Here is a 57,671-nt window from a genome sequence, read left to right as displayed (position 1 = left end):
ATAAAGTGAATCCATTATTTCTGCTAAACGATCTGTCATGGTTATTCCTCCTCATTTAACTAAAGTTGGGATCCCTTTAGAATCAAGTTTGATTTTGCCTTCATCATAGAGTTTCCAGTAGTTTTCTAAGTTGCCTACTTGTTCCAGTACGGGTACTGCTTCTTCGTCTAAATACCTATCTTTGCGAAGTTCGTCGTCATACCAATCGTAAATCCAGCCTTGCCTTAGTGATTCTAGTAAGAAGGTATATTCGGAAGCATGTTCCAATTCATCAGCCCAAGGAGCTCTCCTTACATAAATATCAGTGAAACAATCAGGGTCTCCTAAGTCGTCATCATAAAGCGCCTGTGATTTTGCTTTCCCGGGTGTTTCTGCCCAATAGACGTGTACATAGTTAGCATCCCATTCTTCGTAAATACATTCATAAGCTTTTATAACTTTTGCCTCCTACATTTCAGTAATTTCAATCTCTGTGCGTGGATTATTGTCTGAGTAAATATCTTGAACAACGCTTTTGATTATCGCCGTTGAACGCTGCACCATTTCAAAGATCTATGATTGCTCTAAAATAGTTAAATATAATAAACCATTGGGTAATGAGGAGATAGATTCTAACAAAATAACCGCTTACATTGTGGCACTCTTTGATTCATTATCATTTACAACATAATCTCAAGGAACTTTTTTAATTTATCTAATTCTTCTTGTGATAAATAGGTATTAGCTTTTTTATCGTAAATAATTTCTTTTAGACCATGTTTTTTGACAACCGTATCCAATTCCTGTTTAACCACTTGAGGAGAATATACAAGTTGCATATTGTAAAAATAGTGAATTAAATTTTCTAGTTCTGTGGGATAGCTAGTATCTAAGTAATACCAATTTCTGTAAGCAGGGATTGCACTATTTGGATCTGCATTGGTGGCAACAATTTGTACAGCCTGATATTTATTAGCGTGTTGTGCATTGGCCAACAGTTCTTGTAAAACGGAGCTTTTCATTATTTCTACTGATTCATTCATTTAACACTCTTCTTCCTACGATTTTTAATATACCTACAACGACTTAACGCTCTTCTTGAAAAAATTATTTCATTTTTTAAAAAAATCACGATAGGGTTTTCTGCCGAAAAAATAAACTACCGTGATGATTACAGCTGTGATTAAAAGCGCTACTATTAATTTCCAACCAAAAGCAAACCAAAGCCACGAATAAAAATTTAAGATTGGTTTTTGTAACATAAACTGTCTCATCAAGAGCAATCATTCTTTCTTTGTTAGCCATAAGAACAACATCCTTAAGCCTTTAGCTGATATGTTTCTGTGCAAACTTAGTCAATCTTTTAGCAGTAGGAAAGTGTAACTCCTTAATTTGTCTCTTACCTGAGCGAAGGGCATATAAAGTAGTTCTTGAAACACCGGCTTTTGCCACAATCTCTTTATCACCAATATCAGACTTTAATAACTTTGCTATCCAGTAATTCATACTTTGACGTTCTTTACTGATTACCTCAATATTTTGATAGGCAAAATTACTAAGCCGTTCTGCATAATCAAGCTTTAAAGATTCGATTTTCCTTTTACCGCTCCTTAAGGCTTGAATAGTTTCCTCACCAATCCCGGTTGCAGCTGCAATTTTATAATTTTCAAAATCTGACTTTAACAGCTGCTCAATTAAATGAAGATCAATCAAATTATTATCAGACACTTCCATCTTTATTACCCCAATCTAATTTGTTATTATTGTTGAGGTATGCTTTAACTTAAACAGTACAAAAAAGCTTACTAATGCTCATCTTACCCTCATAAGATGAGCTTTTTTTATACATATATTCTCACCTCCTAGTTATAATTATAGGCGTTTATTTATAAATTTAAAGGATAATGATAATTTTAATATAATTTAGTGGATAAATACTATTCTATAAGCATTAAATTTATTAAATATTACAAAATTATGATAATTATGAAAAAAGATATTTTTTAAAAAATATGCGATTTATTTCCTAATATTTAGCCTTCTTATCGTTATTAAAATATACATCTATATATTATATATAAATAGTTATATTATATATAAATAATTTAAATAAAGTTTCCTGTTTGATAATTTAATTTAACTCCTGCTTCGGCATTAAACACCCAAATATTTAGGTGAAATTTTTGCGGATCACGCAAAGAAATAGCTTGAACCTGAACACCTCTAGGAACTAATTCTTGCTCAACATAAAGAGGGCTTGCTGAATAGTAAACTACTTCATTAGGATTTGTTCTGAGAAAATTTCTCACTTGAGTTTCCGGATAAGCCATGCCACCAGGATTATTCGATTTATTAGTTCCGACATTTTGCGCTCTAGTGCCCCAGATTAAATTGTTGCTGTTCATAGATCCTCCTAATGACCATGCCAATAAATGGCTTTTATTAAAAACGTACCCATGATAACCATTAATTGTGACAATTCTATTATTACTATGTGTTCCCATCCACTTTCCTAAGTCGGAATTAAAAGCACCATCAGAAAATTCTCCGGCAATTCTGCTAGCTTCAGGAATCGCTGGACGAGGAGTTATAGTGGAATTTCTTTTAAGCACATCTTTAAAACGGATAAAACTGCCTACAGCTTGTGTCCTACCTAAATTATCCAATCCTTGATAATTAACTATCTGATTATTCACTGGTTGCTGTAAATAATTCTCTATTTGGTTAGTCTGTACATTAATTTGAGCTGTAACAGACTTATCAAAATGAGGTTCATTTTTATTAATGACCACATAATTTTCCGGATACTTAGCTGGCAAAAATTTTAAATTTATTAAAGCTGTTTGCGAATTGATTTGAGTTGTCCGTTGATTAAAAAAGCCTTTACTGAGGCCATTTAATGAATTAGAACAACCAGTGATTATTAAAATTTGCAGTAATAAAAAAGCACCTATTAAAAAATTAATAGTGCGCTTGCTAAATCTATGATAATGCATAATGTGCCCCTCTATTTATATTTAACGCGAATCATGACCATGAAAATTATAAGGAGTTCCTCCCTTTTGCCAATAACGTTGTTGATAATAGTCATTTAAATTATCCATTGTATTAACATAATGCTGCCATGAATTGTTCATACCACGATATTTCGCATGATTAACTAATCCTTTTCTTAATCTGGTCAAAGCGGCATAAACTGGTTTGACAAAATCCAAGATGGTATATCCACGAGAAATATAATTTTTAGGATTTCTAATTACATGAATAATCTCAATTAACGGTAAGGGATCAGGCGTCTGAGGTTGTTTTAGTGAAATTAATGAATCTACAGCTGTATTCAAAGAAGAAATAGAATTACTGTCTATATCCAAAGCTGATACTGTAGTAATAAACTGCTTAAGCTGTAATAAAGTCTCAGTTTTATCATTACTAATCTTAAAATTACGATAACTGCTAAGTTGGCTATTTAAACCAGACGCTTGTAATTCTATACTTTTTAAAAGGGTATATTCATCAGGACTGTGATTAAGTAATTGCTTCATTTGTTCTATTTCTTCTTGTAACTTAGTTGTTCTAATTGTCCTTTCTCTAGCTAATAAATCAGATAATTTATTTAAATAATTAACATTGATTTGTGTAGCCTTTAAAGTAGTAAGTTCAGTTAATATGCCTGAATACTTGTTATTATTATCGAAGAAGATTTCATTAAGCTCAGCTGCTTCTTGCTTAACCTGCAATAAATACTCTTGTAATAACTGTTGATTTTTATTAATTTGGTTGATTCGGTTACTAATTTCTGTTTGAAAAATTAAAAAATCAACTTTTATACGCTTAATTAAAGACCTGACCTGAGAATCATATAACTTAATCTGCTGTAAACTATTTAAATATGGTGGCATTAATTCCTGTAATTTTTCATATCCTCGTAGTAAATTAATAATTTTTTCATTATTATTCATCTCCATCAACTCCTATTAAGTGCACTTCGGTTCGCGGAAAATTTTTTTCATTGAGTTTAAGCGACTTAATACCGACAATGCGACTATCACGAATATCTAAATCTTTAAAAATACTATCCATGATGGCCTTTTCCAAGTTATCAATATCGGGAGCCGTTTTACGCATTAAACTCTTTACTGTTTTTTGATGTTGGGGAATTTTTAAATAAAAAATAACTTCCATTAAAACTCCATAGGGATTTTGAATAGTCTGATAGAAGTCATTATTATATAACTGATGTTGCAGCAGATAATCCTTGACGGACTGCATATATTCAGTATATTTTGTCGGATAATAAGTAATTACTTTACCCTGACTGCCGCTGTTTTTGACAAATTTAAATTGCGGTCGTGGAGTTGCTTGGGGCGCGAACGGAATAACTGCCTGCCACTCACTCATGATTTTGCACCTGCTTTTGATATTTGTCATATTTCTTTTGTTTGGCAGCCGGCCAGCGCTTAAAAATTACGCGTGCCCGCTGCTTTTGTTCAGTACTGCCCTGCTGTAAATCCATTAATTGTACAAACTCCAGATTATCGGTAATCTCACCCCAGCCGTATTGCTGCAAAGTTTTGGTTAATTGCGCTTCTTGATGATCTAAATCAGCTTTAGCATCAGCTTTAGCGGCCTTCTTAGCTGCTAAATCAGCTTTTTGGGTTAAATACTTGTGCCAATCGGCATTTTCCAGCTTGATCAAAGTCTGCAATTGCTGCAAAGTAAATAATTCTTCAATACTGCTAGTTCCTTTTTTAATCTTGTCCAAATAGCGATAAAGAGTATTACGACCAATACCTAAATTTTGAGCCAGTTGAGTGCGATTAGCCAAATATAAAAGCCATTCTGTAATCCGGCGACTAGACAATTCATTGAATTTTATCTGTTTTATTTTATAAGGTCGATAAATGATAATCCTTCCCTTCTTAATTTTCATAAATTACTGGTGATTCGTATTTTGTATATAATCATTCATTTCATCTACTAAATATGGAGCTATATCTGCCAGCTTTTGATCAGTAATTCTTGTAACCCGCTTGAGCCTTTTTACCGCTTTTAGAGCAAAATCCCCCGTAACTTCCATATTTTTAACTACTACCGCTGGTTTCCAGCCATAATTAGTTTGTACCTTGACTATTTGTCCCAGTGGAATCATCCTTCCATAAAACTTTTTCACTTTAGAATCTTTAGTATGTGATGATATTTGAAAGAAATATCCTTTATGAGATAAATAATATTTTCCTGTTTCTTGGTTTCTATTTAAATGCATCACTTCAACTGCTCTTCTAACCATTACTTTCTTATTTTTCCTTTTTTTCTTAGACATGTTTTTCTCCTTTGTGTTATAAGTAACTCCACTTAATTATCACATTTAAAAGAAACTAACAACAATATTTATCAAATTATTCCCCAAGATATACGAGAACAAGAGGCAATAAGAAAGCTAATATATTATTGAAAAAATGAACGAAAACATTGGCTTTTATATTCTGACATCTAATATAAATTATTCCCAGAATTAAGCCTAATAAAAACTTAGATAAAAAATATATGAAGTCTTGTGAAACGTGTAATAATCCAAACACCAAGGAACTAATAACCACTCCCAACTTTTGATTTTTTGAAAACAGCCAATTAATAAAATAGCCACGAAAAAAGATTTCTTCCGTGGCTGGTACTATCAGTAGGCTATAAATTAGGTAAATCACAGGAACATTTTTTAAAATATTTTGTTGTATCCGAACATTATGGTTTGGACAAATATCATTTCTCATCAAGATTAATAATATCAGATTTAGAGCTATACAAAATATACATGCAACTGTGATATAACTTATACTTTTTAAATTTATAATTTTTTTCTCTGTGATTCGTTGAGTTTTATAATAAATAGTTATCATAAAGCTCAATACAATGATGGCCGTTAAAATAAAGGGAATATATATTGGCCAAGCTTTATTATAGATATTGCCTAAAAGAACCGTAATTTCAATCATTACGGCTGGAAATTGCTGCACAATATAAAACATTAATAATAATAGAATCTTACAAGTATAATTAATTAAGCGATATTTTTTATTCAAATATTGTCCCCTTTTCCCTTTTTCCCTTTTTCTACTTTTACCATAAATAAAAAAGCACCGCAGAAATTCTTCCGTGGAGCTTTTTTATTAATTACTTAATACCAATCTGTTTGGCATATTCACTTAAAAGATATGCTGTTTTCACATTCAAATTTTCAATTTTTCTTTTTTTATTTTTTAAACGTGAAATATTACCAGATGATACTCCAATCGCTTTTCCAATCTGATAAGAAGAAATATCAGAATTCAATAATTTAACAACTAAAGCCATATCAATTTTAGAATTTAATAATTCTTTATTTTTATCAGTTATTTTGATGTCTCCAATCAACATATGGATTTGCAAAAATTTGAACTACAAAGTAATTCTCACCGCTTTTGTCTAAGTAAACACCAACTCCAATATCTTTAAATTTGGGATTCATAATAGCCTTATAATGGCCAACTGATCCTTTAAAACCAGCCATAGTTAAAGAAGCTATTTTATAAGGATCTGTTACCTTTGCAGAAACACTAAGAGCATTTTCTGAACAATCGAGTGCTGTTTCAGGATAATATTGCTTTGTTAAAATTGTGTCCCAGCTTTGACCATCAGGACGAATGTGACCATAAGATTTTACCTGTTCTTGTGCTCTTATTGCAGCTGCCTGCATTAATCCAGAATGTTGCTTTAAAGGAGAAACTCCGTGGCTCTGCCGCTCAGCATTTACTGACTGCACAATTGCATTCGCGATCGTATTAGTATCTTCATTAAATTGTGGAGTAGACTGTATCGGATTGTTAGGTACATTGGTTTTTGGTGGTTCTGTTACTTGCACATCTTTATTTTGATTATTTAAGCCAAAATCAGCATTATATACAATATCAGCATCTTGGGGAATATCATTTAACCACATATCAGTTTTGGTGATAAATTCATGATTAGAAACACGATAAAAATATTGTCCCTGAGAGTTTTTAATAATATAGTTCACTTTCCAAATTGAATTCTTAGGAAATCTTTGACTTTGATTATTATATTGTTTTGTTTCATCATTAAAAACTTGGGTATTATTATCCTTGATAGTTCCTATAAAATCGCGAAGTATATGACCTGTGTCAACATTAAAATTGGGATTACAATCTTGAAGACGTAACCATTCATCAGTAGAAACTTGTAAAAGATGTGTGTTGTTAACAACCTTTACCTCGCCTATACGCCAATCAGTATTAGCTACTAGAGATCGATCAACAATTAGTTTACCTTGGCCAGTATACAAATTAGCCCTTGGTACTGTAACTGTTGCAACTTTATAAGTATAAGCTTGTACATTAACTGTTTTTATTGAAGTAATAGTTCCCGTTACTAAAAATAATAAAAGGCTAGTTATTATTGCTCTAATTTTTTTATTCATTTTTTTACCTCCTTTACATGTAAAGTATATATCTGCCAACCGGCAAATTCAAGTACTTATGTAAAAAGGAGGAAATATCTATTTCCTCCTCCAATATATTTAAATAAAAATTTTATTTTTGGATTACGTAAGAGGATAAATCAACTTTGGAACCCGTTTGTGCCATCTTTTTATATGATGGTTCATCTTCTGGCATTGAATCTTTTGATTGCTTATTGTCTTTAGGATTATTGACAGGATTACCTTTCAAATTATTCACAACTTCATTGGTATCCTGTGGATTATTACCTAAATCAGAAGTAGCTACATTCCTAATTACTTGAACATCAGCTGCTGAATCAGATTCCGTACCATTTTCAGTAGTTCCTGGTTTTGTTGTTTGATCTGTCGATGCATCATCCTGGTTAGATTGACTAGTTTCTGCCGTATTTCCCGATTTATCACTTCTAGTTTCTGCATTTGCAATAGTAGCTGCACCTTTGTTTACCTTAACTTCTATTACAAGCTCGTAAGTCTCACCTTTTAATGGCATTGCCTTCAAAAAATCTGGAGAAGCAGTAAACAATACTGTGTTACTACTCTCGTCAAAGCTTATCTCACTATCGTTACTCATTTTTTTACCATCAGCTTTATTAACTACATAGGCGTTAACATAAGTTAAACGCTGATCTAATTGATCTTTGATAGTAAATTGAGGATAACGTTCGCTAAGATCTTTGCCTAAGGTACCAACTTTTTGATCAACATGATAATAGAGAGTATCACCAACTTTAACAGTTGTATTGTTAATATCTTTACCATCTTTATTGACCACTTTTTTAGTTGGCTTTGGTGCTTGACCTTTAGAATGAAGCTTATTATCAACAGCATTAGTTTGTTGCGGCTGGTTATCTATTGAAACTGAAGCAATATTTTCAATAGTTACCTCATCAGTAGAACTGGCCTTATCAGAAACATTGACTTTAGCTTCAATAACCAATTCGTAAGTCTCACCTTTTAACGGCATGGATTTTAAAAAGTTAGCTGATGCCTTCCAGGTAACCGTATTATCAGATACCGTAATTTCAGCTGGCTGACTCACGGTCTTACCAGTTTCTTTATTAATCACATATGCTTTAATAAAAGTAAGATTATGGTCAAGTTTATCTGTCATACTAAATTCTTTATAGCGCTGAGCTAAATCTTGATTCAAAGTTCCTACCTTTTTATCAACATGATAATAAATGGTATCTCCATCAGAAACTATCTGATGATTAATATCTTTACCATCATGATTGACAACTGATTTAGTTGGTGCTTCTGGAGTTACTGGCTGATAATGATTATCAACTGTATTAGTATCTTGTGGCTGATTATCTAAACTAACAGAACCCACGTTATCAATTTCTACTTCTTTATCTAAATCTTCATCCTGAATATTAACAGTGACTGTGATAACAAAATCATAAGTCTCACCCTTAAGCGGCATTTGGCTTAAAAATTGATTAGAAGCAGTAAATTTAACTGTATTACTGTCTTTATCATAGCTAACTTCACTTGGGTTGCTGACTTTAGCTTTAGTATCAGCATTTTGTACATAAGCCGAGTCAAATTGTACATTTTTATCTAATTTATCAATAATAGTAAATTCTTTATATCTTTGAGCTAATCCAAAACCTAAAGTACCCACTTTTTTAGAAACATGGTAAATAAGTTGTTGTCCATTAACAACAGTTTTATGATTAATATCCTTATTATCGTTATTCAAAACCGTTTTTTCAGGAGCATAATCCGGAGGTGTTAAGGGATTTTCTACTTCATTAGTAATTTGTGGGTTATCATCTATATTAGCCGTTGCCGTATTTTTAATAGAATCTTTAGTTTTATTTTGGTTAGGGTCTTTAATATTGACTTTAGCTTCAATAATTAATTCATAAGTTTCACCCTTAAGTGGCATACTTTTTAAGAACTCATCTGAGGCAGTCCAAGTTACTAAATTAGTGGCTTCATCAAAAGTGACCTCACTTGGATCACTTAAAACTTCTTTAGTAGTTTTATTAACCAAATAGGCTTTAACAAAATCTAAATCACCATCTAATTTATCAAGAATACTAAATTTTTTATAACGAGAAATCAAATCCTTGCCTAAAGTTCCAACGTGTTGGTCAATATGATAATAAAGAATATCCCCATTAGAGACTACTTTGTGATTAATATCACCATCATCTTTATCAACTACATTTTTAATTGGTTTATTAGCAGGACGAGGCATAACAGGATTTTCTACTTCATTAGTTTTTCTTGAATTACCATTAATAATTGACTGACCAATATTTTTAATTGAAATGCGGCCATCAACATTATTAATATTACTATCACCAATTGTATTATTGATAGTTTCTGTAGTATCCACTTTAGCCTTTATTACTAATTCGTAAATTTCTCCTTTATATTTCATACCATTTTCTAAAAAATCTTTAGAGGCTTCCCATGTCACAGTACGCGTCTTTGGATCATATTGAGTTGTATTAGTATCAGTTATTCTTTTTCCCGTTTCTTTATTAATAACATAAGAATCTTGATATTTTAAGTTAACATCAAGCTTATCAGAAAGTTTAAAAGAACGATATTTTTTTAATAAATTAGTTCCTAGGTTTCCAACTTTTTGATCTACATGATAATAAATAATGTCTCCATCTTTCACCAATTTATGATTGATATCAAAATTATTAGTATCAACAACAGATTTAATTGGTGAAGGTGCTAACCCATCATGAGGAACAATCACATGAACTTCATTAGAACTAAAGGGCTTATCGTCAACAATTGCGGAAGCAGTATTAGGGATAATATAATTACCTGTCTGTGAATCTATCGGTGTGTTAGAAAAATTAAAAGATTTAGTGAGATTAACTGTAATAATCATGTAAACATAATTATCTCTAAATGATTCTGGGTCATTAGCAAGCCAACTAATATTACCATTAGAGGTTGTTAAACGCCCATCTAATGTAATATCCTTTCCTTTATCATTTAGAATAGTAACTTTTTTCACCGTTAATGCTGGGTCTAAATTATCAATTAATGTAACACTACCAAAATCACCAACTTTACTAAATTTAAACTGTTCAGCAAAGATAATATCATTAGTATCATCTTTACCGGTCATAGTTTGACTATTTACTAACACTTCACTCCCGTCATAATTACCATTAGTATCGAGATTTTTGATTTTTGATTTTGTCTTTAAATCTTTTTCACCAGAATTATTAAAATCATCAGATAATTTAGCATTAAAAAGACCTTGCCAATCAGTTACTTTATCTAATTTACCAGTAAAAATTTTCTTTCTTATTTTAGTATCATGATCCTCTGGCACTGGATTACTTACCTTATTAGTATTCCTTTGCCTACCGTTAATAACTGTTGATGCATCATTATCAATCGATTTTAATTTACTGGATAATTTAACATTCCCCTTCACTTGAACAGGAATATGAACGGTATAAGTTTCACCCTCATAAGCCATAATATTTTTTAGATAATTATATGAAAATTTGAAAGTTAATATGCCATTTTTATAAGTAAAAGCTCCAGCATTTGCATCTAATCTTTTACCAGTAGAATCATCAACAACATAAGCAGAATCCAAATACGTGACTTCTTTAGGTAAAGGATCAGAAATTTCAAATTGACGGTATTTGGTTAACATATCTTGTCCCATAATACCAACCTTCTGGCTTACCGTATACTCAAATTTTTCATGAGGAATAACTAGTTTACCATTGATAGATTGACCATTTTCTATAACATCTTTTATTGGTTTTGCTGGCTCATTATTCCAAATTGTTGCAGAACTAAAGGATAACCATGTCATATATCCTTGATGGTTTCGTTCGGAGCCAACAATAAAGGCAGGTGCATCAGATCCAATTTCCCAAACACTAGAAGCATCAGTATAAGTCTCTGCACCTAATTTGTCTTCAAAACCTTCTTCTGAAAATGGCTTTGGATCATTATCATATTTATGATTCCAGTGTTCCATACCACCAATACCAGAAAAACCACTGCCAAATTTACCATCTTCTTCAATAGTAGATGTGGTTACATACGAATCTTTTGAATTTTGACCACTTACCCATTCAGAAAATTTATTATCCTGACCTTGATAATTTTTAGCACCATTCATGGAATTATACGTAATGTAGGTATGTGAATTATCACTAATATCAAAATGAACAGGTGAACCGTCAGTATAGAAAAAATGAAAAGTTTGTGTAAAAGATTCTACACCGTAATAACACAATCCCGACCACAGAGAATCAGAAAAAATTAGCCAATCCACTGTGTTTCCATTACTTGTAGGAATACCTTCAAAGTTAGATAATTCAACTTTTGCTGTTACATCTCTACCTTTATACGTTCCAACTACACCATATGTTGCAGTTACTTTATTTACACTTTTTAAAGTATTGGCTGGCCAAACAATAGTTTCAGCACCATATTCAGCCTGAAAATCACGATATCCGCCATTGCTGACAGTTAAAATATTATTTAAATCTGTTAACGTCCAACCTTTTCCATCATTATTTCCTTCTCCTTCAGGTGCTCTTTTTCTTCCCATAGGTGATGGACCATCAACATCAATATGAACTGGAGATTCAGCAGGATGTTTAACAATAATTAAAGAATTATTTGTTGATATTTTAGGATCATTGGGATCAATGTGTGTCATAGCTGAGACATTACATGATACCTTGAAGATAAAAAATAATAAACTTAAATTTAAAAATACTATTTTTAAAATATTTATCATTAAATAGTTCTTAGCATGATTTTTCATTACATATTTCTCCTAATTTAAATTTTAAAAAAGAATATGTTAAATATAGATTCCCCCTTTAAGAAACTATTACTAATTTCATAATCCGTTTTAAACCTTAATAAAAATTTTCCAGTTAAACATCACTTCCTCTAAAGTTTTATAAATAACCAAAAAAACACCTTGATATCAAAGTGTTTTTTAGTTTATTATTAATCATTTTTTAATTTATATTATTTAAATGTTGCTCATAATCATACTGTCCAACAATTACCCAACGCCGAGTACCATTATAATTACAGGTAAATAAAGTTACTTGTTTTTTATTTTTATCGCTATATAAAACTGATTTTTTTGTAGGTGTAATAGTTCCCCGAATAACTGGTTGATAAGGTCGTACTAGTTTCTTATCTGTAACATGATAATAGTAATTTTTTTTCTTATCTGTAAGAATGATTATAGAATTTTTAGCAACTCTAATATTGGGAACACGACTGAACAAGACATTTAAGGATGTGTTCATATTATGACCTGCCAGTACATAATTCCCAGCTCCGCCAATTTGAACTTCATTGGGATAATATGCAGCTGCACCCAATGCTAAAGTATACATATTTACACCGTTTAAAATTGGCAAATATAAGCCAATCTGTGGAACACTTACATAGCCGGCGTAGTTATCACCATACCCTCTTTTTAAAGCTGTTTGACGATAATCCTGTAACTCATAGGGGGTAATCATGTGCACATTATCGATATCAGATGAATAAACTTGAGGTTTAAACTTTAATTTTTTTGCTTTAATGGATGATTTAGCACTGTCATGAGCATAAGAACTCATAATATTTTTGTTATCTGAATTATAGGCTGTTACCAAGGCGAATAATATAACCACTAAAGCCGAAACAATCAAAAAGCTCCGTTGAATGAGTTTCTTCTTTCCCGGAGCTAAATTTTGCCAATATTCATATAATTTATTAATTTGATTATTCATAAAATCTTCCTGCTTTAAGCGCCACTATTTAATTTATTAATAGATTTGAACATGCATCAACAAAATCTAATAAAGCATCAAATTCGCTATCCTTTAATTTAAATTCATCAAGACTATGATTTTTGACACAGCCATAATCAGTTTCCTTAATATTCATATGGTCTGCGACTTTGGAATCATGAGCCAAAAAGTCAAAATCTATGTTTTTATTCCCCTCGATTATTTTTTGTTGAAAATTATTAATTTGTAGCAAAAATTATTCCTCCTTTAAGTTTTCTTTCCAATCAGATGCTCTCTCTTCCACGAAAGAATCCAAATGATCACTATCAGCATATTTTGCTAAAACATCCACATGTTTAATTTTATTAATTGTTCTAATCCAATAATCACGATTAACTTGATCATAGGGGTGTGTATGCTGAAGCATCTCCATCATTTTGTCTTTGACACCTTGCAATGTGGCTTCCTCATTAAATAGAAATTGAATTTTACTTAACAAAAAGCCAATATCACATTCATTTAAAACATAATCTACTATGTGATCATCTATCTCATCAGCAGTTGCATTTTGAAGTTCCTTATTCAAAGATTTAAATTCTTTAACTGCATCCGGAAGATAGGAGTCCAATAATTTTTCCGGTATATTTTTAGGATAAATAGAAACTTTATTTAAATTATTTTCAGATTTAAAAATCTCAAAAGCTTGCTCAATTCTTGGAACTAATAATGATTTCATTCTCTGTGTAATAAGGACATCATTAAACACTTTTTTACGCTCCCTTTTTTAATTTTTATACAAACTTGTTCGACTAAATCGGTCTTGTCCAGGATCATAAAACCAAAGATAACTCCAGCGATCATCTACACATTCAAATTCTTTTATTTTTTGAAAATGTTTATCATACATAATATATTTCCAATGCAGACCATCATTTAATTTCCATATTTTCACATACCAGATGATGTCTTGCTTAAAAGTTTGTTGTAAAGTCCATGTTTCAAATTTCTTAAGTGGATTTTTATTCAGCCAGCCATCAAAATCAATCAGTAATCCTTTATGGTTCTCTATGCCGGTAATGCGTGAACTAATTAGATGCGTGCGGTCAACAAAATCACTTGTTCCAGGAATCTTGCTTTGAAGATTTGGTGGCTGTGCTCGATCGCAAACAATATAACTGCTTTGTTGTGCTCTAACATTACTTGTAGTGCTGGTAGAGATTTTTGGAAAATATCCATAATAAGAGTCTCCATTGCGTAAATACCATAATTCCTTAAATTTATCTTTATTACCAAAGCCTGCATCAATTAAATCTAGAATATTGCGGCTATACCAAGCACCCTTACCTTTAGGAATATATATGGTTGCTGTATGCCAAACATCTGTATGCTGCCAACCTACACTACGAACTGGCAGCTCTTTTATTAGTCTCTTTAAATTATCTAGATTATTTAAAGAATATGATGTCACCTCATAAACTTCGGTAACACCATTATTTCTGATATGCCTTAAAGTTCGATTTATTTTATACCACGCTTCATTAAAATTTATTTTTGTTTTACCAGCGTTAGGATTATATGACATTCTCAAATAACTCCTTTGTCTTTGCCTCGCGCTAAAAATTTTCCAGAATGTTTTCTAGCATCCAAAACCTCCTCTGCCTTTTTAGCATTAATAAAATCTTGTGCTTGTTCAAAGGCCTCATTAATTAATTTTTCTTTATGATGAACCTCTCTTTTAGTCCCAGCATGTAAATCTTTATTCTCAGCAAAAATTGGGCTTTTTCTATTAACAACAGCCCATTGGGGGTTATTCTTAATTGCGGCCAATAAATCCTGAACTGAACTATTTTGATTTGGTAAATTATTTGGTACTACGTACATGTCATTATCACCTTCTTCCCCTTTACTCTTTCTAAATTCATCAATAATTTCTTGGCGCGTATATACATAATCATGATGGCCAAATTTTTCTTCTAATTTATCGTTTAAGTCGTACATTTCTTCATCTTCCAAAAAAGGACTATTACCATGTTCAGGATGATTAGTCCCCTTCATTAAACTGTAAAATTCTCCGGCTTGCGTGATATAGTGCGCTTTAATACCGGTATCCGGCAATGCGATATCACTTTCGACTGGTTCAGTAACTCCTAAACTAACGCGACCCGAAATATTAGCAGTGATTCGACCAGGTATTTTTTCTTTTCTAGCTGTTTGATTAGCTAAAATTAAGCGAATACCGACTGAACGAGACATTTTAGCTAGATATTCGATTTTATCAGTAACATTATTCTCTGCCGCTTCGGAACTTTTTAACTGTGCATCTTGATCAATAATTGTTGATAATTCATCACAAATAACTAAAATTGTACAAAGCTTTTTGTCCGGAAATCTTTTATTATATTCTTCGATTTTACTGATATTGAATTTTTTAAAAAGCTCGATACGGTCTTGGGTTAATTTAACTACGTGATTAAATAACGCCCTTACATATTCAATATCACCAGCGCCGGCTGGTTGTGCATACGTATAAGGATTAGGATGATAATCAGGATTTTCCGGATTATCTGTTCTCATAAGTTCAAATGAATTACCTTTCCCATCAATATAAATTATTTTTACTTCTTCGGGATTTTTACTATCCATTACTGAATAAATCATATTCATTAAGGTTACAGTCTTACCAGATCCAGTTTTTCCAAATAAAATCATATGAGGGATTTGATTACCTAAACTAAATTCAATTGGCTTACCCATGGCATCAACACCAATTAATCCGGATATTACCTCAGATACTCCGGAAGGCCGTTTTTTAATCATTTCTCGAAAGTCAACCGGAATGTTAACACCAGTAACTAGAGAAATTTTGAGAACACCAGCACTGACCAATACAATAGGGATATCAGGCATTTTCAACATATTAGATATTCCCTTGGCAAGGTTATCAAAATTGGTAGGCAAATGAGGAGATCGAGGTAAAGTGTAAGAATAAACAGCTGTATTACCTCCGACCATTACATTGTCGAAAGTTCCATTGATTTTAAAACTATTGAGAACTTGATTTAAATCAGGTTCTAATTGCATAGCCTTTTTATAGGCAAGCTGTTTCTGCTGCTTAATAGTAGCTCCAGTTTTTGGATCTACGGGCGTCTTAATAACTGATAAATCTAAATTATGCTCTACTAAATATTTAGAACGATCTAAAGTAGGATCACGATAAAATCTCTTTGCATCTTTTGCCTGCATTTTTTCTAAAAAGGATGCCGGAGTTAAATGTCTAAAGTAACGCAACATATTTAAGCAATTGGTTAAATAAGTTCCTAAAAAACCCTTACCTTTATTCTTAATCTTATTAGACGCTGCAAAGGGATTACTAAAATTATCTTTCCACAGCCCTAATTCATCAGCTGCATTATAAGGAACACTGCTATCAAATAAAAAACCACCTTTATCAGCTGAAAAAGTGGCATCTTCCGGAAATCGAATACTTGGAGCAGTTAATCTTGAACCTAGACCTTTTAAAACTTCAGCAATTAAGCGATCAGTATCAGTTTCTCGGCTTTTACGAACAAATATTTCTGCATACCTTAGACCATCCATAGTTTTAACCACAACACGAGATTGTCTAATAGCTAAAGCTGTTTTTTTAATTCTTTGGGTTTGAACCGTTCCACCAACTCCATTTTCAAACTTATTACCTCGATCATCATATCCAGATAAAGCATCAAAATAACTGTCATTGAGGTTCTCCTTTAATTTGGCCAAAAATAATTTTTTTTGAAAAAAATCAAAAAATGGAGTTTGATATCCGAATAAATATTTCAGCATCAGCCACGGCGACAAAATTATTAACTGCACAATGATATTAGCTGTACGATTAAAACTAATACGCCAAATTAAACTTTGAATTGTGATATAAAAGCAAGGAAGCCAAACAATTAATATAGAACGCAAATAAATTGCTAACCAATACAACAACCAAATTAACCCTATTTTTATATAATTTAGTAAAGTTTGCCAAATTATCGTCTGCCGTACTTTATTAGAACTTGAAAAAAGTAAATATTTAGCCTGTTCATACCATGGAGCGGTAATTACACAATAAAGAATTAACGTAATTGCTCCAGCTATTAAACCTGCTTTAATCAAAAATGACCAAAGTTTATCTAGATCAGCATATTCATAGACTCTTCTAAAAAAATGCATCACTCCATAATAAGACATCAAAGCAATTGATAAAGGCAATATCCATTGAAAAATTAAGTCAAAATTAATCATTTTATGACCTCTTAAACTGTTTTAAATACTCAGTTATTGGCACAACCTTAATTTTTTCTTTATTGAAGGTTACTATCTCGGCCTGTGCTTTCAATTGTGAAATATCAATACTATTTTTGGATAATATTCTCTTGATCTGTCTGAAGCCTTGAGAATTACAATAAACCGCAATATAATCATCTCCTTGTTTCATTAATTGAAGTCCCTGCTTAGAAGCATTGAATACCTGTTTCAACCCCTCAAAATTACTAATATCAAAATTTTTAAGCTCTGAATCCATTAAATCAATATCATTAATTCTCTTTTCAGAGTGAATAGTAGAATTGTTGGTTGAATTAATTGAATCTTCTTCATTTTGACCTGAATCAATTGAATTTGAATGGTCAGATGTAGGGGAAACTTCATTTAAATTCTTTGAAGATTTTGCTATATCTTTTTCGTCATTTTTAGCCGGTCGTGAAACTTGCTGTTGTTCGATTTTCCTTTCTTCATCTAGCTTTTTTTGTTCTTCAAACTTTTTCAGATTTTTCAGATGATTTTTAAAATATATTACAAGTGCTGCTACCCAAACTATTAAAAAGATTGCAACAAAAAAATAAACAATCTTCTTTGACAAATGAGTAACTAACAATAATGCTGCACCATCTAAAATCTGAATCAAATTACCAATAAATAAAATGTTTTTTGCAGTCGAACGGTAAATCATCATTAAAATTTCTATAACGACAACCGCTAAACATAACAAAGCAAAAATAATCCATTTATATGCATTATCCTGAAACCTTATATCAGCATAATAGTAGGTACACATACCTGCGACTAGAAAAAAGCTAACTAAAACAATTACTACGTCTTCAATCATTATTATCTCCTATTACCTTTTTAATTCTTGCCAGATCAGTACCAGAATAAAGTTTTAAAGTCTGCCAGTAGCCATTGCCTTTACTTTTGATAAGTGCGAATGTTGGAGTTAATAGTCTTTGATTAGGAGCCAGAGCTAATATATTTTTTGATAGCATAACTTTTTGCCGTGGGGAAACACTGTTTAGATTAAGCACTAAAAAAGGAGGCTTATTATTCTCCCCCTTCAATTTCTGTATTTCTTGAACTACAGGCTTCTCTATTTTTTTACAATATTTACAATCATTTTTATATAAGACCAAAATTAGCGATTTTTGATCAACACTAGGTTGACCTAATATCTTCAACCCCTTAGTTGGTGATGTAGCAATATTGTCATAAGATGCTCGAGTTTGATGTTTATTATCATGAAATAATAAGAGTAAAGCTAGCAAAAATACAAGCATACATATACCAAAATTTAAGATATACTTCCTATTTTTCAAACCCAACACTTCCCTATTTAAGTCTTATAACCTGATCTACAAGTGCATCAGAATTGATTTGTAATAAATAAAAACTATTACTTAATCCCGGATTCTCATCTTGCCGCCAAGATTCCTGTACTACTTTTATTAAAGCAATTTTATTGGATGACATTTGATTATTACTATAAATAGTTAGATCGTTTAAACGCGAATGTAATCCTAAATTTTTAATTATGTTATGGCCAGTAACATCTTTACCGTTATCAAAAATATTTTTATCTTGAGCTAGCTGTGGAGTAATAATTTTATCTAGTTTGTGAGCTCTCTGAAGATAGTCACGAGAATTAGACCAGCTTAAATAGATACTAAAAAACTGCCTTGAACGCTTTCTAATCAACTGATCTTCAGTAAAGTCTTTATAATAATCCCTTACTTTTTGATCTTTGTTTAAATAAGCTTTTTGTGCCGCTAAACTTTTATATTTTTTATAGTTTTTATAATACTTATTCTTTTCTTGTTGCAACTTTGTATTAGATTTTTTTTCTAGACATCTTACATGATTCACCTCTTGAGCTCCCTGCTGGATATTATGCTTGATAGCAAAAAATCCTAAAAGAATCACTACCACACAACAGATGACTTCAAGAATTTTTGCTTTCTTACTCATGATCAATAGCACCTTCTTTAAAACTAAAATTCACAATTTTATCAGCTATTAAATCATAAGAGATTTTATAAATACCAGATGATTTTTTTATTTGATCTTGTCCTTTAGTTATAACGCCTGTAGAAGTGCCATCAATTGCTGGTGAACTGTAAGAAGCAAATATCACTACTGGTATTATCTGAGTGGATTCATTGAGATGACCATAAGCGATTTTTAAATTATCTAAATGAGCAAAAGGAGTTCGTTCAACCCCATCCGGCTGCATAGTAGGTTTCACTTTGCTTTTTAATTCTTTGGAAAATTTACTACCTACAAGCGGCGTTAATTTAGAAGCTAGTTGATTATAATCATTTTTATTTTTTGTCTGTTCAAAAGTAATGGTAAAAGCTTTACTAATCCTTTCATTGAAACTTTTTTTGCGCGCCACAACATCATAATCTCTTTTAGTGATTTGATTATAGAAATACTGTTTCGATAATTTTTGATCCTTTTGTCGATAATAATTGATTTGTTTTTTATTAAACTTTTCAGTTTGCGCTGCTCTGGCTTGCACACTTCTCAAGTTACTATCCTTAATCACATGTACACTTACTATTAAACCAAATACTATAATCGTTGTTATTATGAGTGGTATATAAGATTTAATTATATTTTTCATTATTTAGATCCTCACTTTTGCGGCCGAGCAAAGGTTAGTGTGTAATTACCATTCAATAAACTTAAAAACGATTCTTTAAATGTTCCTTCATTAACTCCTCCGCTTCCGCCTTTGCCGCCCATTTGAATAACTTTAGTAGTATTGTCAGATGGTGATTGAGGTTTCCAATTCTCCTCTAGAATGGCCGTGTGTCCATTATTACCTGAGCCTCCACCTGTATTTACAATAACAATATCGCCAGCTTTAGCCTCGTTTGCGGATATTTCTGTTAGCCAATGATGCGCACCTTTAGCGTCTGCTTCCATTGACCCGGTAAACCACCCCATATTTTCTGGCACCTTATAACCAGCTTTTTTTAAGACCAGCCAAACAAACCCAGAGCAATCAGTGATGCCATTATGATCCGGATTATCTACTGAACCAATATAAGAAATTCCATGAGATTGGCCATAATGAAAATAACCTAATAGACTTTTAGCTACCTGTAAAACATCACTAGAATCAGTGGACTCAGAACAATTTTCATTATCCGGATTTTTTGTTGTAGTACCTGCATTCGCTGCACCCGCAGCCCCTAGCAAAGCACTATTAGCCGAAATATTAGCACCCCCAAATGCAACATATGCTGCTTGAGCATCTTGAGTAATCTGACCAATTTTGCTTTGACCATCTGATAAGCTGACACCTTCATAGTAAAGAGACCAGTCTTTAGCAGCTTGAACTGGATCAGTATCATTCCCAACTGTCATTTTGGCATTTTTCCAGCCACCATTAAGCTCGAAAGATATGAGTTTTAACTCATTTTCTGCCGTTAACGTGCCTTTATCGCCAGCCTTAATTGATCCTTCAGCCGTAATTCTTGAACCATTGACAGTGTTTGTGAAGCCAGACCACTGAAACCATCCAGCTACACCACCACCAGGATTAAGAGCTTGCGGATCAAAATTACTTTCTCTCTTGGCGACAGCTAAAGCTCCCGCAGCACCAGCACCAGAAAATCCTATTGTTTGTGTTAAATAATTAAATATTTGTTGAGCATTATTATTAGCGATTGTTCCTTTGGTTAACCAATCGCCTTGCACTCCAGAGAGTTTTGCTCCGGAAGAAGCTTGCTGAGAATTGGCAGAATCACAATCATCTTTGGCTACATAACCTTCAAAACTAGCATAAGTTGTATTAGGACTAATTACTGGCAAAATTAAGGTAAACAAAAAGAGACTCGACATAATTCTAGACGGTCTCCTACCTACTTTTTTATGTTTCATTTTCACACTTTCCTTCAAAGCAATAAGTGCGTCCTGATTAAAGCACTTTGCTGATCAGACTTACGATACCAAAAAAACACTCCTTGCTGTTCTAAATTTAACTCATGTACAACCTTTTCTGGCATGTCCCTACTCCAAGAACGATTAATAAAATTAATATTAAAATATTTATTATTTTCATCATCATCTTTATCAGAGACACCACCAATAACGATCATATCTTGATTGTTCATTGTACCTGTAAACGATTCATAACTATTGGGATTAATTTGACTATTTTTGTCTTCAAAAGTTGTAATTAAGCCAATATTCTTGCGTTTAATAATCTTTTTATAAGGAATTATGCTTTCCAGAGGAACTTCTAATTGATCTAGACCATGAATTACAATGGTATCATTTTGACGAGCACGATTAACTACATAAGCTAAAGTATTTAAAAAAGCCACCCCAGCAATTTTAGGAGTGTGTCTGTAAGCCTGAATGTCATAATAAATATTATGAATGTTTTTATCATAATGATTCGGTAAATTAGTATGACCCGAAAATAAATTGGGATATTGATGAATAGCAGTTTTAACGGCTTTATACATTAATTGAGCTTCTCGCTTACTTTCTTGATCATTAGCTTGAGCAAAATTATCACGTAACTTGATTAAAAAGTCTGAAGTAGTTGGATAATTGTCATGATTATCAGTGGCCAAAATCATTTGTGCTTTTTTAGGTTCATTATTAGGATCAGTGGTATAAAGCCCTTGACCACCAGCTGTAAAAATAAACCAATCTTCCAACATTGCTTCAAGATTAACTCTAATATAGGTATCATCAATATTACTATTACTATTTTCCATAACCAGTATTAACATTTCTGTTACCTTATCAAAATTATCATTAGCATCTTGTACAACAGTTTCAGGAGTTCCAAAAACTTCCATTGGATTGATAGTTTTCTTACCCATATCAAAGTATAAGCTGTCTTCCTTATTGTAAGGATATCCAGCCATAACAATATGATGTACTCGTCCTCTGCCACTTAAATAAGTGCCATCACTGATAACTTGGGCAATAGCACTTCCACCATCTTTAACGGCTGCTGCGCCTTCAAAGCCACCAATAGATATTATTGGATTAATTTCTCCAGTACAGATAATTGCATTCTTAACACTGGTGAAATCAATAATCGCAGAATTATTGTAAATTAACGAATCTATATCAATACCTACTGAAACTCCATATTCATCAGAAAAACCGCTGGATGGAAAGAATAATCTATCAGCAGCCACCGTAGACATATCCGTACTATGAAAACTATCCGCTGATACTTTAGATAATAGGTCTCTAAATTCTAGGTATTGTCTCCCAACCTCTCTTACTAGAGTAATGCCATCAATATTATTATTATGATATGAATTTCTGATTAAAGCTAGACCTTCCTCAATGTGCTCAGGAGAATCTGATACAATAACCATCAATATATCACTATCAATAATAGTATCTTTCCTACCGGCTAAAATGGCCGAAATCTTAATATCATCTGATCTGTTCCCATTATTTGCTAACTGTTCCATATCGGTTTCTGGAGTATTATCAACACTATATAAATTGGAAGCCATCTTTTTTTGAATAATATCTTTTTGTTTCGGTTTAGGAACACCTTTTTCTCTTTCAAAAAACAACAGTTTACAATGATGAATATTCTCAGATGGAATAACTTTACATATCCATCCTATTTCTTCCGGATTATGAGTTCCATAATCAAATAAAACGTCAAAAACAGAGGCTACCAAATTCCGACTTTTAAAAAATAAATAGGGGTCGGTATCTTTATAACCAAAACCATTAGTAAATCCAAAATCATCTTTGAATTTTTTTAAATTATTACTGCTAGCAGCCTTTTTCTTTCTTTTTAAACTAAACAATGTTCACCCCCCTTTTATTTGAAGATTTTAGCAAATGTTTTCTTAGCTTCTTCACCAGATAACAAAGAATAATTCATAACTAAACCAGCCTCCAGTGCTCGTATTGTTGTTTGAATGCGACTATTTAAAATTGCTGGCGTCGGGGAAACCAGAAATAAAGTCGTTTGTAATTGCCTATTGTCCTTTTTTTTCGTAGTCATTAGATACTGTTCATTTATTTTCTTTATCATAGCTGGTGTTGCATTAGGAGGAATTGGCTTTGGTTTTATTTCTGCATCTTCAATAGAAATCATTTTAATAACTAAAGTATCATTTTCTAAATTAGTTAGCATTTGTTTGTTTAAGGTAGAAGCCATTGCCTTTTCTTCCTCAAAGGAAACAGGACTGACTATTCCTCGTGTTCTAAAAACTGATATATATTGACTTTTTCCTTCAATATTTTCTTCAATAACGGATTGAGATTCATCTCCCGGCCAAATTCGAAAATTTTTTAGTTTGGTATATGTCATAAATCTTCGATAAATTAATTTGTGTATCAAAAATTTGAAACTCACGATAATTTGTAAACCATGTGAAGGATTAGTTAACAAAGCATTTAAGGTAATTAAAAGTACCCCGATTGTATAAATACTAGCTATACTTACATTCTGCCAAAGAGTTTGCATATCATTTTGTTTAACTATAAAAAATGCACCATATAATCCTAATCCTAAAATACCCAAACCCACTAAAATACCCAGCCAAGTTGTTACCAAAAAATCCATTATAGATCCCATATGTGATAATCCGGAAACTCTTTTAATCATTCTCCAAGGTTGAGATCTTAAATTAAAACGATTCCCCGGAGCATGATAAATTTGATTATTATTATTTTGTTCAGTCATACTGTTACCCGCCTTAATGAATAGAATAAAGTTATGACCAACAATAAAATACCAACAATAGAAACATAAAAGCTATTTTCTATATTATCTCCTGTGGCCGGGTACTCTTCCATAGCATAAGAAGATTGCTGTTGATTAGTATCAATATTTCTATTTAGTTGCGTTTTATGGTTTTGATTCTGATTACTTTGAGAATCATTATTGTTGGAAGGTATTTCTATTACTTCTTGTACTTCATTCAAAAAAATCACCTCACAATAACTTGGCAACTTCTAAAAGGTAACAGTATGAATCTTCCCTTTATTGTCTTTATAATGTCCTGAGTGCTTATCATCCACATAAATTTTAACTTTTTTATTTTTTTCATTAGTATAAGTGAAGGTATCGCCTTTTTTAAAATTATGCTGATTAGAGGTCGTTATACTGTTCTGAACCGGAGTCTGCTGAAGACTTGCTGGCTGTTGGTTACTAGGTCTAAAAAAGAAAATCATACAAACACAAATCAGTATGGCAAGCAGCCCTATAAAGGAATATTTCCAACTTTTATTTTCAGCACTAGGCATTGTAATTGTGGGTGTTGGTACATACTTATTAGAAGTATTGGCATTTACATTATTAGTCTGATCAATTAATTTTTTCTGCTGTTCAATTATTGAATCCTGATCTTTTAACCTCTTTTCAAAATTAGCAATTTCTTTTTGATATTTGATAAATTTTTGCTGATTTTCATCAGATTGTCTTTTCTGCTCTGTAGTCAAAGCCTTATCAATCGCAATTTGTACTCTGTCCTCTTGCGTATTTTTAAGATTTTCAATTTGATCATCCTTTTCTTGTAGACGTTGGTTTAAATCAGAAATTGTAGAATTAGACTGAGCTACTTTTTCAGCAAAATCTGATAACAACCTCTTTTGTTGTCCTTGATAATCTTTGACAAAATCTGAAACATCAGCAGTACGGACAGTATGCTTTAGACATAAATCCCTTAAATTATTAATATAGGAGTCTAAATTGTCCTGTTGTTCTTTAATACTTTCTTTGGCGTTATTGTCAATATCCAATGATGATCGTTCAATTTTAGCAGCTAACAGATCTTTATTTTCAGAATCAAATTGTGCTTCTAACTTAGGAATGTTACTTTTAATAAATTGTTCTTTAGCCGTAGCATAATCACTTTTTATCTGATCTTGTTCTGACTGCTTTTGTTTAAATGAATTAGATTTTATTTTTTCGCTATTCTGCTGATTAGCCTTTTTGGCCTCTTTGACCTTTTCATTTTCTAAATTTTTCCAATTAGCATGATAATTATTCGATATAAAATTACATATCTGATTTAGTAAATTTATGCGTTGCTGATAATCCTCATTAGTGATATTGATTGCTTCAGATTCTAAATTACTAGGAATATTCAATCCCTCTAAATTAATGGGTTCTGTTTCGCTATCTAATATGTGACGCGCAACTTCATAAATACGTGCATTATCGTTATCATAATCTTTTAATACATCAACAGATTCATATGGCTCAGATTTTTCTAAATCATTAAATCCATTGTTTTGGTCTTCATTATAATTTAGGGGAGATTGTTTACTTGATTCTTCTTGTTCATCATCTAAATCAGAAAGATCATAAGAATTAGTTTCCTCAGAAATATTCTGATCGCCACTTAATCCTGAGGTATCAGTAGATGAATTATCTTCATTTGACGAGTCGTGATCATCTTGTCCAGAATTAGTATCATTAAATATCTCGTCCAACTTTATACTATCCTGAAAATCAGAAGGTTCACCTTCCGGATCACTGTTTGAAGTTTGATTTTGCGCAGAGGTAATCTCTTCAAACTCATTTTGAATTTGTTCATCATTCTGAGCAAATGCTTCGTCATCATTAGAAAAATTCTCAGCGTCTTTATTTTCCTCTGGCAGAGATTCACTGACATTATCTTTATTATCTGAATTCTCTTTTCCTTGCTTATTAATAGAATCAATTAAATTAAAAAGATCGTCAATGATTACCAATCCATCATCTTCAACAATGACTGAAGAATGAGAAGAAATAAAATTACTAGCAATTTTAAATGATGTTTTGTCTTCATTTAGTTCAACTAAACGTAGTTGATATGCTCCCACATCATGCGGGTAATCAAAAGAAGCTTCTTCAATAATATCTTGGATTTTCGAATTAATTGGGAATAAAAAGAGGTGCTGATTGATATCAATCAATTCAGTACCTCTATTTTTAGAAATTACTTCTCTTAGCAGATTCACGAAATCATCAGGGATATTAACTAATTCAAGTGCTAATAAATTAGTTTTATCCATTTATTTGACCCTTCTATTTAGGAACTGCATCTCCCAACATTTGTGCTTGTTTGATCCATGCCGATGCACCAACTATCGAGAAGAAACCGCCAAAAATAAGGACAACTACCCCCGCAGCAGCTATTTTATAGTCTTTTCTTCTGCCATGTAAACCATAAACCATGTCAGCTAGTCCAGCTATAAATAAGAATCCGCCACCAATCGCTAAGGCTTTTGTTACTCCCCAATGAACAACTTTATTAATCCAGTCATCAATGACATCAGCTGTCAGAAAGGGAATAGAATTAATAGCCTTACTGCTTAATAATCTAATAACTAGATCATTCATTTTTTTAACCTCACTTTTTATTTTATTTTTTTACTAATACTGTGCAGATTGTCTGCCAGTAATTTTCCGTTAACACTAGATTTGATTTGTTCATCTAGTCCATTAACGTTTTTTCTCAATTGATTTGAAAGAGCATTAAATTCTTTTTTGTTATCAATTTTATGAAGTTTACTTAAGATTTGTTTAATGCTTGGGTCTCCTACTGCTTTTCCTAAACTGTTACTCAAATTTCTTAACTGAGTATTATTAATAACCTTGCTAGTATTATGAGTTACAGAATTGTTGTTATTAATATTATTTACAACAGAATTTTTAGTAATTGGTGTTGAATTCGAGCGCGAAGGTGACCAGGAATGATTTGGTAAATCATGAGCATTTTTGACACCTCTAACTGAATTCAATCTATCTTGCTGAACGCGAATTTTACTTGCGTCTTTAGACAAATGATCTGTTCTATTAGAACTAGGACGGTTAGGAGTTTCATAATGATGATTTGAAGAATTAATATTCCCTTGAGAAGCCATAGAATCAGCATTTACAGCATGTGGATGAGGGTTCGTGTTATAGGATTTATTAATTGTCTGATAAAAGTTACTTTCCTTCTTATCAGGCTTTTGTTCTGAATGCTCATTATTTAAAGAGTGATTATTAGTGTTTCCGCTCGAAGTAGCTTGTCTTGATAAATCAGCAGCAGAATTATTATCAGATAATGAGTTAGGAGTATTTACATTTCTTGGGGGAACTGCTGATTCATCAAATTTAGTTAATGGAGATTTCTTATTACCAACAAACTTGGTATCAACCGGTTGAATAATTGTTTGCGGATTCTTAATCTTTAAACTATCATTTCCCGGATTAAAATCTCTAGAAGCGTTCTTAGAAGCACTGCTATCATTTTCTTTTGGAGTATTAGTTTGCTGGCTCTTCTTAATATTTTCAGTACCTGTTTCTTCAGCTCTTCTTCTAAAGGTGGCAAGATCATCTGTCCTAAGATCACGTTTATCTAAATCTTTAGGATTTTTTACTGGCATATGATCTGCCTGATTACTCTGATAATGAGGTGATGTGCCTGTAATTAACCCTTGTTCTTGCCCTATTCTTTGCAGATCAGCTATTGAATCATCTATTTGTTTAATAGCTGCCTTGGAGTAACCATCTTTTTGCATTTGTGAACGCAATTGCTCAAGTTGTTGCTGAGAATCCTGCAAGTTTTTTAGATTAAAGTTATTTTGCAAGTTATTCATAGAATTACTACTCTTTTGCGCAGCATTAGCAACTTTTTTATTGGCATAAGGTTCATTCCCTATTTCTCCAATAGAATTTTGCATTCTGGAAATTAAACCGTTACGCTCAATTATTCTTGGATCTGTTGGAGTATTGGCAAGATTGCCAGTCTCATTATGAGAACCATATTTTTTAGAATGTGTCTTTTGATGTTTGGACAAATTACCTTCAATATTCTGCTGCAATTTTTGAGGTAACATATTTTTCAAATGACCATCTAAGTTATAAATTTTATTACGCATTAATTGATGATTACTAATACCATGAGGGTTAGCTTGTAATTCCAATCTATCAGCTGCATTTTTAGCCCATTCCCAAACTAGTGTGAATAAACTGATAAATCTACTTTGAAATTTTTTGTCTTTTATAAAGAACAAAAAAGTAACTATACTGAAAGCCGCAGCTATTTCAATGCGTAAGCCGTTATAGGACATGGAATTATAAGGATTAGTAGGTGTCCATCCAACTAACAAAGGAGTCGCTAAGAGTGTTCCACTAACAGCTGTAAAGAACTTATCTATAAATCCTGCCATAAAAGTAAAACAGAATATATTACCAACAAAGCCAGCTAAATAAATTAAAAACATACCAAGATATTCAATTTGACCTGTCAATGCAGCTTTTACAAAAGCAGCCAAAGGTCTAATATTCATATCGATTAAGCCTATTGCTAGTAAGGCAGCTACAATTGACCAAATCACAATCAAATGGATTAAAGGTTGAGCAAACATCCCAATTACAGAGGCAATGTTGCCAACCATTGAAACAACATAATATTTACTACGGTTAGAATCAAAGGAAGGCTTATATTTACTTATTCCCCTTGCGGGAGCATCTATATAGTAACGACCACCGGTTTCGTCAAAAATTGTCGATAGGGCTAAGAACATGGTCTGATCAGATAAAGAGTTACCACTTTCACCAGCACCAACAGTAGTATGCAGCATTTCTTCAGAAGGATTAACACCATAATAACTACCTAAATCACCAAAATTTTTAACCCCATAAATATAACGATCTCTCCAAGCTTCTGACGGTGAAGTATTAAGTTTGTGCTTATTATCATTGCCAATATCGTAGTCTTTAATAGATTTTTTAAATGGCCCATCAGGACTTAAACTGGACGCTTTATTACCCGAACCTGTGTACGCATTTTTGACATCTAATAGTGTATTATTACTATTCATGTTATTAGCGTAATTATAGTAAGCACCCACTGTTTTAGCCATATTGCCGCCACCTAGAAGTTGTGTTTCTGCCTCCTGTGTACCTTTATAGTTAATATAATCAGAAGCAGAAAAAGTTTTCCCCGACGCATAAACATATAAAGTTGAAGTATCTGAGAAAAGTGAGAAAAGATCTGACTTTGAAAGCTTATTATCTTCTCCCTTGACAACTGATCCATTACCCATCAGCGAACTGTATTGATTTATATCCTTAATACGTTCAGCTCCATCTGAGGTATAAGGATCAAATTTAAGATCTACATATGAATTATGATGAGAGGGGTGAATATCACTATTTTTACTACCACTTCCTCGTGGAGCAAAATTAAAGTTATCAGCCCAAGAACGATCATCTACAAAATATCTTTGAAATCCTGTGCTGGCTTGAGTCATACTATTAGGAGTCAATTCTGGTATCATGCTAATCATGCTGCCCGCAAGACCTACAGAAAGAGGTAATACTATAAAAGTTATAATTTGACCTTTTAGCCGTGAAGTAGCACGATAATTATTTTTTCTAGTAAGTCCATATAAAACTCTAACTAAAGAGATTACAAAGAAGATACAAAATACTCCTAAGATAGTGTTAGAAAGTGTTTCTAAATCCTTGGCGGACATTCCTAAAGCAGTTTCTAAACTAGAAGCAAACTTTGTATGATTAACTATATTGGACAGAAAAGTAAAAACATTAAACTTTACTACAATAGCTAATATTCCAGAATAGAGAAGCCCAAATATATCATTTAAAATCGCACTAGGAAATAGTATTAAGCCTACAAGCGCCCTTTTAGCATGAGTAGAAACACTATCAAATCCATAGATATCATTGGTTATATAATTAAATGTTGAGTAAGTCGCCATCATTGAAGCAAAATCTTTCGCCATTTGTTTCGCATCTTTTACATCTTTTGGCGCTGAGGAAACAATATCGTCATAACTAAATGAACCAACAATCCCACCAGTTCCAATTTGACCAACCAGCGGAACTTTATCATTAGTCGGTGATTTGGCTTGATTCTTGATAGCTTCTGCTCGATTATCTAACATATAATATTGATACACAGAACCAAATTGATAGCTGGAAAACTCATCAGCAGAGGTGTGTGTTAGAAAACAACCAGCTGCAAAAATAATTACAGTCACAAGCAAAACTACAATGCGGTTATTTAAAATTTTTTTTAGTTTCTTCGTTGGCAATTTCTTCTTCAATTAGTCTCACCTCCTTTCGGTTTTTTTAAGCTTGTTGAACATACTCTTTATCACTTATTTTTGTTAAAATTTGTTGAATATATTGCCTATCATTTATCTTTGTTACAGGCACATACATTACTTTTACATCTGATCGCATTCGACTATTTGATTCAAAGGTGGCATTCCCATTGGTACAAATATAAAAATTGCCATTAGTGGGCTGCCCTTTTTCTTTTAAATCAGCTATTACTTGTGCAGCCTTAGGTTTTAAAGAATTATCAATAAATCTATTAATTGCACGTGCACCAGTTGTAGAAGCATTAGTATTAACCACATCTTCAGCAATCATTACTGAGACACGATCAATATTTTCATAAGGACTTTTAGGCAAAATTGTTTGCCAATCTTGTGCAGTAAGTCTTTCTGGAAGTAAAAAGCGATAGCCTAATTCAGACTCTTCTTGAATAAACTGCTCTAGTTTCATTCGAGCAATTTCAGCTTTGGTAACTTTGGCCAACGGTAAATAAGGAATTAATAATTGAAATCTCTCTAAAAATTCAGGTTTAATTTGGTTATTGATGCCAATATCACCGCTGGAAGTTAAACTGTCGCGAACATCAGCTTCTCTTTGCCACCAAAGTTCCAGCAGCTTATCAGTCAAAATGTCCGGATTTTTTTGAGTATCTAATTGCATGTTCTCTTTTAATTGCTGAAAAATATCGCCGGCTAAATTTGAAGTAGCGATAATTATGGTGTTATTAATGGATCTCTCTATTCCATTACTATCGCGAACAATACCTTCGTCAATCATGCGCATATAGCCAAACAAAACTTGTCGATTTGACTTTTCAATTTCATCAAGTAAAATGACTTTTTGTTTATTTACCGCCATTTGATCACCAATAAAATGTTGCGCTAAGGCTGCATCACTAGCCTTGCTATAATCACCACCATTCAGAGTTAATAACGCATTATCCGTACCAAAAAAGGCCTTTGCAAAGGCCTTTGCTGTTTCAGTTTTACCAACTCCAGTAGATCCCACTAAAAAAAGCGTCATCATAGGTTTTCTACGATCACGCTTTGTATAAAATGTCGAATTTATATTATCAGATATATAACGGATTGCTAAGGGCTGTCCCTTAATTCTTTTCTCTATCTCTTGCTTAATGGTTTTGGCAGTTACAGGTGAATCAATATTATATCCTTGACTATGGAACACATAAGCTAAAGTATCATGAGTTATTGCCGTGTCCTTCTGTTTCTCTAAATGAATTCTAGTTTCATGAGCAACAGCTCCTTCCAAGATGGCTAGAGATTTAGCAGGATTAACTTGATCTCGAATATAAGCATTTGTTAAATCTATTATTTCTTTAAGAATTTTTTCATTGATACGAGGAACATATTTTTCAGCCTTTGTCCATTCTATTATCCGCTTTTTTAAAATCAGTAAAACCACATCATTAGTTGGTGGCTGCATTACAATTTTAGAAAATCTTCTATCAAAGGCTGGATCATCCGTCACCATCTTTCGATACTCATAATCAGTAGTTGCTGCTATAACAGGAAATTTTCCTCTTGCTAGCCCTTCCTTAAGAGCATTCATAGCTGCTGATGATCCTTTTGATAAACCGTAACGATACAATTTGTGAATTTCATCAATAAACAGGAACATTTTTTTCTGAGGTTTATCTTTATCTTTAAACATTGCATTTCTAATATTTTGCATATCTGATAGCAAAGTAGAAATTCTAGCAACCATTAAATCAGTACCCAATGCCCCTAATACTTCAATATTTAGGGAAATACAAATCCAATTTTGATGCTCACAAAGCCATTGCTCTACCAATGCTGTTTTTCCAACGCCCTGTTCCCCCAAAAGAATTGCACTAGGTGTTTCCAGTCGTAAGAGAGCATCTGTCAGCATACCTAATTTCTCTTGATTGCCAACCAATGTTCCTTTACCTTTCTGCATAACACTTAGTGCATGGTTATAACGTTTATTTATAGTTTCCGGTACTTGTAACATTTTTTTTAAAAGTTCTCATCGTGATAAACTGGACGTGCAACAGCTTGAGCTGAATCATTAAAACTATTTATTTTATTATTGGCTGAAATAATTGATGTTTGAAAATTCTCAACACTGGGTGGACTATAGTTGGGGTATTCTATTTTTTCGTTACTATCTTTAGACTTTCTAGCTAGTTGGCTAACTAGTTGGCTAATCTTATCTAAAGAAAAATTTGGAAAACGCGAAAAAAAAGAAGAAAAGTATTGTCGCATTTCTTCTTGCGCGTCTGCATTATCCTGTTTAACTTCATTCACCGTTGATCACCCCTCTTTGCTAACCCTTTTGTTCATCAACCTGTCGTAAGTCATGAACTTTAAACAAATGATATTTTGTTTGTTTAGGATCTAGTATTTTTTTCGAAAAACTGCTATTTTTTAATAATTTATAATTGTTACGGTCTTTTTTTATTTCTTGTTTAAGAGAATTAATATCGCCCTTAAGATTTTCTCGATTTTGTTGTGCAGTTTCGTCTTTAGGATTTTCTTTTAAGCGCATGTTCATTTCATGTAACGTACGATATCCGTTGTTAAGTTTCTTTTCGTTCTTTTCTTGCACCTTTTTATATTTCTTTAAATTATCATTAATAAATAAATCTCTTACCAATTGACTATCATTAGTCCAATTTCTATTAGATTTTTTTGCATTGAGTGCATTTAGACGAACATAGTAAATTGGTGGCAATTTTTTAGATTCTTTATGCAGATCAGAACTTGAGTCCCCCCCTGAGTTATCAGATAATTGTGCAGTGATAGATTTATCAATATCAGTATCTTTAACTTGACTATCTGTTCCCAGTGAATCTGAAGAAACAAGTTGGCCGGCATCAATAATCATCACAATTACTGATTGATTATTAAAACCATTATTACTATGAATCTGAAGCACGCCTGATCCATCAGTACCAAATAAACCATAGCTGAGTTGATAATTTTTTTTATTATCACGCCTTTTTACTAATCTTAAACGATATCTAGATCCAAATGATGATAAATTTTCATGAGCTGTTTGATCATATTTAATTTCAGCAGCTAAGGTTTTACCATCTTTGCTAAGAATTGTATGTCCAAGGGTTAATGTGCCTTTACTATTTTTATCACCGTTATAAATAGCTAATTCTTCGTTATATTTCATAGCTGATGCCATTACTTTTTTCTGATAATTATTAGTAACACTTCTATCTAGCACTAAGGACACAACAATTAAAAAAATACCTAAAAATAATAAAATTGGCATGATATATGATTCTTTAACATCTTTAGGTGTTTGATATTTATAAATAGATTTAACACCTTTCTTTTTTTTCGCTGATTTTCTCTTGAAGAAAGGCAAATACTATTACCCCCAATTCAATGACTAATACTATAACAATAAGTGTTATAATTTCATACCAAAACTCATTCATAAGCATGATATTAGGATTCTTGGAACTATTGACCATTAAAGCAACCTTGCTACTCTTATAATGACTAGATGAAACAAAGTTATGAAATTGACTATATTTTGATGCAATTATCCAGTAAAATATGATGTATGGCATTGCAAATATGAACATCCACCAATTATTTTTTTTGATAATTTTTCGGCTTACAGTCAAAGTAACGAAATAGCCAACTATCAAAGCTACTATAAAGACTATATAAGTTAAAATAGTGTTTGAAATCACTTTGTTAACATCCTGTTGGGTGATATAATTGCCAAAGTATTTCCACATTAGTGGTAAAGGTACTAAAGTGGAAATAAATGTAAAAGCTGCAATTAAACCCATTTTACTGATAGTCTGATATGGTTCTTTTTTTGCCAAAAAAACAAATAAAATCGGTATAATTCCACTAAGAAGCCATTCTAGTATTAGCAAATAGTCCCCAATTGTTTTAAAATAAAAGGGATTGGCTTCAACATTTTTTTCAATTATTTCTGAAATTACAGCAAATAAAAATAAAATTATGGAAAACCCAATCCAAGGCAGTAAATAAGAAAATAAAGTCTTGATATTTCTTTTAAATTTCTGATAATTAAAATTAAATTTCAATAGGTAATCACCCCTCTCATCATTGGGTAAAACCTAAGTAAGGAAATTGATAACTTATAGTATTGTTATCTGACTAGTAACAGTTTATGGATTATCTGCCAACCAATGAATCATAGTTTATAGCTAACTACCAACTGGCTGGCCATTTAGAGCCTATGATGAACCCCATTAAGGCATAGGATAAATTCCAGACCTCGTAACTAATAGTTACATGTAAGAGTGCATTTTAAAATATATGCTTACTATTCTAGACTGCATGTGCCCGGCCATGATCAAATCACATTTCCTGGTAATTTGATTGTAACTACGGAACTAAACTAGATGCTCTTACCCACCTAGCACACGGTAACTACCTTTCGGCTAAATTGTCAAAGTTCAAAGTTCTGAAATTGTAACACAAAAAATATTTAGCTTAGCCAGCAATTTAAATTTTTATTTGTGCATCAGAACTACTCGTAAAAGTGGTGCTCCCATACGACTTCTTTTGGCAAAAACTCGGCCATTGGTATGGTACGCCGACTTAATTTTGTTAAAAAGCGGTGCAGCATTAATCATTTGACGATCACGAGCATTGATAAACTTACCATTTCTTACGTTCAAAAAAGTTTGACCGCTCCAGGTTTTGACGTAATGGGATTCCTTTATAACCCGACCAATATCAATGGGATGTGTAGGTTTACAATAAACACGTTTTTTCTTCTTTGATTGCATTTAAACCGCTCCTTAACTTTTTATTTGTTAGAACATGAAAAAAAAGTGAACAGTCGTTGATTTGATAACGACCATTCACTTTTCTAAATATTTTTAATATTGAGATTTTATTTAGAAATAAGACTTTAGCATTACCCTAGAAATCAAATTAGTAATTACGATTACAAAATTTAATTATAAAATTATCTGTCAATTTATATTGACGAATTTGTGGCGGGTAATACCGTCCAGTGAGGTTGTTATCAAGTTGTGGTTGATAACTTTATTCCGAGAGTATTGGCGTACTCTTGGGACCCTTGCTTTTTTTATTAACATGTTCTAACAATTTGATTGTATCGCCAAAAAACTCTAAATTCAAATTAAATTAATGCTTTATTTAAAAAAGTTAATAATTTTTACTTTTTTGGAAACCACAAATGTTGATCTATTAGCATTTTTCAGCTTTTTAGAATTTCAAACTTTTATTGACTTTGTGATTAAATCTATCTTGAATCATTCTAGTATAGTTCGCCCATGGTGATCATTTTTTAATAGAATTTCACATGTTAAAATCACATTATTGGTTTCAGGTCAAATTAAAGCTATGCGTCTAAAGTTTAGACAGCAAAATCGGGCGCCTGATTATCAAATAAATTGTCTAGACTCTTATTAAGTTCCGGAATATAGCTAGTATCTTGGCCAAAGTAATTCTTGCTATCCCAGACTAGACTTTTACCAGTGTTATTATAAAAATTTTGTGCACGTTGATTGCCAATTTGTTCAAACAGATTTCTGACACTAATATACAGGTATTTTGATAAATTGCGTATTTTACCCTGTTTAACTTTTTTAAGCATAGCTAATAAGCATTGATAGAAAGGTCTTTCAACGTCTTTATCTGAAAAATTAAAGAGACTGCTTTTAACATGGCCAAAATTTAGAGCTTTCTTTTTGGCTAAAAGTATTACTTGTTTTAGTTCTTCGTATTTTTTCTCATCCTCGCCTGCTAACACTTTGATTATTGAAATATGTGTTTCTGTAAAAATTTTTTGGTCTAGTTCGGTGTCTTCCGTACTAATTTTTGAGAGAGAATAATTATTTGCCGCTATATTAGTATCTGATTTATTAGTATCTGTATAAGAGAGAGAACTGCTATCAGGTTCTTTATTGACTAAATTTGAGTTCTTCGTAGGTACAAATTTTGGACTCTGGTATTTATTTGAAGATTCTTTATGTGTTTTCTGTTGTTGCTGGGATTTTGGTGTTTCATCAGTTTTCGAAGGTTGCGCAGGATCTTTAGGCACATAATAATCTTGTTCACTAGCTTCAGGCATAAGCAGATACAAGTGATCTGCACTCATAGTTTTTTTAGTAATTAAAAGATCATAATTAATTAATTCTTTTTTGGTTTTTACAACTTTGCCTTTGCTCCATCCTAAATAATGCTCTGCCTCATGATTGGTAAAAATAAAAAATACATTGCCTTTTTTATCTTGCCATTGCTCATGATTAATCTGTGAAAGTTGTTGGCGTCTGGTATAAATTCCGTATAATAATTTGGCATCAGAACTAAGATTTTTATATTTTTCCTTTTCAAATAAAGTTATAGGAACAAAGAATCCACGTAATTTTTTGTTATTGATGTTACTCATTTTTAATACCCCTTTTTTCGAATTTTTTTATTACAAAATGCTGTTAAATGTTGATGTTTTAAGGGGTTTATGAGACAATATATATGGAGTGTAGAGATTTTATATTAATTTTTTAGATTATATAATTATCTTACAAACCCCCTAGATGGAGTAGAAAGATTTTATATTATTATCTTTTAAATTATATAATTATCTTAAAGCCCCTAGATGGAGTAGAAAGATTTTATATAATTGTCTTAAAGTCCCCTAGATGATGGAGTCTAGATATTTTATATAATTATCTTAAAGCCCCTACCCTAGATGGAGTCTAGATATTTTATTTAATTACCTTACAAGTCCCCTAGATTGAATCTAGATGGATTGTAGATATTTTATTTAATTATCTTAAAACCTCTATCGTTTGTTTGATGTCCAATAATTCCCTTATTGGATTTCTAATAAACCCCTTATTTTTACCCTTTACTTTTACCTTTTACTTTTAAAAGTATTGGTTTAAGTAGAGATATATTTCTTGAAAATTAAATTGCTGGCTAAGCCTTAATTTTCAGAACTGGTTGTCCTGCTTAAGCAGGACTTTTTTTTGCAATTAAATTATATTTAATTGCCCTAACCTGATTATTAATTTTTTTTAGCCAATTGTCAAAGTAATTTTTAAATTTTCAATACTCTATAAATTAAAAAATCTAACAAAAAAACGCCCCCAAAAGGCGTTATAAGTTAATTACTATTCATAAAATTTTTGCTGGAGCGGATTTTACTTTTGATCAAAAAAGTTATTTGAAAGCACTAATTTAAAAATACTTGATTAGTGCCTATCTATTTTTATTTTTGAAATGGCGGGTAGATAGCCCGCCTGTCTACTTAATTAAATCTCACAATCAGCAGCTGTCATAAGTTTCAATTTACCTAAAGCTGATTTAGAGTTTTTCTCTTGCAGCTTGTCTCCTGCATTTTTTGAAATCAACGCTATTTACAACGCAGAGAATACGTTATATAATAAAGCTACATATGAATTGGTACTTGTATGCTTATGGAGCGTTCCTAATTGGCGTTAGGGCGTTTTTTCTTTATATGAAGTCTTGGATATATTAATCCAAGGCTTTTTTTATTTCTTTAATCAATAATATAATTATACCTAAATTAAAGTCAATGAATTTATTGATTTCAAGCCAACTCATACATTTTACACTTTACATTATATATTTCACATAATGTATTTAACATTATATATTTAACACTTTACATAATGTATAATGTTAAATGTATTTAACATTTAACACTTTGTGTTAGTTAAAAGTAAATATATTTAACACTTTGTTGTAGGCCATGATACAATGTAATTATTAGGGAGGGTATCTAATGAATGCTACAATATTATCATTTTTAAATTTTAAAGGTGGAGTTGGTAAAACCAGTACAACTGCACTCACTAGTTATAATTTAGCAAAAATGGGGTACAAAGTTTTAACCATTGATTTTGATCCGCAAGCTAATTTAACTTCTTTATTTCTAAAAACTAAAAGTATTCAAACAGGCGATCAGGTAATAACAATTAATACTGCTTTAATGACTGCCATTAATAATAAAGTGGATTTAAATGACATTGCGATTCATATAATGAAAAATTTATATTTAGTGCCTAATGCTGTTGATTTTAGTATGTATAGTCGTTATTTAGATAAAAATATTAAAACGGAAAAAGAGAAGGTATATTTCTTTAAAAATTATATTAAGCCGCTTAGAAGTAAATACGACTTTATTTTTATAGATGTGCCTCCAACTATTTCTTTATCAAATGACACTGCTTTTAATGCTTGTGATCAAATAATAGTAGTCCTTCAAACTCAAGAACGGTCACTATCCGGGGCTGAAGTATTAATTGAATATTTACAAAAGACCTTAATTGATGAATTCGATTCGCAGGTTGACGTTATGGGAATATTACCTGTACTTTCAAAACGAAATGCTGCTGTAGATGAAGAAATATTAAATTCGGCCATAAAGAAATTCGGTGAAAAAAATGTTTTCCAAAATAAAATAATGCTCATGGAACGCATTAAAAGAATGGATATGACTGGGATTACAGATAATTCGCATGATTTATGGGACAAGAAGGTACATCAATCATTTACGGGTGTGGCTGAGGAGATACTAAAAAGGTTGGGTGATAAGTAATGGGAATGCTTAATCATGAATCTAAACAACCAAAACAAAAATTAGAACGTGGTACAAAGATAGAAATTAAAAATCAGGTAGACCGTGCCCAGGTATTGGATGATGATACCGCAAATAAAACGGTTACGATACCTATTAATATTAGGGTTGATAATCATATCAGGAATCAAATTTCTGCTTTGCTGAACTTGGGACTGGGTAAATCACAAAAGGATTTTGTTAAGAATGCGGTTAACCATACTATTGAAGAGCTATCTGAAAGTGATAGAGCTCGGTTTAACAAGATGTTTGATATTTTAGAAGAAAAAGATCAGATGAAATATTCAAAGAAATAAATTACTAACTAATAATTAGAAAATTTATATGTTAGGAGAAATGAATATTGAACGATAATAATACGTATAAAGTCAATGGAGAAATAAAACTAGAGAAAGTAAGTCATATAAATACAAATATCAATAATTCCAAGCAATCAGTCCCAACGTTCGACGTTAATATGCGAGTAGATAATCATACTAGGAATGCTGTTCTTGCCTTAGCAAGGGCTACTGCGGATAAAAGAACTGCCAGCGAAATGGTTTCTATTCTAGTAGAAAGTTTTTTAGATAATATGACTCCGTCAAAATTAAAAATATATCAGGATTTTTTAGACGTGCTAGAAAAGAAAGACAGATTGGGATATAAGCTGAAAAATAAATGATTTTTATATTAGGGAATATATTATGAATAAATCCAAAAATTTTACAATAAATGGGAAAATAAGTATTGATGAAAATCATGGTCATCAAAAAGTATTACATCATTCCCAAAGACGTTTAACTTCTAAGGACTTACCCAAATCGATAAGGCTTCCCCTAGATACTCATTCTGCTATTTCTACTATTTCAAATATTGAGAATAAAAAAATGTATGAAGTAGTTACTGATATAGTGGAAGAATACATTCAACATTTACCACCCCAAAACAAAAAATTAATAAGAAATAATGTTGAGGCAATTAAAAATTGGAAGAGTGATAAAGATGACTAAAGATGGCACTTATAAAATCAATGGCAAAATATCATTAGAAAAAGTGGAACCAAAAGATTTTAAAAATGATGATCACGTCACCTTTGATACCACATTAAGAATGAATAATCATTTAAAAAACTTTATGAAGGCTTTAGTTATTTTAGGCTATGCGCCAACGCAACAAAAGGCGTTAAAGAAAATACAAGATTCTTATATTGAACAATTAGGTGATGATGAACAAAAGACGCTTAAATTTCAAATTGAAACATTAGAACGAAGCGATGCATTAAATAGTAATAAATAATGAGGGTACAATAATGACTGAGAACAATAATTTCTATAAAATCAATGGCTATGTAACTTTAGAAAAAGTGGACCCGGAGCTTCCCGAAAACAAAGATCAAGTTACCTTTGATACCAACCTAAAAATTAGTAATCACTCTAGAAATAAATTACAGGCAATGGCAAGTATTGGTTATTCTGAAAATCAAAGGTCAGCTGTTGATGTAGCATTACAAGCTTGGTATGATACCTTAACTGTCAACGAGCAAAAAGAATTTGATTTACAGGTTCATACATTGGAACAGAGAGACGTTAAAATCAAAAGTAAAAAATAATATATTAAATATATTCACTATACTAAATATATTAGCTATATTAGATATATTAAATATATTAACTATATTTAATCATAAAAATAGCCTCACTCTTCAATGAGTGGGGCTTTATTCGTCTATAGGGTTCCTGGTCTGTGTTGTATGAAGAACAACCCTGCCAATAATATTAAAATGACAGGAGTCTTTATATAAATAATTATAACGTTCTTTAGTTTTGTCAGTGGTACGAGGAACAAAAGATATAATCTTAGCCTTTTTGTCATTAAAGAACAATCTAATATCGATACCGTGGCAGTTTTGGAAAACTACTATATCGCTATCCTTCAAGTCTTCCATTTTAACTTGTTTAACTGCCACAGTAACAATAAAATTTTATTTCTTAAAACCTTCTTCATTCTTTTTTTCTTTGTTCAAATTTTCTTTGTTCAAATTTTGTAAATCTATTATATTAAGATTTTTCAAGCTAGATTGAGAAAATTTTTTAGTAGCGAAAGTAATAGTATTGAAACTAATAGGTATACCATTTTGATTTGTAATTTGGCTGTCTTCTTCTTTAAAAGGAAAAACTATTCCAATTCTAAGTTCATTTTGAACCTCAAACCTATCAGGCTTTGTACAAAACATGTCCCATCCTATTTTTTCTATTTTTTCTATTTTCTTAATTGCCTTATGGTTATTGCTTTTATTACAAAATTCTGTAAATAATTTCTGCTCTTTACGCTCCATATAATGTTTATAATTTTTTGGATAATTTATGAATTTAGTAAAGATATCAACATAATTAGGAGATTCATTTATCTTATTAATCTTTTCAGGCATAATTAGTGCCCTCATATTGTTAAGCCTATTATCTATTAAAAGTTTCATGTTCTCCTTTGGGATATATACAAAATTTCTGTTTTTGTTCATACACTTTTCACTGTCAATCAAAGCGGATGAAATATTATCTTTTAAAATACCATGTTCATCAAAAGAATTCTTTTCTATCAAAGTAAAACAGGTAAAAAAAGCCGGCATATCAGTTTGTAATTTATAAAGTTTACCTTCAAATTCATCATTTATTAAATCCTCTTCAGATGTATGCTTATTACCAATAAAGCAACGATAATTAGATAACCAAAGAGATCCTAAATTAAAAAAATCATGAATATACTGATCATCAACAAATTTGATAAATCCTAAAAAATCTTTTGGATTTCTTGTATTCATTGTTCTCTCCCCCTTTTTTAATATTGCCTATATTGTAGTCACTTGTATTATAATATACAAGTGACTACAATATTTGCTTTAAACACCCATTAATCCTTGATTTTATTGACATTTTTGCAAATTAATATATAATTAATTATACTTTAAAAGTTATATATTATAATATAAATATTACTTTTAATATAATAAAATAAATAAAATATTACTTTAGAGGTGTTTAAATGTATAATTTTTTGCCAGGAAGACAAGAATCTAATTTTGTTTTTATAGCATTAACAAAGCAAGGAATACAACTAATTCAAAAACTCACAACAAAGATCACAACTAAAACTACAAAAAAAACTCGTAAAAAAACATCCGAATTAACATTGGCGGATATTAATGTGCTTTTTTATATTCTCAATAATTTAACTTATGAAAATACTGCAACCATCCCACAACAAAAAATAATTTGTTCAGATTTAAATTTAAGTCAAAAGCAGGTTTCTATTTCTATTAATAAATTAATTGAAAAAAAAATTATTCTTAAAATTAATATCTCTAGGACTTACTTTATTAATCCAGAATTTTTTTATCTTGGTACTGATAAAAAAAACAAGGTAATTAAATGGGAAAATTTAGAAAAAAACACAACAAATAATTGAAGGCTCACTATCGTTGCTTAAACTAGGAAAAAGAAATATACATTAAAACAAAACTAGGGAACTATGCCTTTTAGAATGTTCCAATATCCGGAGTCAAGTTTGTTTAATCAAAACAAATATCTAAAAATGTATTGGCAGTCAGCTAACCGACAAAAAAAGGACGGATATTAGATCTGCCCTTTTTCATAACCAATTTTATTAACGTTTTATAAAAATAGAATAGCCGAGGAAAATAACTCCTATCACCAAAAACAAAAGTGAGAATGAACCAGATAATGCTAACTCAGTATTATTTACAACCAAATTAATAAATAGATCTTTTGCAAAAATTCCTAATAGCAATGCAATAATTTTTTTATTTCTGCTTTCTCTTTTTGCCTTTTACCTTGTCAATACCAATTATACTACCATACTATTAAGGCATAAATCCGATTGTTTAAAGGGTCACTGTCATAGACAAGTAACCAGTAATGACAATGAAATTAAAACATACAGTGAATAGTTAAAAGATTATTAGGATGAATATAATGGCTCCAGTAACTAACAATTGCTATTTACCAAGATCCGAATAAGGAAGTCAAGCATTGGGATTATACAGGTCTTAGAAAGAAGCTATATATGAAGCAGTAGATTATTTAATAAATTCCTTACCAAATGAAGATAAACGCAGATTAAAATTTTAAATTGAAACTTTAGAGGATAGAGAAGATAGAACGAGAGGCAAGAAATAATTATTGGATTATTTTTAATCATTATGCTATATTTAAATTATCGTTTACTGATTTTATTGGTCATGTGCATGGATCACATGGCCTTTTTTATATTGAATTTTTCCAATTTAGAATTATGTTCATAAGGATTTTATGATTATAGATCATTTAAAAAATGATTTATAAGTTAATCTTATTCAAAAAGATCTGAATGAGAACCAGTATCAATAAAGTGAATAAGATTCCCATCATATCTGTAAATTAATAGCCAGTCTGGCTTAATATGTAAATCACGCTCTGGCTTTCTATTAACCAAAGGGTGATCATTATAACATTCTTCTAACTTTTCATTACATAATAATTTATAATAGACATCTTCAAATTCTTCTCTTCTATAGCGATCCCCATTAAAATTTTCTTATAATTTTTTTAAAATTTCCGCTCAAAGACGGGTTTATAAAGATATTTATACATTTAATCCCCCCTTCGTAAACATATTTATTTATTTAACCAATCAAGACCTTCATTAGGATCATTAAATTCAATATAATCTTGGTTTTGATAGCCTTTTTTAAGCGTGTATTGGGCTGTGACACCTCAAAAGGATTCCACCAGCTTCAATGCATTTTTTTGCAAAAATACGGAATGCTTCTCCAGAAATTAAGTCCACTCTACTAAGAATTTTTTCAGATTCCTTTTTTCTTCATAATTCATTCTAAAATGTACTTGACTATTCAAAAAGGACACCTCCAGCGCTATGGTGCCATTTGGTATCATTAAAGACAAATACTTTACTTATAAATCATCTTATATTGAAGTTATTTCTTGATTCCAACTTGCTTATATTTGTCTGTATAAGATATTAAATTAATAATAAAACTACTTTTAAATAGTCGATATAAATTCATACATTCTACGCAACACAAATACTTAAATTTAAACTCTGAGCCAAATTTATTTTAAACAGCAATAAAATAATTAATCTAAAACTTAAATTCTTGCTCTCAGTGTAGATACACGCATAAAAAAGCCCCATTCTTTAGCAAGTTGGGCTTTTATTAATCATATATTTATTATTTTTTTAAGTTCTTGTTTTAATTAATAAAAAAGTAGGGACTTACATATGATGAATATACGTAATCCTCAATATTTATATGAAAAATCATATGCGAATCTAATTGTTAAAAGGCTTAGGAATTTCTATTAAAGAGACAGGGTCAACAGTAAAATTATCTTGAACTCTTACAAAATCAAGTTTTTTATCAGAAAAAAGTTTAGAAACATTATAAATGAATGATGTGTCAAGTTTAGTAGAAGAATCCCTTTTAAAATCTATGTCGGTACTAAGGAATCTAAATAAGTGCTCAGGATGTTTATATAACAACCAATAGTCAGAAAAATTCATTTGAAGAAAATTATCATATATAAAATGCCTAATATAGGAAAAAACATCATTTCCATTAGAATAATCAGGAATTTCTGACTTATATGTACTTTGGTACCTCGTTTCATATAAAACAGGTAAAACAGGGTCGTCATATACTATTTTATAAGTGTTAAAAGTAACTAATTCATTATTTAAGTTCCATATTATTTTATAATTTATGTCTTCTTTGTGTTTAGCACTTACCCAGTATTCTCTGAACAATGAAACAGCATATTCGAATTGTTTAGCTTCTATCATATTCATAATTATCACTATCCTTTATTTGAATTATAGCAAATTCATTTTAATAGCCTCTACTAATATACTTAGCAATATTTTCACTGTCCGGAAATAGAGTATCACTATTAATATTATATTTATCATCTAATTTTTTTAAAATTGATTCTTTTCTATTTGCTGGAATAATAATCGAAGACTCTTCAAAGGAAAACCTTTTTTTTATATCTTCATTAATATCAGCTTTAGTAAAATTTTCTGACTCTTCATATGGTTCAAAAAGGAAAGCACCCTCCTGAGCTTCAATTCGAGGATTATTAATACTAGGACTAACAAAAAACGGGTGAAGTAATGCTACAAAATCAATTACAGGATCTTTAAGTCTCATCTCTTTATTAATAGCAATGAGAAGGGATTGTATTTCTGGTGAACCATATAATTTATCATAAGCATTATTAACATTCGTAAAAATATCAACGGCTTTTCTATTAGTCTCTTCAATATAAGCATCTACATAAGCATCTACATCAATCTTAAAATCATTATAATTATAATAATTATAGATTTTTGTAAGAGTATTAGAGGGTATAAAAACATCAGCTTCAATGACATCCGACATATAATACTCAAATGGATGAGTTAAATTATCCTCTATACATTTTCTCTTAGATCTACAAAATAAAGAATAATACTTTCTAATATCAAAATTTATATCTTTTTTGTCTTTAGCAATGCTTGAAAATGAATCTCTTACAAATTTTTCAAACTCATGAATTTTATTGTAGATAAAGGATTTATCATTTTCAGTCATTAATGCTAAAGTAGCATCTAATTCAACTATATCATCCATATAATCATCATTACTATTATCATAATAACTATATACATTGGGAGAAAAATAATTATCATCATTTTGTTTTGTATTTGTAAAGCATATATCAATAATGCCGTCATCTTTATCGAAACAGCCATTTTTATCTGGTTGGCAAGCAAAATAAAGTGCAACCAATTTATTGACTGTGAAATCTAAAAGTCTAGTAGGTAAACCGAAATGTTGCATATAAGATAATCTAGAAAAGTTATTATCCAGTTTACTTAGGTCATGCATGTTCATATACGTACTAGTTAACGAATATTCATCTTTTTGTTGACGAAATAAACTGGCCAAATATCTAGTACTACCGTAATTCTTGTTCTGACCTCTATAAAGAACCATATTCTGTATAAGCTTCCCTTTTATATACCTCCCATCTAGATACTCGCGATTTGAAGGAAACTTGGATATAGAATTGGGTACTTCATTTAAATATTCATCAACACTATTAACTCTTTTTATAATAATTTCCCCTTCATGCAAGAGATTTTTAACTTCTTATCAATTTACTTAACATGATTATAGCATCTTTTACGAGGAAATTTTCAATAAATTTAATTTTTTTCTGGACTTTTATTTATAAAGTATGTTATAGTTGACGATTACCATAAAAGTGACACAATATCATAATTGACTTTATTTGAAAATCTTTATTAATAAAGTCATTTAAATACAGGTGGCTTCTTTTTTAGCATTATGCTATATTTAAATTATTATTTACTGATTTTATTGGTCATGTACATGGAGTACATGGCCTTTTTTGTATTGAATTTTTCCAATTTAGAATTACACTAAAGTTGTATTACATATTAAAGGAGGAAGTGCAATGTATCAGATAAGTAAGCGCTTAACTATCGCTGGAGCTTTTTTAAGCTTGGCTTGTGGCTTCTTGTTAACACAACAGCCGACTAAGGCCGCAACCACGTCACAGGCGGCTATACCAACAACGCAAGTAGTTAAAGCTAATTCTAATGTTATTGGCCAGGGTATTGATGGAACTTGTAAGTGGGATCTAGTTAAAGACGGTGACGAGGTAGTATTAACTATTCATACCGGTCAACTTGATCCTGGATATTTAGCTGGGAAAATAAGTATTGATTTTAGTAATGAGGTTACTAAGATAGTCATCGATCCAGATGTCATAGCACCCAAAGACTCAAGTAGCTTATTTGCCGATTTTAGCAATGTCAAAGAATTTGTAGGCCTTTCTAATCTTAATACTTCTCAAGTAACTAATATGAATGCAATGTTTGCAGATTGTGGTGCAAAAGAATTAGATTTAAATGGTTGGAATACTTCTAATGTTACTGATATGAGTAGTATGTTTTCAGAATGTGAAAAATTAGAAAAAGTCAATGTCAAAAGTTTTAATACTGAAAATGTTACTAACATGTCAGAGATGTTTTTCTATTGTCATCACTTACACATCTTAGACCTTAGCAATTTTAAAACTCCTAAGCTTGAAACTGCATATTTAATGTTTATTCAATGTCCACTGTATTATTTAGATATCAGAAATTTTGGTAATTCGAAATTTCATGATTATGATATGTTTCAAGGTTCATTTATATGTAAATTAACCGTAGGGCCTAATTTAACTAACGAGTATTTTCCACAACCTATTGAACTATTAGTATTTGATGACAATGGTATTAAAAAGGTTGTAACAGGAGGATATTGGACTGCTTTAAATGGACCAGACAAGGGTACTAAAATAGATTTTTCTGAAATGCGATATGTTAAAAGAGATCAGCCAGTAACATATATAATCGAAAATAAACCTCTAATCAATCCTTATAATGAATATAAAACTGTAACTAGGACTATCAATTTACACCTACCATCTGATTTTTATAATAATGAAATAGTAAGTTTTAAGCAAGAAGCTAAAATCCATCGGCAAGTAACTATTAATGATGATGAAACTAAAACATATGGTGAATGGTCAACAGATTACTGGGATGAATACAATGCTCCCGATATATTTGGTGGATCAAATCCAAATCCAGCCAAAGTAGCTAAGCAAATCGTAGATGGAAATACGCAAGATCAAACCGTAGATATTTATTATTAATAGTCATTTAAATAAAATAGCCCACCATTAGGTGGGTTTTTACGTTCAATCCTTTAAAAATTCATATTCAAAACTTATAAATGTTTCTGATACAGAAGCCTATCTTTAAGTTTTTGATAATTTAATATCCTCAGCTAGATATTTATTAATCTAAATTCGAATGTTAAAAGGCAGGAATAAAATTAATTGTTAAGCGTCGATGTGTTGCTTGAGCAATTTCGGATAGTACTTTAGTAGACACGTTCATTGATCCATTTTCTATTCTGGCAATAGTTGATTGTGGTTTACCGACCAACTTTGCAAATTCTCTTTGACTCATTCCCATATTTTCACGTAGTTCACGAACTTTAACTGACGCTTCCAGGTTAATATTTTCTTGTTCAACAAGTTGCGCAAAACCAGAATTACTTTTATTTCTTTCAATAATATATTCATCCATTTTGCTCATTATGCTCCTCCTTTTGTCTGAAGAATTGATTACGTCTATTACGGGCAATCTTTCTTTCACTTTCGGGGGTTTTCTGGGATTTCTTAGTAAAAGCATTAGTAATTACATACTTAGTCCCCTGAACCTGAAAATAAATTGCTCTTTGAATATTTGATGATCTTTGAGAACGAATTTCATAAAGATTGCTTTCAAGTTTTTTAATCCATTGTTGCCGCTCGGAAATAATGAGACCATATGTTTCGATATTTTAGATAGTTGCAATTAACTTAGCAGCATCTTTATCAGATAATTGATCTAAAAAAATTTTAAATTCATTCCAATCATAATAACTAAATTCCATTTTTTTCACAATTATATGATAGCTTATTTGCTATCAAAAAGCAAGATCTAAGCATTTAGATATGTTCATTCAATTTAATCAGCAGCTGATTTTGGTTTGCTACTAAGAGTGTAACGCCATATTTAGTAATTATTAAAATGAGACCTGAAGCTAAATTATAAGTTGCTCACTAGCTTTTTTGTATTGAATTTTTCCCATTTAGAATTACACTAAAGTTGTATTACATATTAAAGGAGGAAGTGCAATGTACCAAATAAGTAAGCGCTTAACTATTGCTGGGGCTTTTTTAGGTTTAGCTTGTGGCTTCTTGTTAACGCAACAACCAACTAAGGCTGCAACCACGTCACAGGCGGCTATACCAACAACGCAAGTAGTTAAAGCTGATTCTAATGTTCTTGACCAAGGTGTTGATGGAACTTGTAAGTGGGATGTAGTTAAAGACGGTGACGAGGAAGTATTAACTATTCATGCCGGTCAACTTGATCCTGGATCAATATTTGATAAACTAAAATACCATATTGATATTGAGAATACTAAGTTGATAATTGATCCCGGTGTTATAGCACCAAAAGACTCATTTGACTTATTTTCCAGTTTTCAGAATATTGTCGGACTTCCTAATCTTGATACTTCTCAAGTAACTGATATGGAGGATATGTTTGATGCTTGTGGGGTCAAAGAGTTAGATTTAAGCAATTGGGATACTTCAAAAGTTACGAATATGCGTTTCATGTTTGCAAGTTGTATGAATTTAGAAAAAATTAATTTAAAAAGCTTTAATACTAAAAATGTTACAACCATGCAATGCATGTTCTTTCAATGTACGAAACTACGCAAATTAGATCTTAGCAGTTTTGAAACGCCTAAGCTTGAGAATGCAGATGAGATGTTTGGTGGAGATGGTGACCATTTAGACTATGTAGATATGAGAAATTTTGGCAATCCAAAAAATTCACAAATCGGTGAGATTTTTATCCGTGGTTATATATGTAAATTAACATTAGGTCCTAATTTAGTTGATCAATATTTTCCTCAACCCCAACCCGGACAGATATTTGATGACAATGGTATTAAAAAGGTTTCAACAGGCTATAATTGGATTGCTTTAAATGGACCAGATAAGGGTGCTAAAAAAAATTCTGAGGAAATGGAGGATGTTAAAAGAGATCAGCCAGTAACATATATAATCGAAAATAAAGCTTTAAACAATTCTTATACTGAATATAAAACTGTTACTAGAACTATTAAAATCCATCCTAATATAGATAATGTAGATGAACCAGTAATTTTTACACAAAAGGCTACAATTCATCGGCAAGTAACCATTAATGACGATGGAACTAAAACTTATGGTGAATGGTCAAAAGATTATTGGGAAGAATATGATGCTCCGGTTCCAGATTGGGGAAGCCCAAGACCAGCCAAAGTAGCTAAGCAAATCGTAGATGGCAATACTCAAGATCAAACCGTAGATATTCATTATTAATAATCATTTAAATAAAATAGCCCACCATTAGGTGGGTTTGTATGTTCAATCCTTTTGTTTTGAATATAAGCCTCAGAACTCTCATATTTAGCCATATAAAGTATTAAATCAATTTTACAGTTAGGATATTTCAAGTTCTCTATACTTCCAAAATAAGTCAAATTCAGGATAGCAATATTAGTTAATTAAGATATAACTTATACCATAAATACATTAAAGTATAAGTTATACTATTTATTGGAATCCTACTTTATCAAGGAAACCACACTATAATAAAAGTATAACTTATACTTTTTATTTTTGATTATACCTTTAAGTTCCGAAACTCTTTTTCAATTTTTTCTTTTAAACTTTTCTTTATATCAGCACCTAGTTTTGTTTCAATGTAAGAATCGGCTAATGTATCTACAAGTTTATTAAACGATATACGTTTATTCTCATCAGCAAATTCAGTCATATAACTTTGCAAACATGCTAGTTTACTTTCCAATGCTGGAGCAATTTTCTTGGGGCGTGAGACTTTGTATCTTGGATCAGTGACTACAATTGGCCTTCCCTGTTTTTTTCTAGTTGGAGGATTAGTAGTATTGAGATCATTTGTTTTATATTGGCCGGAACTAAAATTATATGCTCCGTTAATATTAACTTCTTTTGGTTCATTTGTTGGTTTTTTAACTAATTGGTCAATCTTTTCTTTTTTTTCCGAAACAAAATTAAACTGACGTTTTTGAGCCATTAAAGTTCACTCCTTAAAAATTTTTCTCTAGCTTCAATTTCATTTAATATCTCATTGAAGCAATTATGGGCTTTGAAATCCCATTGATCGTAATTACCATTTTTATATTTATTTAAGTGTATACCTTGACGAGAGTATTTCTTTATCCTTTTTTGGTAGGTAACTACTGTTTTAGTAACAACGTCACCATATAGATTTTTGGCTTCGTTATATATTGTTTTATCCAAATCATCATCCGGCTCTAACATGCACGCAACAATGGCTATGACTTGCAAGCTAATATTATAACGTTCAACCATAAAATTTTGATAACTTATATATTTATTGACACCTATTAAGGATTCATCTTGTGTTTGAAAAGCTATAATACTATAGTCTGATGCAGCCATGGCATTATCAGAAAAAGCCGAAATAGTTGGAGGAACATCTATAAAGATATATTCGTAATCATTTTTTAATGGTTTTATTAAGTCTGAAATGAATGTAACTTGCTTTCGTTGATCGTGAGAATATATTCGGATGAAATCTGAAAAATTTTTAAAAGATGTGTCACACCCTATCAGGTCTAAATTATCATTTATGTTATAAATAATTTTATTTAAAGGAAAGTCAGATTCCAATGGATTAGTTTTAAAATTTAATTCGCCTTCATTACTGTGACGATCGAGAATGCAATCAGTAATTGTATAGTCAATATTAGCTATATTGCCTGTTCTCGCTAAAATAGTTGTAGCGTTGGCTTGAGGATCTAAGTCAATTACTAAAGTTTTTTTGTTTCTTAAAACAGCAGCATCATAAGCTAACATTGTAGTTATCTTTGTTTTACCGACTCCACCTTTAAAATTGCCAACAGTAAATGTTGTTGCAGTCATTATTAACCCCTCCATTCATACAAGAATGTATAACTTATACCATATAATTAAAGTATAAGTTATACATTTATAATTAAAGTATAACTTATACCAATTAAATAGTACAGTTTATTACTAATAAAATGCTGCTAGATTTTGTCCTTAATAGTCTGTTTAATAGGGAAGTCTACTTGCTATCAACTAAAGGCATTTGTTTAAAAATAAATAATATAAATAAAATACGTATAAATATATATCTTAATTGTATTATTTTATTTTAAAAATATATTAATTTATTATTTGAAATAAATTAATATATTTATTATATATAATTATATAAAAATGATATATAATATAAATAAATATATATTTTATATATAATAATATATAATTTTTATATAGTGGAGGATATACAATGGATACGGAAATATTTGCTTTAGACTTAGGTAATAAACAGACTAAACTAAAAAGTAGTAAAAAGACTTACATCTTACCTTCGCATTTTTTTGATGCTGAGAATTTTGGTGAAAATTTTGGAGTAGCAAAATCTAACACTCATCAGAGATTCCAGGTGCCGTTTTCTGATTCAGAATATATTTGGGGTACTGATATAGATGCTTTGCATTTGGATAATTACATGATTGACACCCTCATTCGAGGGAATAGATATGCTGATGAATCATTCAAATTGCTTGCTAATTTCTCATTAGGGCTTTTAGCGAATGATTTTGTTGAAGCTAAGGAAGGTATTTTAACGGTTGATGTAGTAACAGGAATTCCTAGCAAAGATTATTTTGACAAGGAACGTAAACAAACCTTAATGGATGTCTTATCCGGTCAACACCAAATTGATATTGATCAAAAAACAGTCACTGTTAAGGTTAAAAATGTTTATATAGTTCCACAGCCAATTGGCACACTCTATAATGAGTTATTAGGTTCTGATGGTGTAACTATCAAAAACGAAAATCTAATGAGCGATAAAATTGGCGTTGTTGATATAGGAGGAGGAACTATATTAATAGATACTATTTTGAATTTTCGGTTGATTGAAGATAGTAGTAAACAGATTAATACTGGTATTAATGATCTATATCAGTCCATTGCGTCTTCAATGAATGGGGAAGTTAGTTTATATAAAATTGCCGAGACTTTAAGGGCTGGTAATAAGAACCAAGAGTGGATATATTCTTATTCTAGGAATAATCAAATTAATATTACAGAATTGGTAAATAAAAAAATAAATTCCTTTACAAAGCTACAAGCTAATAAAGTAAACTCAACTTTGGATGATAAGCAAACAATAGATACGCTGTTGTTCACTGGCGGCGGTTCTAGTTTAGTTAATCGAAAGTTAATTCTCAAAACTTTCAATAACGCACAATTTGTTGAAGAACCAGAGTTAGCTAATGTTTTGGGCTTTTATAAATTTGGTAAAAATTATACTTCTGAAAATTGAGGTGAATATAGATGAAGCTACTAGTATCAGCTACCCTAAATGATGAAAAAATAATTGATCGAGAGATTATTGAGTTTTTTCAAAATAATCCAGAAATCTCACGTGCAAAATTTATTCGTAGTGCTCTATATCAAAAAATCAAAGCTCTGGAGACTAATACTACTCCTTCTAATAAAACAACAACACAATCTGAAAATGCCCCTAAGAAATTAAAACCTAGCGACGGCTTTCAACCTTAAACCAGCTGTGGCTGGTTTTTTTAGTAAGAAATTAACAAAAGAAAATACTACTTTCTATAATAAATAGGAATAAGATAATATTAAAAAATTTTTTTTAAAGGCAAATATTACCAAAAAATAAGGGAAAAAATTTTGTTTAGAAGATATCCTAATTAAAAAAATAAGAGCGTTAAAAGTTGAATATAATAATAATTGAATTTAGAGTAATAAAAATCACTATATTTTATCTTTTGAAAAATTGTTCTAATTTAGGATATTATGTATCCTTGATATGACAACATTTATCTAAAATAAGCATTGATAAGTATTTAACAAAAATAATATTACAACTAAAAAAGATGTCATATATATTTTTCTAAATTGATTTTATAATAAATATTATTAAACTAAGTTTTATAAATATTAAATTATTAAAAGGTAATATCTATTATTTAGATGATTTTATTATTCATTTTGAATAATAGTATATTACAATTATAATTTAAATTTAATTTTAGTTTAGCCTAGGCATATACGTATTTTTTGTAAAAATTTTCTTGCGATTATTAAATTATCAAATATCTCTGATTGTAAGGAAATAAACACTGTTTAATATAAAAAAAGAATATTACAAATTGTGTATACTGTCATATTAGTTTATTTAACTATATTTTTAAAGAATGCTGTTATATAAAGGAAAATCAATATTAATTTATACAATAGTAATATCAATTTAAAAAAATAAAATTGGCTTTAAGCCTCTCTAATTGCATATTACAATTATCTGCTTTGGTATTAATACTACTCCATTATGGTGTCAGTAAATTGTATTATCTCTTATATAAAATATAACTGATTAAAATAATCATATATTATATATTACATTTATTAGATGGTATTATAGTAAATTACTATAATAAATGTATTTATATGTAATATATTATTTAATAATAGTTAATTTAAATAACCCCTTTAATACCAATATTATATATAATTATAGTAATATGTTATAATATAAATGGAAGTTTTCTGTCATAATAACCATTGGATCTTACATTTATAGATTGAATTTTGATATATATATATTACATATGAATTATTATGTGATATATATAAAATAATATTTAGTAATTTAAAATAATAAAAATTATTGGAATATTAAATAATCTGTTTAGTATATATTACATTCAGTTTGATATGTAATATTTATATATATAAATTTATTTTTAAAATGTATTATTTAGAATAGTAATTAACAAAATAATTTAGTTTACTTGTAATATTCTAATATTTAAGTAAAAGTAATTCTAAATAGCAAGTTATAGATATTACATTTAAAATTTATTGTTATAATTGAAGTATATTACATTTAATTCATATAGTAATATATATTTTAATAATGAGGTAATATGATAAATACTTTATTATAAGAGTTTAAAGCATATATTTAATTTATTTGTCATATATAATAATTTTAATATAAACCGATTTAAATATAAATTATAAGATATTACATTGAAATATTATACTTTTTGGAGAGTTAAGGAGAAAATTTTTATGGTAGAAAATCCGATTATTATAGACGCTAAAGATTTAGAAGAGAGTAAAAGAAGAAAAATAGAATCTCATAGTTATAAAGATTTGGGTTATTCGCAAAAATTAACCGTGAGAATTCCTCAAAAGAACGCTTTTTATGTTCGTGTAATCAAAAAACGGTTAAACGTCCAGGCATCAGACATTTACCGTTACACTCTTCAAACTTTTATTGATATGAATTTTTCTAAGGGTAATGATGGTCGTTACTATAGAAAAATTAATCAAGCTGACTATCAAAAAAAAGTTAACCGAACATCCATTTGTTTCTTAGCTTCTAAAAAGCGTAGTAATGCAGTTCAAACAAAATGTAAAAGGTTAGGGATTACATTTAGTACAGCTTTTAATACAGCTTTATATAAGGTAATTGCAGAACAAAGAAAATAAGTTTTACTTAACAATCAAAATAATAGCAGTCTCTTAAAATGAGACTGCTATTTTTGTTACTTGTTTTTGCTGACATCATGATTTTATTTATCAAGATAAGAACATCAATATTACAGATAAAATTGCTCTTCTTGAACATCAATATTGCAGATAAAATAAATGTTATTAAAAAATATTTAGGCGGCAAACGACATCATTTATCTGAAGTTGGTCATCAATAAATGCTTCATCATTTATTCAGAAATAAAAAGCAAAACTTTTTCTTTTTCGCTTTTTTCGCCTCGCAAACGGGCGTATACGCCCTCACCACCAAAGAGTACCCGTAAAAACAAATGTTTTAACGGGTACTAGTCTTCACGCAAGTGCCGTTAAAATTTTTTGCCTTGAAAAATTTAAAAGTAGACAAAAAATTGAAACTTAACCACTTGCTTTCATCCCCCTTTGGTAGTCTCTTGCTTTGCGTCAAAAAGCGAAAAAGCTTTTGGCAGTTATAACACAAACATAGAAATGGGGTATAAAGTATGAATAACAGGAAACAACTGGCGCTATTAGTGACTATTAAAGCGAATAGAATGCCTTTAGGGGGTTTTGTTCTTAAATATGCACCTAAGGAGCGCAAAATTGGACTTTTAGACTTAGCGGCGTGTGTAAACGCCTTGAGTGTTAATGATTGGAGTACTGAAGATCAAGTTATTAATTATTTAAAAGACTGTTTAAATTTAGATGGTGATACCCGGTCGGTTTTTGGATTTTTTGGATTAACAGAAAATCAATCCTTGCAAGTCGTAACAAATGATGAAAAGGTGAAAGAACTTATAAATTTATTAAAACAAGATTTTATTTTAGAACATTTAGATATTGACGCGACAGGAGCTAAACCAGCAGATTCTTTATATAATAATAATTTTCAAAATATTAAGCTGAGTTTCTATGATAACAATTTAGAGCCTGCTAATATTTCGGATTATGTGCAAACTGTTTTTGACGTTCATCAACCTAATATGGGTCAGTGGCTCAGTCGTATAGTAACATTTTTAAACTTTTTTGGTGTTCATTTAGAAAAGCCTGATAAATGTTTGTTTGATAAAGATTACTTAAACGGAGTTTTGAGTTTAATGCAAGATGAATAATTAAAAAATGAGGTGAAAAAATGCGGAAATATCTTGACGATTTTATTAAATTACCCGTTGCAAAAATGGCGCAACAAATAGCCAATATGACTTTTTCTTATAAAGAAACGAAAGTGCCACCAGCACATTATAAGAAAATATTAAATAAAAGCTATGAAGAAATAGTGGAAGACAACATTGCGGTTAATCTTTTAAATATATATTATAAAACGGTTAAGCAATTAGCCGCAGAAAGCCCGCGTTGGTTTATGCAAGCGCTGATTTGTAATGATTTAAAAATCAATCCTGCAAGTATAAGCAATGAAGAATATCAGGCGTTGGAATTGGTTTATAGCCAGTACGCTGATAAAAAGCATGTAAAATTTGCTAATCAAGATATGGAAAATTTATTTAATGATATTTTGCGTAACGGCTCAAATGCTATATTAGAGCATGGTAGCGACTCAGATAAATTATAAAATTATTATGTATTAGAAAAGTGCTTTAAACCTTGATAAATTAGAGTTTAGAGTACTTTTTTATATATTATTTATAGTTTAATGACTAGTTCAAACCCCAGCGCGCCAGTAGTAAAGTTTCTTAAAAGCTAATATCCGACTTTTTAAGAGTTTTAAAAGGTATTCAGGTATATTTATATTCAAGACTCAATAAAATTTAATGATTGGGCAAAATGAAGCTTAAATTTGAGATTATTTTAAAGATCATTGTTAGTGGGGATTAAAACCCGAGTGAAAAGCTGTTGCTTGGGTTATTAATGCTAATCGTGTTATAATAAAGACATAAAAAGAGCCGGTGTTGCAATCACCAGCCCTTCTATGTAGAGCCGTTTAAGACGGTGACGTAGGGTTACTATTAAATAACCGCCAACTGCCAAAGTTTAGGGCGGTTATTTAATTTCACTTATTTTTGTTAATAAGTTCCACAACTAAAGCTATCAGCCCAATGGTAAAAGTACCAAAGGCCAGCATTAGCTGCAACGCATCCTTAACGGACACGAGGCTTCTCCTTTCTTTAGAATAGTAA

The 57,671-nt window shown here is 30.8% G+C and carries 58 protein-coding genes and 2 pseudogenes (1 of these 60 cut by a window edge); 14 read left to right on the top strand and 46 right to left on the bottom strand.

What is annotated here, in order from left to right:
- The 36 genes from JG29_RS08450 to JG29_RS08280 form a co-directional block, all read right to left on the bottom strand.
- Window positions 1-39 carry the beginning of a hypothetical protein gene (locus tag JG29_RS08450; protein ID WP_045923541.1) on the bottom strand. It extends 729 nt beyond the left edge of the window, so the window shows 39 of its 768 coding nt (coding positions 1-39); it begins with the start codon at window positions 37-39; the stop codon falls past the left edge of the window.
- Window positions 40-51: 12 nt separating this feature from the next.
- Window positions 52-267 carry a hypothetical protein gene (locus tag JG29_RS08850; RefSeq protein WP_045923540.1) on the bottom strand — a complete coding sequence of 72 codons (216 nt, stop codon included), beginning with the start codon at window positions 265-267 and terminating at the stop codon, window positions 52-54.
- 392 nt (window positions 268-659) lie between these two features.
- Window positions 660-1,022 carry a hypothetical protein gene (locus tag JG29_RS08440; protein ID WP_045923539.1) on the bottom strand — a complete coding sequence of 121 codons (363 nt, stop codon included), beginning with the start codon at window positions 1,020-1,022 and terminating at the stop codon, window positions 660-662.
- An 85-nt stretch (window positions 1,023-1,107) separates the two neighbouring features.
- Window positions 1,108-1,284, bottom strand: a complete 177-nt coding sequence (locus tag JG29_RS08810) for a hypothetical protein (protein ID WP_156961667.1) — start codon at window positions 1,282-1,284, stop codon at window positions 1,108-1,110.
- Between the two features lie 21 nt (window positions 1,285-1,305).
- Complete coding sequence (locus JG29_RS08435) at window positions 1,306-1,713, bottom strand: response regulator (protein ID WP_045923538.1); 408 nt, start codon at window positions 1,711-1,713, stop codon at window positions 1,306-1,308.
- 371 nt (window positions 1,714-2,084) lie between these two features.
- Window positions 2,085-2,975: a DNA/RNA non-specific endonuclease gene (locus JG29_RS08430; RefSeq protein ID WP_052696357.1), complete on the bottom strand. Its 891-nt coding sequence runs from the start codon at window positions 2,973-2,975 to the stop codon at window positions 2,085-2,087.
- Window positions 2,976-2,996: 21 nt separating this feature from the next.
- The gene (locus tag JG29_RS08425; protein ID WP_045923537.1) at window positions 2,997-3,938 is read right to left on the bottom strand and encodes a hypothetical protein; all 942 of its coding nucleotides are present in this window, start codon (window positions 3,936-3,938) and stop codon (window positions 2,997-2,999) included.
- Window positions 3,931-4,377 carry a RusA family crossover junction endodeoxyribonuclease gene (locus tag JG29_RS08420; RefSeq protein ID WP_045923536.1) on the bottom strand — a complete coding sequence of 149 codons (447 nt, stop codon included), beginning with the start codon at window positions 4,375-4,377 and terminating at the stop codon, window positions 3,931-3,933. Before JG29_RS08420 ends, JG29_RS08425 begins: the two co-directional genes overlap by 8 nt.
- Window positions 4,370-4,909, bottom strand: coding sequence for a hypothetical protein (locus JG29_RS08415; RefSeq protein ID WP_045923535.1), 540 nt, complete (start codon window positions 4,907-4,909; stop codon window positions 4,370-4,372). The genes JG29_RS08420 and JG29_RS08415 overlap by 8 nt, the downstream gene beginning before the upstream one ends.
- A gap of 3 nt (window positions 4,910-4,912) precedes the next feature.
- Window positions 4,913-5,299, bottom strand: coding sequence for a DUF5839 family protein (locus tag JG29_RS08410; RefSeq protein ID WP_045923534.1), 387 nt, complete (start codon window positions 5,297-5,299; stop codon window positions 4,913-4,915).
- A 76-nt stretch (window positions 5,300-5,375) separates the two neighbouring features.
- Window positions 5,376-6,056, bottom strand: a complete 681-nt coding sequence (locus JG29_RS08620; protein WP_052696356.1) for a CPBP family intramembrane glutamic endopeptidase — start codon at window positions 6,054-6,056, stop codon at window positions 5,376-5,378.
- A 91-nt stretch (window positions 6,057-6,147) separates the two neighbouring features.
- Entirely contained in the window at window positions 6,148-6,390 is a 243-nt protein-coding gene (locus JG29_RS08400) for an XRE family transcriptional regulator (RefSeq protein ID WP_198139911.1), read from the bottom strand.
- Entirely contained in the window at window positions 6,362-7,450 is a 1,089-nt protein-coding gene (locus tag JG29_RS08395) for a CAP domain-containing protein (protein WP_045923533.1), read from the bottom strand. The genes JG29_RS08400 and JG29_RS08395 overlap by 29 nt, the downstream gene beginning before the upstream one ends.
- 112 nt (window positions 7,451-7,562) lie before the next feature.
- The gene (locus JG29_RS08390) at window positions 7,563-12,272 is read right to left on the bottom strand and encodes an isopeptide-forming domain-containing fimbrial protein (RefSeq protein ID WP_045923532.1); all 4,710 of its coding nucleotides are present in this window, start codon (window positions 12,270-12,272) and stop codon (window positions 7,563-7,565) included.
- A 202-nt stretch (window positions 12,273-12,474) separates the two neighbouring features.
- The gene (locus tag JG29_RS08385; RefSeq protein WP_045923531.1) at window positions 12,475-13,245 is read right to left on the bottom strand and encodes a class A sortase; all 771 of its coding nucleotides are present in this window, start codon (window positions 13,243-13,245) and stop codon (window positions 12,475-12,477) included.
- 28 nt (window positions 13,246-13,273) lie between these two features.
- Entirely contained in the window at window positions 13,274-13,498 is a 225-nt protein-coding gene (locus tag JG29_RS08380; protein WP_045923530.1) for a hypothetical protein, read from the bottom strand.
- A 3-nt stretch (window positions 13,499-13,501) separates the two neighbouring features.
- Window positions 13,502-13,981: a hypothetical protein gene (locus JG29_RS08375; protein ID WP_232297116.1), complete on the bottom strand. Its 480-nt coding sequence runs from the start codon at window positions 13,979-13,981 to the stop codon at window positions 13,502-13,504.
- Window positions 13,982-14,029: 48 nt separating this feature from the next.
- Window positions 14,030-14,827: a hypothetical protein gene (locus tag JG29_RS08370; protein ID WP_045923528.1), complete on the bottom strand. Its 798-nt coding sequence runs from the start codon at window positions 14,825-14,827 to the stop codon at window positions 14,030-14,032.
- 2 nt (window positions 14,828-14,829) lie between these two features.
- Window positions 14,830-17,520: an FtsK/SpoIIIE domain-containing protein gene (locus JG29_RS08365; protein ID WP_045923527.1), complete on the bottom strand. Its 2,691-nt coding sequence runs from the start codon at window positions 17,518-17,520 to the stop codon at window positions 14,830-14,832.
- A gap of 1 nt (window position 17,521) precedes the next feature.
- Window positions 17,522-18,382: a hypothetical protein gene (locus JG29_RS08360; protein WP_045923526.1), complete on the bottom strand. Its 861-nt coding sequence runs from the start codon at window positions 18,380-18,382 to the stop codon at window positions 17,522-17,524.
- Window positions 18,375-18,866: a thioredoxin domain-containing protein gene (locus JG29_RS08355; RefSeq protein WP_045923525.1), complete on the bottom strand. Its 492-nt coding sequence runs from the start codon at window positions 18,864-18,866 to the stop codon at window positions 18,375-18,377. The genes JG29_RS08360 and JG29_RS08355 overlap by 8 nt, the downstream gene beginning before the upstream one ends.
- Window positions 18,867-18,879: 13 nt before the next feature.
- Window positions 18,880-19,515 carry a hypothetical protein gene (locus JG29_RS08350; RefSeq protein WP_045923524.1) on the bottom strand — a complete coding sequence of 212 codons (636 nt, stop codon included), beginning with the start codon at window positions 19,513-19,515 and terminating at the stop codon, window positions 18,880-18,882.
- The gene (locus JG29_RS08345) at window positions 19,508-20,173 is read right to left on the bottom strand and encodes a hypothetical protein (protein ID WP_156961666.1); all 666 of its coding nucleotides are present in this window, start codon (window positions 20,171-20,173) and stop codon (window positions 19,508-19,510) included. Before JG29_RS08345 ends, JG29_RS08350 begins: the two co-directional genes overlap by 8 nt.
- An 11-nt stretch (window positions 20,174-20,184) precedes the next feature.
- Window positions 20,185-21,438, bottom strand: coding sequence for a phage tail tip lysozyme (locus JG29_RS08930; protein WP_084232689.1), 1,254 nt, complete (start codon window positions 21,436-21,438; stop codon window positions 20,185-20,187).
- Between the two features lie 14 nt (window positions 21,439-21,452).
- Window positions 21,453-23,354: a hypothetical protein gene (locus JG29_RS08335; RefSeq protein WP_052696354.1), complete on the bottom strand. Its 1,902-nt coding sequence runs from the start codon at window positions 23,352-23,354 to the stop codon at window positions 21,453-21,455.
- A gap of 14 nt (window positions 23,355-23,368) precedes the next feature.
- A complete protein-coding gene (locus JG29_RS08330) occupies window positions 23,369-24,238 on the bottom strand; it encodes a hypothetical protein (protein WP_045923522.1) in 870 nt (289 codons plus the stop codon).
- A complete protein-coding gene (locus JG29_RS08325; protein ID WP_045923521.1) occupies window positions 24,235-24,480 on the bottom strand; it encodes an LPXTG cell wall anchor domain-containing protein in 246 nt (81 codons plus the stop codon). Before JG29_RS08325 ends, JG29_RS08330 begins: the two co-directional genes overlap by 4 nt.
- A gap of 30 nt (window positions 24,481-24,510) precedes the next feature.
- Window positions 24,511-26,556, bottom strand: coding sequence for a hypothetical protein (locus JG29_RS08320; protein WP_045923520.1), 2,046 nt, complete (start codon window positions 26,554-26,556; stop codon window positions 24,511-24,513).
- Between the two features lie 13 nt (window positions 26,557-26,569).
- On the bottom strand, window positions 26,570-26,884 hold the full coding sequence (locus tag JG29_RS08315) for a hypothetical protein (protein WP_045923519.1): 315 nt from the start codon (window positions 26,882-26,884) through the stop codon (window positions 26,570-26,572).
- 17 nt (window positions 26,885-26,901) lie between these two features.
- Window positions 26,902-30,603, bottom strand: coding sequence for a hypothetical protein (locus JG29_RS08310; protein WP_045923518.1), 3,702 nt, complete (start codon window positions 30,601-30,603; stop codon window positions 26,902-26,904).
- 25 nt (window positions 30,604-30,628) lie between these two features.
- Window positions 30,629-32,557, bottom strand: coding sequence for an AAA family ATPase (locus JG29_RS08305; RefSeq protein ID WP_232297115.1), 1,929 nt, complete (start codon window positions 32,555-32,557; stop codon window positions 30,629-30,631).
- A 59-nt stretch (window positions 32,558-32,616) separates the two neighbouring features.
- On the bottom strand, window positions 32,617-32,907 hold the full coding sequence (locus tag JG29_RS08300; protein WP_045923517.1) for a hypothetical protein: 291 nt from the start codon (window positions 32,905-32,907) through the stop codon (window positions 32,617-32,619).
- Window positions 32,908-32,926: 19 nt separating this feature from the next.
- Window positions 32,927-33,982, bottom strand: a complete 1,056-nt coding sequence (locus JG29_RS08295) for a hypothetical protein (RefSeq protein WP_045923516.1) — start codon at window positions 33,980-33,982, stop codon at window positions 32,927-32,929.
- Entirely contained in the window at window positions 33,936-34,682 is a 747-nt protein-coding gene (locus JG29_RS08290) for a hypothetical protein (RefSeq protein WP_045923515.1), read from the bottom strand. The genes JG29_RS08295 and JG29_RS08290 overlap by 47 nt, the downstream gene beginning before the upstream one ends.
- Before the next feature lie 432 nt (window positions 34,683-35,114).
- On the bottom strand, window positions 35,115-35,393 hold the full coding sequence (locus tag JG29_RS08285) for a hypothetical protein (RefSeq protein WP_045923514.1): 279 nt from the start codon (window positions 35,391-35,393) through the stop codon (window positions 35,115-35,117).
- Window positions 35,394-35,989: 596 nt separating this feature from the next.
- The gene (locus tag JG29_RS08280) at window positions 35,990-37,024 is read right to left on the bottom strand and encodes a replication initiator protein A (RefSeq protein ID WP_045923513.1); all 1,035 of its coding nucleotides are present in this window, start codon (window positions 37,022-37,024) and stop codon (window positions 35,990-35,992) included.
- A gap of 1,359 nt (window positions 37,025-38,383) precedes the next feature.
- Here JG29_RS08280 and JG29_RS08275 point away from each other — a divergent pair.
- From JG29_RS08275 to JG29_RS08250, 6 genes are read left to right on the top strand one after another with little or no spacing between them, the layout of a single operon-like run.
- Complete coding sequence (locus JG29_RS08275) at window positions 38,384-39,199, top strand: ParA family protein (protein WP_045923512.1); 816 nt, start codon at window positions 38,384-38,386, stop codon at window positions 39,197-39,199.
- On the top strand, window positions 39,199-39,534 hold the full coding sequence (locus JG29_RS08270; protein WP_045923511.1) for a DUF5388 domain-containing protein: 336 nt from the start codon (window positions 39,199-39,201) through the stop codon (window positions 39,532-39,534). The genes JG29_RS08275 and JG29_RS08270 overlap by 1 nt, the downstream gene beginning before the upstream one ends.
- Window positions 39,535-39,581: 47 nt before the next feature.
- Window positions 39,582-39,899 carry a DUF5388 domain-containing protein gene (locus tag JG29_RS08925; RefSeq protein ID WP_052696353.1) on the top strand — a complete coding sequence of 106 codons (318 nt, stop codon included), beginning with the start codon at window positions 39,582-39,584 and terminating at the stop codon, window positions 39,897-39,899.
- A gap of 22 nt (window positions 39,900-39,921) precedes the next feature.
- A complete protein-coding gene (locus JG29_RS08260; protein WP_045923509.1) occupies window positions 39,922-40,227 on the top strand; it encodes a hypothetical protein in 306 nt (101 codons plus the stop codon).
- Entirely contained in the window at window positions 40,220-40,513 is a 294-nt protein-coding gene (locus JG29_RS08255) for a DUF5388 domain-containing protein (protein WP_052696352.1), read from the top strand. The genes JG29_RS08260 and JG29_RS08255 overlap by 8 nt, the downstream gene beginning before the upstream one ends.
- 13 nt (window positions 40,514-40,526) lie before the next feature.
- The gene (locus JG29_RS08250) at window positions 40,527-40,826 is read left to right on the top strand and encodes a DUF5388 domain-containing protein (protein ID WP_198139909.1); all 300 of its coding nucleotides are present in this window, start codon (window positions 40,527-40,529) and stop codon (window positions 40,824-40,826) included.
- A gap of 108 nt (window positions 40,827-40,934) precedes the next feature.
- Here the strand turns inward: JG29_RS08250 and JG29_RS08245 are convergent, their stop codons facing one another.
- Together JG29_RS08245 and JG29_RS08240 are read right to left on the bottom strand one after the other, a co-directional pair.
- Complete coding sequence (locus JG29_RS08245) at window positions 40,935-41,183, bottom strand: hypothetical protein (protein WP_045923508.1); 249 nt, start codon at window positions 41,181-41,183, stop codon at window positions 40,935-40,937.
- Window positions 41,184-41,198: 15 nt separating this feature from the next.
- Window positions 41,199-42,035 carry a hypothetical protein gene (locus tag JG29_RS08240; RefSeq protein ID WP_045923507.1) on the bottom strand — a complete coding sequence of 279 codons (837 nt, stop codon included), beginning with the start codon at window positions 42,033-42,035 and terminating at the stop codon, window positions 41,199-41,201.
- Between the two features lie 221 nt (window positions 42,036-42,256).
- Between JG29_RS08240 and JG29_RS08235 the strand changes: the two genes are divergently transcribed.
- Window positions 42,257-42,679, top strand: a complete 423-nt coding sequence (locus JG29_RS08235; protein ID WP_045923506.1) for a replication/maintenance protein RepL — start codon at window positions 42,257-42,259, stop codon at window positions 42,677-42,679.
- A gap of 903 nt (window positions 42,680-43,582) precedes the next feature.
- Here the strand turns inward: JG29_RS08235 and JG29_RS08920 are convergent.
- The 3 genes and pseudogenes from JG29_RS08920 to JG29_RS08225 all read right to left on the bottom strand — a co-directional run bounded on the left by JG29_RS08920 (window position 43,583) and on the right by JG29_RS08225 (window position 46,409).
- Window positions 43,583-43,803: pseudogene (locus JG29_RS08920) on the bottom strand (type II toxin-antitoxin system YafQ family toxin).
- Between the two features lie 760 nt (window positions 43,804-44,563).
- Window positions 44,564-45,079 (bottom strand): hypothetical protein, encoded by a 516-nt coding sequence (locus JG29_RS08230; protein ID WP_045923505.1) that lies wholly within the window; start codon window positions 45,077-45,079, stop codon window positions 44,564-44,566.
- 40 nt (window positions 45,080-45,119) lie between these two features.
- On the bottom strand, window positions 45,120-46,409 hold the full coding sequence (locus JG29_RS08225; RefSeq protein WP_045923504.1) for an FRG domain-containing protein: 1,290 nt from the start codon (window positions 46,407-46,409) through the stop codon (window positions 45,120-45,122).
- Window positions 46,410-46,752: 343 nt separating this feature from the next.
- Between JG29_RS08225 and JG29_RS08610 the strand changes: the two genes are divergently transcribed.
- The gene (locus tag JG29_RS08610) at window positions 46,753-48,000 is read left to right on the top strand and encodes a BspA family leucine-rich repeat surface protein (protein WP_052696351.1); all 1,248 of its coding nucleotides are present in this window, start codon (window positions 46,753-46,755) and stop codon (window positions 47,998-48,000) included.
- A 163-nt stretch (window positions 48,001-48,163) separates the two neighbouring features.
- On the opposite strand, the gene JG29_RS08215 is transcribed toward JG29_RS08610, so the two are convergent.
- Together JG29_RS08215 and JG29_RS08210 are read right to left on the bottom strand one after the other, a co-directional pair.
- On the bottom strand, window positions 48,164-48,448 hold the full coding sequence (locus tag JG29_RS08215; protein WP_045923503.1) for a helix-turn-helix domain-containing protein: 285 nt from the start codon (window positions 48,446-48,448) through the stop codon (window positions 48,164-48,166).
- Window positions 48,432-48,797: pseudogene (locus JG29_RS08210) on the bottom strand (type II toxin-antitoxin system RelE/ParE family toxin). Before JG29_RS08210 ends, JG29_RS08215 begins: the two are co-directional and overlap by 17 nt.
- Before the next feature lie 235 nt (window positions 48,798-49,032).
- Between JG29_RS08210 and JG29_RS08205 the strand changes: the two are divergent.
- Window positions 49,033-50,274, top strand: a complete 1,242-nt coding sequence (locus JG29_RS08205) for a BspA family leucine-rich repeat surface protein (protein WP_045923502.1) — start codon at window positions 49,033-49,035, stop codon at window positions 50,272-50,274.
- 304 nt (window positions 50,275-50,578) lie between these two features.
- Here JG29_RS08205 and JG29_RS08200 read toward each other — a convergent pair whose 3' ends face one another.
- Both JG29_RS08200 and JG29_RS08195 read right to left on the bottom strand, forming a co-directional pair.
- The gene (locus JG29_RS08200; RefSeq protein WP_045923501.1) at window positions 50,579-51,010 is read right to left on the bottom strand and encodes a hypothetical protein; all 432 of its coding nucleotides are present in this window, start codon (window positions 51,008-51,010) and stop codon (window positions 50,579-50,581) included.
- Window positions 51,010-51,882: a ParA family protein gene (locus JG29_RS08195; protein ID WP_045923500.1), complete on the bottom strand. Its 873-nt coding sequence runs from the start codon at window positions 51,880-51,882 to the stop codon at window positions 51,010-51,012. The genes JG29_RS08200 and JG29_RS08195 overlap by 1 nt, the downstream gene beginning before the upstream one ends.
- A 394-nt stretch (window positions 51,883-52,276) precedes the next feature.
- Here JG29_RS08195 and JG29_RS08190 point away from each other — a divergent pair, with 394 nt between their 5' ends.
- The 5 genes from JG29_RS08190 to JG29_RS08170 all read left to right on the top strand — a co-directional run bounded on the left by JG29_RS08190 (window position 52,277) and on the right by JG29_RS08170 (window position 57,106).
- Window positions 52,277-53,320: a ParM/StbA family protein gene (locus tag JG29_RS08190; protein WP_045923499.1), complete on the top strand. Its 1,044-nt coding sequence runs from the start codon at window positions 52,277-52,279 to the stop codon at window positions 53,318-53,320.
- An 11-nt stretch (window positions 53,321-53,331) separates the two neighbouring features.
- The gene (locus JG29_RS08185) at window positions 53,332-53,559 is read left to right on the top strand and encodes a hypothetical protein (protein WP_045923498.1); all 228 of its coding nucleotides are present in this window, start codon (window positions 53,332-53,334) and stop codon (window positions 53,557-53,559) included.
- Window positions 53,560-55,095: 1,536 nt separating this feature from the next.
- Window positions 55,096-55,518: a hypothetical protein gene (locus JG29_RS08180; protein ID WP_045923497.1), complete on the top strand. Its 423-nt coding sequence runs from the start codon at window positions 55,096-55,098 to the stop codon at window positions 55,516-55,518.
- A 521-nt stretch (window positions 55,519-56,039) separates the two neighbouring features.
- The gene (locus JG29_RS08175; protein ID WP_045923496.1) at window positions 56,040-56,648 is read left to right on the top strand and encodes a hypothetical protein; all 609 of its coding nucleotides are present in this window, start codon (window positions 56,040-56,042) and stop codon (window positions 56,646-56,648) included.
- Window positions 56,649-56,668: 20 nt separating this feature from the next.
- On the top strand, window positions 56,669-57,106 hold the full coding sequence (locus tag JG29_RS08170) for a hypothetical protein (protein WP_045923495.1): 438 nt from the start codon (window positions 56,669-56,671) through the stop codon (window positions 57,104-57,106).
- A gap of 438 nt (window positions 57,107-57,544) precedes the next feature.
- Here the strand turns inward: JG29_RS08170 and JG29_RS08940 are convergent, their stop codons facing one another.
- Window positions 57,545-57,643 carry a putative holin-like toxin gene (locus tag JG29_RS08940; RefSeq protein WP_045923494.1) on the bottom strand — a complete coding sequence of 33 codons (99 nt, stop codon included), beginning with the start codon at window positions 57,641-57,643 and terminating at the stop codon, window positions 57,545-57,547.
- Window positions 57,644-57,671: the final 28 nt, after the last annotated feature.

Origin of the sequence: Bombilactobacillus mellis (assembly GCF_000967245.1) — a bacterium.
Lineage (GTDB): Bacteria > Bacillota > Bacilli > Lactobacillales > Lactobacillaceae > Bombilactobacillus > Bombilactobacillus mellis.
This window is presented reverse-complemented; position numbering and strand designations above follow the sequence as displayed.

Excerpts from the sequence above, each read along its gene's own strand:
- JG29_RS08440 (WP_045923539.1), bottom strand. The coding sequence starts at position 1,022 with ATGAATGAATCAGTAGAAATAATGAAAAGCTCCGTTTTACAAGAACTG.
- JG29_RS08810 (WP_156961667.1), bottom strand. The coding sequence starts at position 1,284 with ATGGCTAACAAAGAAAGAATGATTGCTCTTGATGAGACAGTTTATGTT.
- JG29_RS08435 (WP_045923538.1), bottom strand. The coding sequence starts at position 1,713 with ATGGAAGTGTCTGATAATAATTTGATTGATCTTCATTTAATTGAGCAG.
- JG29_RS08430 (WP_052696357.1), bottom strand. The coding sequence starts at position 2,975 with ATGCATTATCATAGATTTAGCAAGCGCACTATTAATTTTTTAATAGGT.
- JG29_RS08425 (WP_045923537.1), bottom strand. The coding sequence starts at position 3,938 with ATGAATAATAATGAAAAAATTATTAATTTACTACGAGGATATGAAAAA.
- JG29_RS08420 (WP_045923536.1), bottom strand. The coding sequence starts at position 4,377 with ATGAGTGAGTGGCAGGCAGTTATTCCGTTCGCGCCCCAAGCAACTCCA.
- JG29_RS08415 (WP_045923535.1), bottom strand. The coding sequence starts at position 4,909 with ATGAAAATTAAGAAGGGAAGGATTATCATTTATCGACCTTATAAAATA.
- JG29_RS08410 (WP_045923534.1), bottom strand. The coding sequence starts at position 5,299 with ATGTCTAAGAAAAAAAGGAAAAATAAGAAAGTAATGGTTAGAAGAGCA.
- JG29_RS08400 (WP_198139911.1), bottom strand. The coding sequence starts at position 6,390 with ATGTTGATTGGAGACATCAAAATAACTGATAAAAATAAAGAATTATTA.
- JG29_RS08395 (WP_045923533.1), bottom strand. The coding sequence starts at position 7,450 with ATGAATAAAAAAATTAGAGCAATAATAACTAGCCTTTTATTATTTTTA.
- JG29_RS08390 (WP_045923532.1), bottom strand. The coding sequence starts at position 12,272 with ATGAAAAATCATGCTAAGAACTATTTAATGATAAATATTTTAAAAATA.
- JG29_RS08385 (WP_045923531.1), bottom strand. The coding sequence starts at position 13,245 with ATGAATAATCAAATTAATAAATTATATGAATATTGGCAAAATTTAGCT.
- JG29_RS08375 (WP_232297116.1), bottom strand. The coding sequence starts at position 13,981 with ATGAAATCATTATTAGTTCCAAGAATTGAGCAAGCTTTTGAGATTTTT.
- JG29_RS08370 (WP_045923528.1), bottom strand. The coding sequence starts at position 14,827 with ATGTCATATAATCCTAACGCTGGTAAAACAAAAATAAATTTTAATGAA.
- JG29_RS08365 (WP_045923527.1), bottom strand. The coding sequence starts at position 17,520 with ATGATTAATTTTGACTTAATTTTTCAATGGATATTGCCTTTATCAATT.
- JG29_RS08360 (WP_045923526.1), bottom strand. The coding sequence starts at position 18,382 with ATGATTGAAGACGTAGTAATTGTTTTAGTTAGCTTTTTTCTAGTCGCA.
- JG29_RS08350 (WP_045923524.1), bottom strand. The coding sequence starts at position 19,515 with ATGAGTAAGAAAGCAAAAATTCTTGAAGTCATCTGTTGTGTGGTAGTG.
- JG29_RS08345 (WP_156961666.1), bottom strand. The coding sequence starts at position 20,173 with ATGAAAAATATAATTAAATCTTATATACCACTCATAATAACAACGATT.
- JG29_RS08930 (WP_084232689.1), bottom strand. The coding sequence starts at position 21,438 with ATGAAACATAAAAAAGTAGGTAGGAGACCGTCTAGAATTATGTCGAGT.
- JG29_RS08330 (WP_045923522.1), bottom strand. The coding sequence starts at position 24,238 with ATGACTGAACAAAATAATAATAATCAAATTTATCATGCTCCGGGGAAT.
- JG29_RS08320 (WP_045923520.1), bottom strand. The coding sequence starts at position 26,556 with ATGGATAAAACTAATTTATTAGCACTTGAATTAGTTAATATCCCTGAT.
- JG29_RS08315 (WP_045923519.1), bottom strand. The coding sequence starts at position 26,884 with ATGAATGATCTAGTTATTAGATTATTAAGCAGTAAGGCTATTAATTCT.
- JG29_RS08305 (WP_232297115.1), bottom strand. The coding sequence starts at position 32,557 with ATGCAGAAAGGTAAAGGAACATTGGTTGGCAATCAAGAGAAATTAGGT.
- JG29_RS08285 (WP_045923514.1), bottom strand. The coding sequence starts at position 35,393 with ATGCAATCAAAGAAGAAAAAACGTGTTTATTGTAAACCTACACATCCC.
- JG29_RS08280 (WP_045923513.1), bottom strand. The coding sequence starts at position 37,024 with ATGAGTAACATCAATAACAAAAAATTACGTGGATTCTTTGTTCCTATA.
- JG29_RS08275 (WP_045923512.1), top strand. The coding sequence starts at position 38,384 with ATGAATGCTACAATATTATCATTTTTAAATTTTAAAGGTGGAGTTGGT.
- JG29_RS08270 (WP_045923511.1), top strand. The coding sequence starts at position 39,199 with ATGGGAATGCTTAATCATGAATCTAAACAACCAAAACAAAAATTAGAA.
- JG29_RS08260 (WP_045923509.1), top strand. The coding sequence starts at position 39,922 with ATGAATAAATCCAAAAATTTTACAATAAATGGGAAAATAAGTATTGAT.
- JG29_RS08255 (WP_052696352.1), top strand. The coding sequence starts at position 40,220 with ATGACTAAAGATGGCACTTATAAAATCAATGGCAAAATATCATTAGAA.
- JG29_RS08250 (WP_198139909.1), top strand. The coding sequence starts at position 40,527 with ATGACTGAGAACAATAATTTCTATAAAATCAATGGCTATGTAACTTTA.
- JG29_RS08240 (WP_045923507.1), bottom strand. The coding sequence starts at position 42,035 with ATGAATACAAGAAATCCAAAAGATTTTTTAGGATTTATCAAATTTGTT.
- JG29_RS08235 (WP_045923506.1), top strand. The coding sequence starts at position 42,257 with ATGTATAATTTTTTGCCAGGAAGACAAGAATCTAATTTTGTTTTTATA.
- JG29_RS08230 (WP_045923505.1), bottom strand. The coding sequence starts at position 45,079 with ATGAATATGATAGAAGCTAAACAATTCGAATATGCTGTTTCATTGTTC.
- JG29_RS08610 (WP_052696351.1), top strand. The coding sequence starts at position 46,753 with ATGTATCAGATAAGTAAGCGCTTAACTATCGCTGGAGCTTTTTTAAGC.
- JG29_RS08215 (WP_045923503.1), bottom strand. The coding sequence starts at position 48,448 with ATGAGCAAAATGGATGAATATATTATTGAAAGAAATAAAAGTAATTCT.
- JG29_RS08205 (WP_045923502.1), top strand. The coding sequence starts at position 49,033 with ATGTACCAAATAAGTAAGCGCTTAACTATTGCTGGGGCTTTTTTAGGT.
- JG29_RS08200 (WP_045923501.1), bottom strand. The coding sequence starts at position 51,010 with ATGGCTCAAAAACGTCAGTTTAATTTTGTTTCGGAAAAAAAAGAAAAG.
- JG29_RS08195 (WP_045923500.1), bottom strand. The coding sequence starts at position 51,882 with ATGACTGCAACAACATTTACTGTTGGCAATTTTAAAGGTGGAGTCGGT.
- JG29_RS08190 (WP_045923499.1), top strand. The coding sequence starts at position 52,277 with ATGGATACGGAAATATTTGCTTTAGACTTAGGTAATAAACAGACTAAA.
- JG29_RS08185 (WP_045923498.1), top strand. The coding sequence starts at position 53,332 with ATGAAGCTACTAGTATCAGCTACCCTAAATGATGAAAAAATAATTGAT.
- JG29_RS08180 (WP_045923497.1), top strand. The coding sequence starts at position 55,096 with ATGGTAGAAAATCCGATTATTATAGACGCTAAAGATTTAGAAGAGAGT.
- JG29_RS08175 (WP_045923496.1), top strand. The coding sequence starts at position 56,040 with ATGAATAACAGGAAACAACTGGCGCTATTAGTGACTATTAAAGCGAAT.
- JG29_RS08170 (WP_045923495.1), top strand. The coding sequence starts at position 56,669 with ATGCGGAAATATCTTGACGATTTTATTAAATTACCCGTTGCAAAAATG.